The 57,671-nt window shown below is 54.0% G+C and carries 48 protein-coding genes (1 of these 48 running past the window's edge); 31 read left to right on the plus strand and 17 right to left on the minus strand.

The features are described from left to right. Positions 1-689 precede the first annotated feature (689 nt). The 6 genes from ACNKIB_RS09770 (at position 690) to ACNKIB_RS09795 (ending at position 3,626) form a co-directional block, all read left to right on the plus strand. A complete protein-coding gene (locus tag ACNKIB_RS09770) occupies positions 690-938 on the plus strand; it encodes a hypothetical protein (protein WP_417910361.1) in 249 nt (82 codons plus the stop codon). A gap of 22 nt (positions 939-960) precedes the next feature. Continuing rightward, positions 961-1,308: a hypothetical protein gene (locus ACNKIB_RS09775; RefSeq protein WP_417910362.1), complete on the plus strand. Its 348-nt coding sequence runs from the start codon at positions 961-963 to the stop codon at positions 1,306-1,308. 120 nt (positions 1,309-1,428) lie between these two features. Continuing rightward, positions 1,429-1,773 (plus strand): hypothetical protein, encoded by a 345-nt coding sequence (locus tag ACNKIB_RS09780; RefSeq protein WP_417910363.1) that lies wholly within the window; start codon positions 1,429-1,431, stop codon positions 1,771-1,773. A 439-nt stretch (positions 1,774-2,212) separates the two neighbouring features. Beyond that, positions 2,213-2,623 carry a hypothetical protein gene (locus ACNKIB_RS09785; protein WP_417910364.1) on the plus strand — a complete coding sequence of 137 codons (411 nt, stop codon included), beginning with the start codon at positions 2,213-2,215 and terminating at the stop codon, positions 2,621-2,623. 270 nt (positions 2,624-2,893) lie between these two features. After that, on the plus strand, positions 2,894-3,145 hold the full coding sequence (locus ACNKIB_RS09790) for a UPF0175 family protein (protein ID WP_417910365.1): 252 nt from the start codon (positions 2,894-2,896) through the stop codon (positions 3,143-3,145). After that, positions 3,126-3,626 (plus strand): DUF3368 domain-containing protein, encoded by a 501-nt coding sequence (locus ACNKIB_RS09795; protein WP_417910366.1) that lies wholly within the window; start codon positions 3,126-3,128, stop codon positions 3,624-3,626. Before ACNKIB_RS09790 ends, ACNKIB_RS09795 begins: the two co-directional genes overlap by 20 nt. A gap of 115 nt (positions 3,627-3,741) precedes the next feature. Here the strand turns inward: ACNKIB_RS09795 and ACNKIB_RS09800 are convergent, their stop codons facing one another. From ACNKIB_RS09800 to ACNKIB_RS09815, 4 genes are read right to left on the minus strand one after another with little or no spacing between them, the layout of a single operon-like run. Then, positions 3,742-4,233, minus strand: coding sequence for a DUF3368 domain-containing protein (locus tag ACNKIB_RS09800; RefSeq protein WP_417910367.1), 492 nt, complete (start codon positions 4,231-4,233; stop codon positions 3,742-3,744). Beyond that, a complete protein-coding gene (locus tag ACNKIB_RS09805; RefSeq protein ID WP_417910459.1) occupies positions 4,230-4,523 on the minus strand; it encodes a UPF0175 family protein in 294 nt (97 codons plus the stop codon). The genes ACNKIB_RS09800 and ACNKIB_RS09805 overlap by 4 nt, the downstream gene beginning before the upstream one ends. Before the next feature lie 59 nt (positions 4,524-4,582). After that, on the minus strand, positions 4,583-6,883 hold the full coding sequence (locus ACNKIB_RS09810) for a response regulator (protein ID WP_417910368.1): 2,301 nt from the start codon (positions 6,881-6,883) through the stop codon (positions 4,583-4,585). Then, positions 6,884-10,447, minus strand: coding sequence for a PAS domain S-box protein (locus tag ACNKIB_RS09815; RefSeq protein WP_417910369.1), 3,564 nt, complete (start codon positions 10,445-10,447; stop codon positions 6,884-6,886). Positions 10,448-10,630: 183 nt separating this feature from the next. Between ACNKIB_RS09815 and ACNKIB_RS09820 the strand changes: the two genes are divergently transcribed. Next, positions 10,631-10,999, plus strand: coding sequence for a hypothetical protein (locus tag ACNKIB_RS09820; protein ID WP_417910370.1), 369 nt, complete (start codon positions 10,631-10,633; stop codon positions 10,997-10,999). Here ACNKIB_RS09820 and ACNKIB_RS09825 read toward each other — a convergent pair. The 5 genes from ACNKIB_RS09825 to ACNKIB_RS09845 form a co-directional block, all read right to left on the minus strand. Beyond that, a complete protein-coding gene (locus ACNKIB_RS09825) occupies positions 10,895-11,161 on the minus strand; it encodes a hypothetical protein (protein ID WP_417910371.1) in 267 nt (88 codons plus the stop codon). The two genes, ACNKIB_RS09820 and ACNKIB_RS09825, sit on opposite strands and share 105 nt — an antisense overlap. Then, on the minus strand, positions 11,162-11,902 hold the full coding sequence (locus ACNKIB_RS09830) for an HD domain-containing protein (protein WP_417910372.1): 741 nt from the start codon (positions 11,900-11,902) through the stop codon (positions 11,162-11,164). It lies immediately after the preceding gene. Between the two features lie 72 nt (positions 11,903-11,974). Continuing rightward, the gene (gene hcp / locus ACNKIB_RS09835) at positions 11,975-13,606 is read right to left on the minus strand and encodes a hydroxylamine reductase (RefSeq protein WP_417910373.1); all 1,632 of its coding nucleotides are present in this window, start codon (positions 13,604-13,606) and stop codon (positions 11,975-11,977) included. A gap of 472 nt (positions 13,607-14,078) precedes the next feature. Further along, the gene (locus ACNKIB_RS09840; RefSeq protein WP_417910374.1) at positions 14,079-14,222 is read right to left on the minus strand and encodes a hypothetical protein; all 144 of its coding nucleotides are present in this window, start codon (positions 14,220-14,222) and stop codon (positions 14,079-14,081) included. A 150-nt stretch (positions 14,223-14,372) separates the two neighbouring features. Next, on the minus strand, positions 14,373-16,088 hold the full coding sequence (locus ACNKIB_RS09845; protein WP_417910375.1) for a bifunctional sulfate adenylyltransferase/adenylylsulfate kinase: 1,716 nt from the start codon (positions 16,086-16,088) through the stop codon (positions 14,373-14,375). 170 nt (positions 16,089-16,258) lie between these two features. Here ACNKIB_RS09845 and ACNKIB_RS09850 point away from each other — a divergent pair, with 170 nt between their 5' ends. Then, positions 16,259-16,399 carry a hypothetical protein gene (locus ACNKIB_RS09850; RefSeq protein ID WP_417910376.1) on the plus strand — a complete coding sequence of 47 codons (141 nt, stop codon included), beginning with the start codon at positions 16,259-16,261 and terminating at the stop codon, positions 16,397-16,399. Between the two features lie 8 nt (positions 16,400-16,407). On the opposite strand, the gene ACNKIB_RS09855 is transcribed toward ACNKIB_RS09850, so the two are convergent. Both ACNKIB_RS09855 and pilB read right to left on the minus strand, forming a co-directional pair. Next, positions 16,408-17,223 (minus strand): glycosyltransferase family 2 protein, encoded by an 816-nt coding sequence (locus ACNKIB_RS09855; protein ID WP_417910377.1) that lies wholly within the window; start codon positions 17,221-17,223, stop codon positions 16,408-16,410. Then, the gene (pilB, locus tag ACNKIB_RS09860; protein WP_417910378.1) at positions 17,220-19,517 is read right to left on the minus strand and encodes a type IV-A pilus assembly ATPase PilB; all 2,298 of its coding nucleotides are present in this window, start codon (positions 19,515-19,517) and stop codon (positions 17,220-17,222) included. The genes ACNKIB_RS09855 and pilB overlap by 4 nt, the downstream gene beginning before the upstream one ends. Positions 19,518-20,286: 769 nt before the next feature. Here pilB and ACNKIB_RS09865 point away from each other — a divergent pair. Next, the gene (locus tag ACNKIB_RS09865; protein ID WP_417910379.1) at positions 20,287-22,257 is read left to right on the plus strand and encodes a tetratricopeptide repeat protein; all 1,971 of its coding nucleotides are present in this window, start codon (positions 20,287-20,289) and stop codon (positions 22,255-22,257) included. Between the two features lie 149 nt (positions 22,258-22,406). Further along, positions 22,407-27,893, plus strand: coding sequence for an MG2 domain-containing protein (locus ACNKIB_RS09870; RefSeq protein WP_417910380.1), 5,487 nt, complete (start codon positions 22,407-22,409; stop codon positions 27,891-27,893). A 279-nt stretch (positions 27,894-28,172) separates the two neighbouring features. On the opposite strand, the gene ACNKIB_RS09875 is transcribed toward ACNKIB_RS09870, so the two are convergent. After that, positions 28,173-28,337: a hypothetical protein gene (locus tag ACNKIB_RS09875; protein WP_417910381.1), complete on the minus strand. Its 165-nt coding sequence runs from the start codon at positions 28,335-28,337 to the stop codon at positions 28,173-28,175. A gap of 105 nt (positions 28,338-28,442) precedes the next feature. Between ACNKIB_RS09875 and ACNKIB_RS09880 the strand changes: the two genes are divergently transcribed. The 10 genes from ACNKIB_RS09880 (at position 28,443) to ACNKIB_RS09925 (ending at position 40,152) form a co-directional block, all read left to right on the plus strand. Further along, entirely contained in the window at positions 28,443-29,735 is a 1,293-nt protein-coding gene (locus tag ACNKIB_RS09880; RefSeq protein ID WP_417910382.1) for a tetratricopeptide repeat protein, read from the plus strand. A 42-nt stretch (positions 29,736-29,777) separates the two neighbouring features. Beyond that, a complete protein-coding gene (gene panB / locus ACNKIB_RS09885; protein ID WP_417910383.1) occupies positions 29,778-30,623 on the plus strand; it encodes a 3-methyl-2-oxobutanoate hydroxymethyltransferase in 846 nt (281 codons plus the stop codon). A gap of 31 nt (positions 30,624-30,654) precedes the next feature. Continuing rightward, a complete protein-coding gene (rsmH, locus tag ACNKIB_RS09890) occupies positions 30,655-31,542 on the plus strand; it encodes a 16S rRNA (cytosine(1402)-N(4))-methyltransferase RsmH (protein ID WP_417910384.1) in 888 nt (295 codons plus the stop codon). Between the two features lie 10 nt (positions 31,543-31,552). Further along, positions 31,553-31,924, plus strand: coding sequence for a hypothetical protein (locus ACNKIB_RS09895; RefSeq protein ID WP_417910385.1), 372 nt, complete (start codon positions 31,553-31,555; stop codon positions 31,922-31,924). Positions 31,925-31,931: 7 nt separating this feature from the next. Further along, positions 31,932-33,917, plus strand: a complete 1,986-nt coding sequence (locus tag ACNKIB_RS09900) for a PASTA domain-containing protein (RefSeq protein WP_417910386.1) — start codon at positions 31,932-31,934, stop codon at positions 33,915-33,917. Continuing rightward, the gene (locus ACNKIB_RS09905) at positions 33,817-36,819 is read left to right on the plus strand and encodes a UDP-N-acetylmuramoyl-L-alanyl-D-glutamate--2,6-diaminopimelate ligase (RefSeq protein WP_417910387.1); all 3,003 of its coding nucleotides are present in this window, start codon (positions 33,817-33,819) and stop codon (positions 36,817-36,819) included. Before ACNKIB_RS09900 ends, ACNKIB_RS09905 begins: the two co-directional genes overlap by 101 nt. After that, a complete protein-coding gene (gene mraY, locus ACNKIB_RS09910; protein ID WP_417910388.1) occupies positions 36,819-37,898 on the plus strand; it encodes a phospho-N-acetylmuramoyl-pentapeptide-transferase in 1,080 nt (359 codons plus the stop codon). Before ACNKIB_RS09905 ends, mraY begins: the two co-directional genes overlap by 1 nt. A 150-nt stretch (positions 37,899-38,048) precedes the next feature. Further along, the gene (locus ACNKIB_RS09915; RefSeq protein WP_417910460.1) at positions 38,049-38,324 is read left to right on the plus strand and encodes a cupin domain-containing protein; all 276 of its coding nucleotides are present in this window, start codon (positions 38,049-38,051) and stop codon (positions 38,322-38,324) included. Positions 38,325-38,438: 114 nt separating this feature from the next. Next, on the plus strand, positions 38,439-39,473 hold the full coding sequence (dcm, locus tag ACNKIB_RS09920) for a DNA (cytosine-5-)-methyltransferase (RefSeq protein ID WP_417910389.1): 1,035 nt from the start codon (positions 38,439-38,441) through the stop codon (positions 39,471-39,473). Continuing rightward, entirely contained in the window at positions 39,418-40,152 is a 735-nt protein-coding gene (locus ACNKIB_RS09925) for a hypothetical protein (protein WP_417910390.1), read from the plus strand. The genes dcm and ACNKIB_RS09925 overlap by 56 nt, the downstream gene beginning before the upstream one ends. A gap of 317 nt (positions 40,153-40,469) precedes the next feature. Here ACNKIB_RS09925 and ACNKIB_RS09930 read toward each other — a convergent pair whose 3' ends face one another. After that, positions 40,470-40,799: a hypothetical protein gene (locus tag ACNKIB_RS09930; protein ID WP_417910391.1), complete on the minus strand. Its 330-nt coding sequence runs from the start codon at positions 40,797-40,799 to the stop codon at positions 40,470-40,472. 73 nt (positions 40,800-40,872) lie between these two features. Between ACNKIB_RS09930 and ACNKIB_RS09935 the strand changes: the two genes are divergently transcribed. From ACNKIB_RS09935 to der, 8 genes are all read left to right on the plus strand, one after another. Next, the gene (locus ACNKIB_RS09935) at positions 40,873-41,241 is read left to right on the plus strand and encodes a hypothetical protein (protein ID WP_417910392.1); all 369 of its coding nucleotides are present in this window, start codon (positions 40,873-40,875) and stop codon (positions 41,239-41,241) included. Positions 41,242-41,307: 66 nt separating this feature from the next. Next, positions 41,308-41,940: a hypothetical protein gene (locus ACNKIB_RS09940; RefSeq protein ID WP_417910393.1), complete on the plus strand. Its 633-nt coding sequence runs from the start codon at positions 41,308-41,310 to the stop codon at positions 41,938-41,940. Positions 41,941-42,150: 210 nt separating this feature from the next. Beyond that, the gene (locus ACNKIB_RS09945) at positions 42,151-42,696 is read left to right on the plus strand and encodes a hypothetical protein (RefSeq protein ID WP_417910394.1); all 546 of its coding nucleotides are present in this window, start codon (positions 42,151-42,153) and stop codon (positions 42,694-42,696) included. 44 nt (positions 42,697-42,740) lie between these two features. Continuing rightward, positions 42,741-44,108 carry a UDP-N-acetylmuramoyl-L-alanine--D-glutamate ligase gene (gene murD, locus ACNKIB_RS09950; protein ID WP_417910395.1) on the plus strand — a complete coding sequence of 456 codons (1,368 nt, stop codon included), beginning with the start codon at positions 42,741-42,743 and terminating at the stop codon, positions 44,106-44,108. Further along, positions 44,109-45,344, plus strand: coding sequence for a hypothetical protein (locus tag ACNKIB_RS09955; RefSeq protein WP_417910396.1), 1,236 nt, complete (start codon positions 44,109-44,111; stop codon positions 45,342-45,344). It begins immediately after the preceding gene. A 409-nt stretch (positions 45,345-45,753) separates the two neighbouring features. Next, positions 45,754-46,884 carry an aminoglycoside phosphotransferase family protein gene (locus tag ACNKIB_RS09960; protein ID WP_417910397.1) on the plus strand — a complete coding sequence of 377 codons (1,131 nt, stop codon included), beginning with the start codon at positions 45,754-45,756 and terminating at the stop codon, positions 46,882-46,884. Between the two features lie 41 nt (positions 46,885-46,925). Then, positions 46,926-48,353 (plus strand): tetratricopeptide repeat protein, encoded by a 1,428-nt coding sequence (locus ACNKIB_RS09965; protein ID WP_417910398.1) that lies wholly within the window; start codon positions 46,926-46,928, stop codon positions 48,351-48,353. A 230-nt stretch (positions 48,354-48,583) separates the two neighbouring features. Then, positions 48,584-49,945, plus strand: a complete 1,362-nt coding sequence (gene der, locus ACNKIB_RS09970; RefSeq protein ID WP_417910399.1) for a ribosome biogenesis GTPase Der — start codon at positions 48,584-48,586, stop codon at positions 49,943-49,945. Between the two features lie 49 nt (positions 49,946-49,994). Here the strand turns inward: der and ACNKIB_RS09975 are convergent, their stop codons facing one another. Next, positions 49,995-50,345 carry an STAS domain-containing protein gene (locus tag ACNKIB_RS09975; protein ID WP_417910400.1) on the minus strand — a complete coding sequence of 117 codons (351 nt, stop codon included), beginning with the start codon at positions 50,343-50,345 and terminating at the stop codon, positions 49,995-49,997. A gap of 524 nt (positions 50,346-50,869) precedes the next feature. On the opposite strand from ACNKIB_RS09975, the gene rpe reads away from it, so the two are divergent. The 3 genes from rpe to ACNKIB_RS09990 are packed head-to-tail and all read left to right on the plus strand — an operon-like array spanning position 50,870 to position 53,468. Further along, positions 50,870-51,568, plus strand: coding sequence for a ribulose-phosphate 3-epimerase (gene rpe / locus ACNKIB_RS09980; protein WP_417910401.1), 699 nt, complete (start codon positions 50,870-50,872; stop codon positions 51,566-51,568). A gap of 3 nt (positions 51,569-51,571) precedes the next feature. Further along, the gene (locus tag ACNKIB_RS09985) at positions 51,572-51,847 is read left to right on the plus strand and encodes a hypothetical protein (protein ID WP_417910402.1); all 276 of its coding nucleotides are present in this window, start codon (positions 51,572-51,574) and stop codon (positions 51,845-51,847) included. A gap of 19 nt (positions 51,848-51,866) precedes the next feature. Beyond that, the gene (locus ACNKIB_RS09990) at positions 51,867-53,468 is read left to right on the plus strand and encodes a glucose-6-phosphate isomerase (RefSeq protein WP_417910403.1); all 1,602 of its coding nucleotides are present in this window, start codon (positions 51,867-51,869) and stop codon (positions 53,466-53,468) included. A gap of 175 nt (positions 53,469-53,643) precedes the next feature. On the opposite strand, the gene ACNKIB_RS09995 is transcribed toward ACNKIB_RS09990, so the two are convergent. From ACNKIB_RS09995 to ACNKIB_RS10005, 3 genes are all read right to left on the minus strand, one after another. After that, complete coding sequence (locus ACNKIB_RS09995) at positions 53,644-53,826, minus strand: hypothetical protein (protein WP_417910404.1); 183 nt, start codon at positions 53,824-53,826, stop codon at positions 53,644-53,646. Positions 53,827-53,859: 33 nt separating this feature from the next. Further along, positions 53,860-57,354 carry a tetratricopeptide repeat protein gene (locus tag ACNKIB_RS10000; RefSeq protein WP_417910405.1) on the minus strand — a complete coding sequence of 1,165 codons (3,495 nt, stop codon included), beginning with the start codon at positions 57,352-57,354 and terminating at the stop codon, positions 53,860-53,862. 138 nt (positions 57,355-57,492) lie between these two features. Continuing rightward, positions 57,493-57,671, minus strand: the 3' portion of a protein-coding gene (locus tag ACNKIB_RS10005; RefSeq protein WP_417910406.1) for a hypothetical protein. It continues 244 nt past the right edge of the window; only the last 179 of its 423 coding nucleotides appear in the window; the start codon falls outside the window, past its right edge — the gene reads right to left on this strand; it ends in the stop codon at positions 57,493-57,495.

The following is a 57,671-nucleotide window of genomic DNA, read 5'->3' on the forward strand; positions in this document are numbered from 1 at the left end:
AAGCTCAGGAGCAGGAAGATCAGCGTCTTGAGCAGCTCAACCTGTTTGAATAGCGGCTGCCTTCAGGCAGCTCAAGTTGTTTAACCGCTTTGAGCGGTTCAGAATCTCAAGCCACCGGCTTTGCCGGTGGTACTTGACTCACCAGTCTATGCTAGACACACCTAATGTGCAACTCTTTTGAGTTGATCTATATAGAGCAACCACGCCATCCAAGTCAAGTGGAGGCCTCCAAACCGAACCGCTGAGTAAAAAATACCCACCTGTTCCATCTGATTGAGTAAAAAGTATCCGATTCTTTCTGCGAAAAAATAATTCTCATTTTTAACGGCAAGATAAAATAAACGGCAGAATGCAATATTGCGGTACAGCTTCTTTTTTCAAGAGGTGCTGGCATGTTTTTTGCATAAGAAAAGTCAGCAATGTATGCAGCAGGATGAGCTGGGCATGGCGCGATGTCTTTATCACGGGCGGTTGCAGGAAGAAATCGCGAGGATGATGTTTTATTGCATGAGTTTGCGATAAAGTTGCAGGCGGTTGATTTTCAATCGCAGGTGCTGGAAGTAAAGAATCAAGGTCTTGCAGGGGAAAATCAGAGGCCCGCAGGAAAGAATCCAGAGGGCGCAGGAAAACTTACGCCTGCCGATTCTTTATGACGGGATACAGATGAAAAGAATCAGGAGGATGCGATCATGTTGACGAACAGTATTCCCAAAATAGGTGCAGAGATGGAGACCAGGATTACCGAGCTGGAAACAGTGATCGGCGAGTTAGACACGCTCAATGTGGATCGGACTGGGTTAGTCAATCTCAAGAGGAAGATTGCCGAGGCGGCGAGTAATTACATCGTGCAGGCGCGGGCGGTGGTCAAGGAGATTTTCGGCGAGGATTCTTCGGAATACGTTGACGACAGCCGATTCTTCACGGTGGGATGCAGATGAAAAGAATCAGGAGGATGCGATCATGCTGACGAACAGCATTCCCAAGCTGCTTCAAGAGGCGAGAGAGGTGGAGCAGGCTTTGGCGGCAATAGGTGCGGGGCTGCCGCCTGAAATTTCAGCTGCGGGGATGGAGGCCAGGATTGTTGAACTGGAAACAGCGGTCAGCGAGCTGGACACGCTCAATGCGAATCGGAAGCGGCTAGTCAACATCAAAGGGGAAAAGGCCGAGGCAGCGAGCGATTACATCGTGCAGGCGCGGGCAGTGGTCAAGGGAATCTTCGGTGCGGATTCTTCGGAATACGAAATGGTTGGCGGAACAAGGGCGAGCGAGCGGAGCAGGCCGAAGGCGAAGGAGAATGGGACGGCGTGAAGGGCGGCGTGGTAATGCGCAGGGGCGGAAGATTTTTCGCCCCTGCGTGGGGAATGTGCGGACAAAGAAATGTGTTGCGTTTTTATAACGATACTAGATTCATGTAGCAACGGAGGGATTATGAAGCTGACTATAAAAAGAGATCAATCTGCGAAAAAAGGTCTGTTTGGCGGGCACAAGGGTATGACCTTCAGCCTTTACTGCAAAGTGCAAATAAGCCAAGAAGAGCAGGAGTTAATAGATAAATACAAAGTAAACGATTATGTCTTGACATGGAGACAGGGGAACGACGAGAAAATCCCAGGAATTACAGCAAGTAGTTTAGTTCAAGGCCACGCAACAGAAGTGTGGGATGTAGCAACATTGTTAAACAACGAAGAAGTTATAAAAGAAGCATGTAGAGATTTTAAAGATCTACTGCTTGTTATGGCTACTTTTGGCGGCGAAGAGATAGTCGAAATCTAACAATGGAGGTTCAAAATGGCTTCTTCTTGTAAAGTATGTAATGGGCGAGGGTACATAACCTGTAAAAAATGCAACGGAAGGGGGGAGTGCGGCACTCCCAAAAAAAAGGTGCAGTCATTGCGATGGAACTGGAAAACTGAGATGTAATGTATGCAGCGGAACCGGTAAAGTTTGATCACCATGAAATAATATTTGCAGGATGCAAATCATCCTGCAAATAATCAGGAGGACATCCAACGAGTGACGCAGGTTATCTGAAGAAAGTCAAGGCGGACATTGCCAACAAAAAGGCTTTAGTTGCTGGATTACGCAGCAGACTGAGAAGCGAAAAAGATCCGAGAGAAAAAAGATCTACACAGGAAGAGATTCGGCGACAAGAACAGGAAATCCAAAACTTGGAAGTTCAACTACGAGCACAATAGCGAGGCGAGATAAGAACATGGGAAATAGCAACTTCTCCTTCAGGAAGGACTTCAGGAAGATAATGTGGAAAGAAACATTGTGGATTAACTTCCTTAGAAGCTTATTCGCTGGCCCTCTGATCATGATATTGATGATGCTTTCAGGACAGCCGTTTAGCCAGTCAGTAGCTTACTTGATATTTCCTGTAATGTATTTCGTTGGAGCACTACCTTTAGGTCTCTTTATGGCATTTTTAAACGACTTGGGCGTTCCACTCGTTTGGATATTTCCAGTAATATGTTCAGCTATGGTGGCGATTGGCGATCCTTTTGTATTCATACTACGTAAAATTAAGCCGTCAATCGTTCCTGTTTACAGATTCAATTTTATGAATTTTACACTCATCATATTTGTCTTAGAGACAGACCCTAAGCAATATATCAACTAAGACTCAAATGAGGAAAAATCATTTCCCTGAATTATATGCCGGATTCAGGGCTGTTTCTTTTCCACCTTGCCTGGCCTCTTTTCCATGCAGTACATTTGGTTAGCAAGAGCTTGCACAAATCAACCCGCTTTCTGGCAGGTTAATAATGCGCCTTCAATGAAAAAAACGGGGCAGGCTCCTTGCTTTTTTAGGCGTAAAAGGTAACTTACGGATTGCTGGAAACCTCAATGAGGAGGTTCCAAGGAAAACAGCAATGAGGAGGCAGCAGCCATGCAGACGCTTTCCATACCCTACAGCGATGATCTGTTAATTTCCACCGGCCAGTCAAAAGAGACGCTTGAGCAGCAGCTGCGGTTTCTTCTGGCGGTGAAACTGTTTGAGCTGGGCCGCCTTTCCTTGGGCAAGGCCGCCCAGCTCTGTGAAATGAGCAAGCTCTATTTCATGGAGGAAATAGGGAGGATGGGCATTCCTGCCATCAATCTTGATGACGGGCAGATTGAGGATGAGTTGCGGAATGCGTGATGTTGCCGCAGTTGCCGACAGCGGTCCGCTGATCGGTCTGGCTAAAATTGATCAGCTTGAACTACTGCCCGCCCTCTTTGCCAAGATTCTTGTGCCGCCGGAAGTATGGAACGAGGTGACTGTTCGCGGCAGGCATCTTCCCGGTGCAGACAAAGTGCGGGGAGCGGAATGGCTTGTCATCCAAGAGCCTGATCCGCAGTTGGTCAAGCCCTTGAGCATTCTGGTGGATGCGGGCGAGGCGCAGGCCATCGCATTGGCGCAGACCACAGAAGGCTGCACTGTCTTGCTGGATGATTCGCGGGCGAGAAAGATTGCCGAACGGCTGGGCATCAAGCAGATTGGCACGGTTGGGCTGCTGCTGCGGGCCAAGCGGCGAGGTTTGACAGAACGAATCAGGCCGCATCTTGAGGCATTGATTGCAAACGGGATTTACATCCGCAAAGAGCTGCTTGAGGCGGTGCTGAAGGAAGCGGAGGAATGATGGAGCTTATACGGCCAGCTGAATCTGGGCCGAAGCGGAAGAAAAGGTGCAGCCCTGAATCCCCTTGCTCAGGATTCAGGGCTGTTTCTTTTCCACCTTGTGTGATCGCGTGGTGTCATGCAAGCTTTCCCGCCTGCTGCAACGCCATATTCACAACCCGTTCGCTGATCCTGAACCGTTCTCTTTGCAGCTTCTCTATATGAATTCGCACCGATGCAATTAAATTTAACCGTTTTGCCGCGATCAAAATGCCGATCACACCCATGACGCTGAACCCCGCCCGCGCCGCGCTTTTTCTAGCTTTGTCCTCATCCAGCAGAATCAGGTCAGCCTGAAGCTCTTTCGCCAGCACAAGAACCTCCGCCTCGCCCTCTTCAAGCACCGTCATTAGAAAATGAACTTCCGTCCGGTCGCTGACCTGCTTCCGCAATATCCACGCGGCATTGTAGACAGCTTCCGCGCCCGGCCTCGGCCAGCCATCCTCCGTCACCTCACGAAACACCGCTTCAGGAACATAAATCTCCTGAAACATCTCTTTGATGAGAAAAAGACAGTCTATTTTGGACAGACCGATGAGAACAGTGGAGTCGCTGACAACAACTTTCATGACAGCAAAGCCTGCGCAACCTTATCCGCCGCAGCAAATTCGCTGGCCATCTCCTCTTCATCATAATCTATGACTGGAACATTGCTGCTGCTCATATACTCGATGAAATCCCATCTCGACATGTCGGCAAGCTCCGCCGCCTTTCCTGTGGACAAAAGTTTTGCTTGAAAGTATTTCAGCGCAAGGAGTTTTCTCGAATCGCTAACAAGCCTTTCCTTTGTCAGGCCAAAACTTGAAAGCGATGAATACAAATCTGTTGATATAGTTATGACAGCCTTGACTGTTTCCATTCTTTTTTCCCCTGATGAAAGTTCCGGTCTCAGATGCCGCCTCAACAGATACAGTCTAACTAAAGAGCAGCAGCGATAGCTCGGTTCAGCTCTTTGAGGCTAAAAGGCTTGGCTACGGCGGCCCGAAAGCCGTACTTCTTGTATTCAGCGAGCACTGGGTCGTTGGAGTAGCCACTGGCGACAATCAGCCGGGCTGCGGGGTCGTCCTTCAGGAGCAATTGCGCTGCCTCCTTGCCGCCCATGCCGCCAGGAATGGTCAGATCCATAATCACGAGATCAACAGGGCTGCCACTCTCTCGCAGCTGTTGGTAAGTGGTGATGGCTTCCTCGCCATCTGCCACCAGCACTGTTTCATGACCGAGAGAGCGGAGTTGAGCCTTGGCTAGCTCACGCAACATCCGGTCATCGTCCATCACCATGATCCTTGCGGCTTTTTTCTGGGTTGCTGCCTTTTCCTTGCCGATTTGAGCTGCCACTAGCTCGGCAGTCTGCGCCGCAGGCAGGTAAATAGAAAAGGTGGTTCCTTGGCCTAGCTCTGACTGTACAGTGATCCACCCGTCATGCTTCTTGATGACGAAATGACAGATCGCCAGACCAAGGCCATTCCCATCTGGTTTGGTGCTGAAATAGGGGTCAAAGATCTTGTCCATGATCTCTGGGGCAATACCAGAGCCGAAATCCTGGATGGTAATGCAGACAAACTGGCCCTGGTGCAGGCTGGTCGGCATAGCAATCTCTGTTGTGCCTTCGACATTGGTGCAGGCAATCTGGATTTTGCCGCCTTTCGGCATGGCGTGCTTGGCATTGAGAATGATGTTCTGAATCACCTGGCTGATCTGGCCGCTATCGGCATTGATCAGCCAGAGATTGTCGGCAATGCTGTATTCGCAGGAGACATGAGAGCCGTGCAGGACGAAATCTGCCGATTCTTGCACCAACTCAGACAAGTCTGTGGTCTCCTTAACCGGCTCGCCGCCCTTGGCAAAGATTAAGAGTTGCCGGGTTAGCTTTGCTGCTCGGCCAGCAGCCTTTTGCGCATCCATGAGCAAAGCTGCGGTCTGCTTGTCCTCGGCATTGATGCGGGAGCCTGCCAGTTCAATATTGCCGAGAATGGCGGTGAGGATGTTATTGAAGTCATGGGCGATGCCAGCAGCAAGCAGACCAACTGACTCTAGCTTCTTAATCTTGATCATCTCCTCAATCATCCGCCGCTCATTAGTTACATCGCGGAAAACGATCACCGTGCCGATGATCAAACTCTCTCGATCACGAATCGGGGCGCAGCTATCAGCAATACTCAAGCGACTACCGTCCTTGCGGATCAAGGCCGTGTGGTTATCGAGATTAACCAGCTTGCCCTGTTCCAGCACCTTGCGGACTGGGTCGGCACAGGCTGCCCCAGTTTTTTCGCAGACGATCCTGAACACTTCAGCAGAAGGCCTGCCTGCAACCTCAGCGAAGCTCCAGCCGGTAAGCTGTTCGGCCATCTTGTTTAAATAGCTGATCTTGCCGCAGACATCCGTGGCAATCACGCCGTCGCCAATGGAATGAAGGGTGACGCTCAACCGCTCTCGTTCTTCCTCTACCTCCCGTTCTGCTTTTTTCAGACTTGTGATGTTTCGGCAGATGCCGATCAGCCCAAGTAGGCCGCCATCAGGGCCGATGTAAGGACTTTTCAGGACATCAAACAGAGCTGTACTGCCGTCTGGGCAGATGACGGTCTCTTCGCTGCGCTCTGCTGTGCATTCGGCCAGCATTACCTCATCCCGACTATGGAAGGCGGCGGCCAGCTGCGGCGGCAGTACGGCCTCATCTGTTCTGCCTAAGATGTCTTGCTCGCCTTTATCCACAAACTGGGCAAAGGCCTGGTTGCAGCCAAGATACCGGTTCTCTAAATTTTTGAAATAGATTGGATCTGGGATCGAATCGAGCAAGGCCTCCAGCATGGTTTTCTGGTGGCGGAGCTTTTTCTGGGTGTTCTTCAGTTTAAGATGTGTGCTGATTCGGGCCAGCACTTCGGCCTGCTGGAAGGGCTTCGTGATATAATCAACCCCGCCGACCGCAAAGCCCTTGATCTTGTCCTCAACGCTGTTCAGGGCAGTCATGAAGATGATAGGAAAGTCAGTTAGTGCCTGTTGTTCCTTGATCAGGCGGCAGGTCTCAAAGCCGTCCATCTCTGGCATCAGCACATCGAGGAGAATAATGTCAGGAGTAAAATGGCAAAGTGCCTCTAAGGCTTGCCCGCCGCTCTGGAGGACGCGGAGATCAAAGTCCTGATTCTGAAGAAAGGAGAGGAGAATTTTCAGGCTGGCTGGCTGGTCATCCACAATCAGGATGAGGTCTTTTGTGCGGTCGCTCATTTACTCGGTGCGGGTCTTGTGGTGGTCGGCCAGACTGACGATCTGGTTGAGCTGGAAATTCTCGGCAAGCTCCTCGATCTTGGCCGCAAAGGGCTTGTAGCGGCCTGTGTCGATCTCGGCTAACCAAGCAGCCTTACGCAGTAGTCCTGCGATGTCGCCGGTGCGGGCCAAGGCCGCCAGATCAGCCAGCACTTCTGCGGTCGGCCAGGCCCAGTCTGGGATGTCCGGGGCAGTCTCCTCTGGCCACGCCAGAGGGATGGAAAGCTGGGCTGCAATCACGGCCAGCAGGTCGATAGAGGAGAAAGGCCGGACAATGCAGGCCGCAAATTTTTCAGTCTGCCCACTCTGCTCTGCATCCTCAGGCGCAGCTACTGCGATCACCGGGATGTCCTTCAGCTCAGGATGCTGCCGGAGCTGGCCACTCAGCGATATGCTGCCCATCTCTGGCAGGCGAAAATCAAGCAGCACTGCGTCAGGCCGGAACTGCTCGCAGGCTTCAGCGATACGACTCCGTTCGGCCAGTTCGTGAATCTGAAAGCCCGCGTTCTCGAGGATATTACGCAGTACAGCCCGATGGACGGCCTTGTCATCGACGATCAGGATTTTCTTGTGACTACAGAACTCGGTAGGGATATCAGCAACGCTTCCACTGCGCAGTACCCGCACCTCAACGCTGAAGAAGAAGCGACTGCCTGGCCCTTCACCCAGTGGCGGATTTTCGCAGAGCGGGCTGATCACGTGCAACTCACCTCCCATCAAGCGGACGAGCGTGCGGCTGATCGCCAAGCCCAAGCCAGAGCCTTCAGAATATTGAAGCCGTTCGCCGCCCTGCCGGAAGGGTTCAAAAATCTTCTTCTGCATGTCTGGGGCAATGCCTACGCCACTGTCCTCAACAAGCACGGTCAGCACAGCCCCGTCGCGGCTAATCGCTTTGGCTTGCACTTTGAGCGTACAATGGCCTTGCCGCGTGAACTTGACCGCATTGGAGAGCAAGTTGAGCAGAACTTGGCGCAACCGCAACTCATCTGCCTCAATCACCGCAGGCAGAGAGGCATCCGGCTCATAAATCAGCTCAATCTTCTTCAGCTGCGCCCGGCCTCGAACGATCTCCGCAATGCCGTTGAGGAAAGGCGGCAAGCGGAACTCCCGCGTTACCAACTCCATCTTGCCTGCCTCAATCCTAGAAAGGTCGAGGATGTCGTTGATCAGCATCAGCAGATGCTCGCCAGACTTGTGAATCGTGCGGATACTGTTGAGCTGTTTCGTTGTCAGACTCGGATCGCCAGAAAGAATTTGCGTGTAGCCCAGCACTGCGTTGAGCGGGGTGCGCAACTCATGGCTCATGTTAGCGAGAAAAACCGACTTGGCATGGTTAGCTGCCTCAGCCTGTTCTTTTGCTGCCAGGAGCTGCTGTTCAGCCAGCTTACGGGCGTTGATGTCAAGCAGAATGCCTGCGGCTCGCAGCGGCCTACCCTCAGGATCCCGCTTAAAGACCCGGCCTGCACCCAATGCCCAAACCCACTGGCCAGACTTGTGTCGGAGGCAATGTTCGGCGGTGAAGAGCGGAGTGCGGCCTTCGAGATGATCATTCATCTGCTGCATGACCTGCTCTTTGTCTGGCGGATACAAGGCGTTCTCCCAGGTGGCAACATGCTGGGCTATCTCCCCCAGCTGGTATCCAAGAATTTCTGCCCACCGCTCATTGAAGACTACTTCGCCGGTTGCAATATTCCAGTCCCAAGTTCCGAGACTGGCCCCGCTGACCGTCACAGCTAGCCGCTCATTGCTTTCTCGCAGAGCCTCTTCTGCCTTTCTTCGTTCAGTTATATCATGAATGATCGAGTAGAGCAATGTTCGCCCGCCGTTTTGCAACGGGCTGGAATAGACCTCCACATCGCGCAGCTCGCCAGAGGCCAAACGGTGCCGGAACTGGAAGTGAAGCTGCTCTTTTTCCGTCGCCCTCACCATCACGGCCTGCGCTTCAGCAGGTGGCAGCAGGTTGATATCCGTGATCCGCATGGACAACAAGGCAGCAAGACTGTAGCCGTAATAACGACAGGCCGCCTCGTTGGCCTCTTCAATCCGGCCGTTTATTGGATCAACGATCAGCTTGATCGCGGTGTTGGTCTCAAAGGTCTGCCGATAGCGGTGCTCGCTTTCTCGTAACAGCTCCTCCTGGAGTTTGAGGGCGGTGATGTCGTGCGCACTCATGACGATGCCGCTGACTTGGCCGCTGTCAGAGGCATAGGGATAATACGAGACATTCAGGTGCCGCCTGCCTGCTGGCGGAAAGTCGAACCAGGCTTGATAATGAATTTCCTCGCCTGCGAGACAACGCTCCAGCTTCTCTTGCATGGCCTGCAACTGATAATCCGGGCCGTGCAGCTCGGCGATGCTGCTGCCGATGATTTTCTGGCGCGGCTTACGGAAGGCTTTCACATAGGCGGTGTTCACAGCCTGATAAACCAGGTTGCAGTCCGCAAAGGCCATCAGGTCATCAGTGGCCGAGATGATCTGCTCATAGCGCCGGAGCAGTTCACCCGTCTGCTTGCGCGCCGTGATGTCTTCTTTGGTGGCAACGAATTTGCTGACGATGGAGTTAGAGTAGATTGGGGCAATGACAATGGCTTCCCAGAAGAGGGCACCGTTTTTCGCCCGGTTCAAGAGTTCGCCCTTCCAGACTTTACCTTGCAGGATCGTCTGCCACATTTCCCGATAAACGAGCGACGGCGTTTGGCCAGACTGGAAAATGCTGGTTGAACGGCCTATAAGCTCTTCTGCACTGTAACCAGTCATGCGCTCAGCAGCTGCATTGACATAACCAATCCGTCCTCTGGTGTCAGTGATCACCACGGCAGACGGACTTTGCTCCACAGCTGCTGACAAGAGCTGTACTTGCCGGTTGTGCTGGCGGATTAACCCGGCCATGCCGTTAAAAGTTCTCGCCAGAGCGGAGAAATCCGCTGTTTTACACTTTTCTTCTAAGGGCTGCCAATCGTCATCATCAATGCTCTTGAGGCGGGCAATCACCTCAGCGATAGGATCAGAGACGGCATAGCGGACAAACAGATTGGCAATGGGGATAAAGAGGGCAAAGGCAAAGGCAAACACGATCAACATGGCGATGCCGAGCAAGCCATTCTCTTTAAAGAGGGATTGCTCTACGCCAAGTAGGATCGCGGCTTGGTTGCCGTCTGCCAGGGGCAGTCGTGCGCCGTGCACCATCATGCCATGTGCGTGGCTAATCGGGCTACCGTACCAGGCTTCGCTTGCACTATTCAACAGCGGCAGTGAATTCGGGAGCGTGCCAGGGCAAAGCGATCTGCCGTCGGTAGTAAGCATCTTGTCTGGCAACAGGATCTGAATATGCAGGCCGCTTTGCAGGGCGGCAGAGTTAATCAGCTCCTGAGTAAGACTCGCTGCTGGCACAGGCTGCTCTGGCATCTGGAGTGCTTGCTCGAGGACGAAAAAGCCGCGTCGGATTTGCTGGCGCGCCAGCTCGTCCTCCTGCCGTCCAGCGAGCAGACTGAAGACGCAATAGAGCAGGAGCAGTACCGCAGCCATTGTGCAGGCTCCGAAAAAAACTATTTGATCCCGCAGCTTCAAATAACTGCAGGGATCTAAAAGCAGGTTGAGCATTCCAGGCTGCGGTCCTTGGCAAAGAAGAGGAAAGAAAGGTATAATTTTTTGTATTATAACCTATAAGGCGAATGTAAGTCAAATTTTTTGAATAAGATCCAGCAAAAGATGGGCCGCACTCTTCCGGGTGAAGAGGGGACGAAGCTGGATAAGGGAAAGACAGAGCGAGAACTGCAAGGGACAGGCGGCGGTGGGCAGTTGAGGCCCTTTCAGCAGGTTGCTGAAGTGGCGGCATTGCTCTTCAAGGAGCGCGGCAACCACAGCGGCGAGGAGGCAACGCTCTCCTCTGGCAAAACGCACCTTTTTTACTCGGTAGGAAAGGAGTTGTACTCGGCCAAACTCCTTTGTAAGTCAGCCAAACTCCTTTCCGGCTTACTCAAACTCCTTTGTTACTCGGCAAGACTCCTTTTCTGCCGAGCCGGACTCCTTTCTAGGTCGGCAGAACTCCTCTGCGGCTTGGCCAAACTCCTTTACTAGTCGGCAAGACTCCTTTGTAACCGAGCCGGACTCCTTTCTTGCCGAGTACAACTCCTCTCCAAGTAGGCAGAACTCCTTTGCGGCCAAGCCGAACTCCTTTCTTACCGAGGACAATTCGAGCTGAATTTCAGCTGAGGAGTTGCTCAAGAGGTCTCTGTTCAATCAACCCTGCACAAATCGCTGCAAGGCAGCCTTGGCCTGCTGTGCTCCGGCCTGGGTAAGCATGAGGTTGATAAGATGATCCAATTGCTCCTGAGTTGGTGGCTTTTCCTGGTACTGCTCGGCCATATTGACGATCAAGTCTGCATCATAAAGCACCTTGAAGTTGACCGTCTCTGACTCGCGGGGCGTGTGATGATGGCTGATAATGTCGCAGACCTCATCAATCAGCTCTGGCTTGGCCCGTAATCCCTGGAGCAGCTCTTTGGCCACGGGCGGCCCTTCGCTGTGCTGATAGCGGGCGGCAGAGGAGTTGAATTTGCGTTCCGCCTCCTTGATCCCGATGTCATGCAGATAGGCGCACGCCATGATCACCTGCATGTCGCCGCCCTGCTCTGCCTTGCCAATGATCTCGGCCTGCTCGGCAACTGCCTCAGCATGGTGGATGCGGCGGTTGTCGCTGCCGAAATACTTGCGTAGAGCGGTTGCCACCTTGTCCTTAAACAGCTCACCCTGAGCCGCAGCCAGTTCTGGAGGCAAAGCACCTAAGCACTGTTCCGCATAAGGGCAATACGCTGCGCAGCCAAAGTCCATCTTCGGATTAAAGACCTGCGTACCGCAGTTGCGACACCGTTGCCGACTATCGTCCTTGAAGAACTCTACTGATTGTCCGCAGGCAGGACACTTGCTCTCAAATACATCCTCGCCGCTCCAGTAGCGACTGTCTTGTCCAGGGCATTGCATGATCTATGCCTCCGTTGGCTCTAGGTAGGGAAGCAAGGGCGAACCTAGGGATTCGCCCTTACAGCCTGTCGATTACCCCAATATCGCCTTTAAGTCTTCTTCTGGCGTAGCCGCAATGGGTTTGATGTTGAAAGTAGCGACCAGAAAGGCAAGCACTGCCGGGCTGATGAAGGCAGGGAGCGTTGGCCCTAAGCGAATATCCTTAATTCCCAGCGAGAGCAGGGAGAGCAGGATAGCGGCGGCCTTTTGTTCGTACCAAGAGATAATCATCGACAGCGGCAGCTCATTTACGCCACAGCCAAAGGCGGCAGCCAAGGCCAGGGCAATCTGCACCGCAGAGTAGGCATCGTTGCACTGCCCTACATCCAGCAGGCGCGGGATGCCGCCAATATCACCCAGCTGCTTGTCAAAGAAGCGGAACTTGCCGCAGGCGAGGGTCAGGACTACACAGTCCGCAGGCACCTGCTCAACAAAGCGGGTGAAGTAGTCGCGGCCTGGTTTGGCTCCGTCGCAGCCGCCAACTAAGAAGAAGTGGCGGATCTGCTTGTTCTTCACCGCCTCGATGACCTTATCCGCTACCCCAAGCACGGCGTTGCGGGCAAAGCCCACCAACACAGTGCCTCTGTCCACATTCTCCTGCCAGCCGTCCATCGCCAAGGCTTTCTCAATCACCGGGCTAAAGTCCTTGCCGTCTATGTGCTTCACGCCTGGCCAACCAACCAGACCGGTGGTAAAGATGCGGTCTTGATAGTCCTCGCGGGGCTTCTGGATGCAGTTTGTGGTGAAGAGCACCGGCCCAGGGAAGTAAGGGAACTCTTTGTGCTGGTTCTGCCAGGCTGTGCCGTAATGCCCATAGAAATGCGGGTACTTCTTTAGTTCAGGGTAGCCGTGCGTGGGCAGCATCTCGCCGTGGGTGTAGATATCAATGCCTTTGCCTTTGGTCTGCTGGAGCAACAGATCTAAGTCGCGCAGATCATGCCCTGTGACCAGGATACACTTATTCTTGCGATGACCGAGCGGCACTGCCGTGGGCACTGGATGCCCATAAGTGCCGGTGTTGCCTGCGTCAAGCAGCTCCATTGCCCGCAGATTGATGGCTCCAGCCTTCATGGCCACCGGCACGCATTGCTCAATGGTCAGCCCTTGCATGAGCAGCGCGGTCAGGGCTTCGTACATGAAGCCCCCGATAGCTGGATCCTCTTGGCCAAGAATGGCCGCGTGGTCAGCATAAGCGGCAATGCCTTTCAGACCATACAGCAAGGTCTGCTTGAGGGAACGGATGTTCTCGTCGTTATCCAAGGTGGGAATGAACTGGAGGGCTGCACCCTGCGCAGCCAGGCCCGCAACCGTATCCGCAGGCTGGAAGGAAGCTGCTGGGTGGCAGAAGTCCACTTTGCCGCCTGCTGCCGCGACCTGCGCTTTCAGTTCCTCGCGCAGCTCTACTGTCCTGCCGATCAAGACCGCAAAGCGATCAGGGTCGAAGTTGACGTTGGTGAGGGTCGAGAACACGGCTTTCATCACAAAGCGGTCGATGTCCTGATCCAGCTTCCCTAGCCGCCGCGACTCCCTGGCAAAGAAGGCAAGGCCGCAAAGGGCATAGATCAAGACATCCTCGATGTCAGCCAGTTCATTGTTCTTGCCGCAGACCCCTGCCGTAGTACAGCCAGTGCCTTTAGCGGTTTGTTCACATTGATTGCAATACATGGTTATTCGTCTCCTCCACGAGTTGTTGTATACAGAATACGGAATTCTTCACGAGTAATAGTGTAGCCCTAATACGCCCCCTTTCCCTTGATCTATGTCAAGCAAACCAAAATAAGGCAGGCAACGAGGACACAGCAAAACAGGCACTGACCTGCTCTGCGAAAAAGCACTCTAGTGCCTTTATCACGAGCACTCTAGTGGCCGTCTGACGAGCACTAGAGTGGCCTTGCCGGAGCACTAGAGTGCCTTTGTCACGAGCACCCTAGTGGCTGTCTGACGAGCACTAGAGTGCTCGTCTGGAAAGCACTCTAGTGCCTTTTATAAGAGCACCCTAGTGCTCATCTAAAAACTACTCTGGTGCTTGTCGAACGATCACCCAAGTGAGTGGCCAACCAGGATGGAAATATGCTCAGGAACAGCAAGTTGCTGATAGAATCCTTGCGCACAATGAAGGCAAACAGGCTCCTATGAGCTACCGGCCTTTCTTGGATGGAGTTATTGGCTTGTGGGGTGGCGGTGGGGCGTAGCCCTTGTTGCCTTGCTTGCCTGGCGGCGAATTCGGACGAGACGGAGTTGGACGCTGTTGCGGGGTTGTGGGGGACTTCTTTTCGCTCATTTGATGCTCCTTTTGATGAGAGTAAGGGGACAGCACAGGGCTGTCAGGCTGCATCGCTTATACTTTGGCAGGAAAACAAGAACTATACCGCAGCAGGAAAGGAGCGCAAGGAAATTAACACCCGATATCTCCTTGCGGTTGTCTCTTAAGCTACTGAATATAACCTTGCTCTGCCAGGTAGAGGAAAATCTCCTGCACTGCCTCTGCCGGAGTCATCTTGGAGGTGTCGATCACAATCTCTGGGTGGGATGGGGGAATGTAGGGGTCAGAGATACCGGTCACACCTTTGACCAGACCGGCCCGTGCCTTCGCATATAAGCCTTTGCGGTCACGGTGCTCGCAGACTTCGAGTGGCGTAGCTACATGCACCTCAATATAGCCGCCGTAGCGACTGATCAGCCGCCGGTTCTCTTGCCGAGACTCCTCGTAAGGGGCAATAGGCGCACAGAGGGCGATCCCACCGTTCTTAGTAATCTCGCTGGCTACATAACCAATCCTGGTGATATTCAGATTACGGTGCTCCTTGGAGAAGGTCAACTCTGACGATAGGTTCTTGCGGACGATATCGCCATCGAGGAGGGTAACAGGTCGGTCGCGCATCTCCATAAAGCGTACCATCAAAACCTTGGCAATGGTGGATTTGCCAGAGCCAGACAGGCCAGTCATGAATACGGTAAAGCCTTGCTTAGACCGAGGCGGGAAGGAACGCCGCAGCTCGGCTACCACACCAGGGAAGGAGAACCATTCTGGGATCTCCAAGCCCCATTCCAGCCGCCGCTTCAGCTCCTTAGAGGTGATGTTGCGCACGGTCTCATCTGCTACCTCGTCCAAATATACATAGCTGGCCCGCTCTTCCGCATAGCCCATTGCCCGCTCTGGTACCATCTCTATCCCAGTTTCAGGAGCGAGTGAAGCAACCAGCCGCTGTGCCTCTCCCAAGGGATAAAACAACTCCTCATCGGTGTCGGCAAATGGGTCGCCGTGATCTGCCGCGACCATGAAATGGCTGCACCCGTAGTTCTTGCGGATCAGAGCGTGCCAGAGTGCCTCCCTAGGCCCTGCGTGGCGTTCTGCCAGCGGGATGATCCCGAGCTGGATCATATTGGCCGGGAACTGGCGGACAACCTCCTGGTAGCAGTGGACATGCGTATAATGCTCTCGGCTGCCAGGATGATCCAGTCCCACCGCAGGCTGAAGGAAGATGGCTCCACCTGCTTTGCGGGCAGCAGCCAGGACCATCTCTCGGTGGGCACAGTGCAGGTATTCTTTGGTGTGAAAGCCTAGCACCCTACGCCAGCCCTGCTGCATGAAGCGGCGGCCTGTTTCTGCTGGGGTGAGGCGGAGTTCGCGGAAGTCGTAATGAATGGGCAGGGTCAGTCCTTCCAGCGTCCCACCGATATACCAGTCTTTAACCTGGGTGAAGAGGGCCTGTACGCCGGGATGCCGGTCTGCCTCTGTCGTGCCATACACCGCCTTGGCCTCGGCCTGCTTGTCGGGCTGCCAGATCTCACCCACGGTCAGCACAGCTAAGAGAAACCCCTCGCCGTCATTGAGGGCCACTCGGTCGCCTGGTTTTAGCTTGGCGGCAAAGGCTTCCTCCACATCCAAGCAGACTGGCAGCGGCCATATCTTGCCGTCGGCAAGGCGCATCTCCTGCACAACATGCTCGTAGTCATCACGACAGAGAAAGCCGGACAGCGGATAAAAGGCCCGGTTGAGCAGGGCTTCCAAGTCACAGAGCTGACGACGGTTCAAATCCCGTGAGGGCAGTTGCACGGCCTCAGCCCGTAGCTGTTCAGCCCGGCAGAAATGGACAAGGAGGCTTTCGGAATAAGGAGCAGAAGAGGAAGAAAAATTCAAAGTCATAAGTTTGGTGAGTTTAGAAAAATTTTACAGTAAAAAATATTGAACTTTTCCAGGAAAAGCTTTATCCTTTGGTATAAGGAGGAATCAGCTATTCGGTGTTGAAAAATTGCAGGTGTTTTTCCTATGAAACAACAGATTATCCATGAACCGCTCTGGCTGCCGTGCAAAAAATGAACCTCCGTGATGCCATTCATATCCTAATGCTGAGTCCCATCTACTTCTATCTACCAGTGCCTCAGCGGCTACTGCTGGCCAAAGAATACTGCCAAGCTGTCAACAGCATCGTTGTTTCTTCTGCCGTCCGCATCTGAATCCCTGTTCAGTTTGCTTTTCCCCCATTCGCCTCCCGTCGCAGGGGAGGCGTATCCGGCGGCTGCCATCCGGCAGTTAACTCATGCAGCTTGGCGTATTTGTACCAGGTGCCCTCGAAATTGCCCACCGCGATGACAAAACCTGGCCAGCCGTCGAGGATACCCTTTTTCAGAATATACATGTGGAAAAAGGACCACAGTCCCCGGCTAAGGGCAGTGAACATTCTCGCCTGTCGCCCACGCTGCTGGAGTTTCTTTGCTCCGAGCGTGGAGTAGCGATTGGCCTTGTGGGCTACCTCTTCCAGATTCTTGTAGGGAAACTGCCAGATCGATTGCTGGAGATATGCAGCAGGTTTATCAGAAACAACCTCGTATTCCTCATGCACTGGGTCATCGCCCTTGAAGCGCAGCGCACCCTTACGGAAGAGTTGAGGCTGGCGATAGTCAGGCCAAAAGCCGGAATGCTTGATCCAGCGGCCCATGAAAAAATTGCGCCGGGGTATGTAGTAAGCATCCGCCGGATTCGGCAGATCGATTGTGGCTAAGATCTCGTCTCGTGCTTCGGTGGTACAGCGCTCGTCGGCATCGAGTGAAAAGATCCAGTCATGCGTGCAGGCAGCCATAGCTTGATTGCGCAGGTCGCCGAAACCCCGGAATTCGATCTGCACCACCCGTGCACCCATTGCAGCGGCAATCTCGGCGGTGCTGTCCTTACTGAAGGAGTCGGCCAAGACAATCTCATCTGCCCAGAGCACCGAGTTGATAGCTGAACGGATTTTGTCCGCCTCATTCCAGGCGATTATATAGGCAGAAATTTTACTCATAACGCCCGTGGCCCTGCTGTCGGCGGTGTAGGACGTTTCGGTGCACCACCGCCTGCGAGCTGGATGACGATGTTGTCGGTCTTGCGCAGCCGCTTGGCCAAAGTTTTAAATAAATGCCGGGCGATGTCCGGGTATTTTTCCAGCAGCTCCTGTAATTTGTCGCCTGGATATTTTTTGATTTTGCTCCGGCCTACCGAAACTATGGAAGCATAGCGCGGCTCATCCAAGATGCAAGCCATTTCACCGAAATACTCACCTGGCTCAGTGATCTCGGCGATCTTTTTGCCCTGCTTCAGCACTGCCACCTTGCCTCGCACCAATTTGTAGAAATTACGGTCGTCCTGGTTGCCTTCCTGAATGATAATGTCGCCGTCCTCGTACTCCTCTACCGGCGGGCTGACCAGATAAGGCGGCAGAGTATCCTGATGGGCGACAGTGTTGCCCATCACCTCATCGAGGCTGGTCACCCCCTGGATGGCCTTCATGATTGCAGCCATGCGCAGGGTGTACATGCCCGACTGCATAGCCACCTTGCGCAACTGCTCTTCTGAGACCTGCGCCTGGATGGCCTGGGCAACTTCGCTGGTGACTTCCAGCAATTCAAAAAAGCCTACCCGGCCTTTGTAGCCGCGACCGTTGCAGATGGCGCAACCCTTGGGGCCGTAGAGCTGAAAGCCCTCTGCGTCGAGCTGCTCATCAGTGAAGCCTATCTCTTTCAGTTTCTCTCGTTCTACCGTGACCGGCTGCTTGCATTTAGCGCAGAGCCGTCTGCCTAGACGCTGGGCCAGCACCATAGTTAGCGAGCCTGCCAAGATGTAAGGAGGAATGCCGATATCCACCATACGGCTAACCGTAGCAATAGCATCGTTGGTGTGGAGGGTACTGAAAACTAAGTGACCGGTCATCGCCGCTTTCATGGCGATTTCGGCAGTGCTGATATCGCGGATCTCGCCGACCATGATGATATCAGGATCCTGGCGGAGAAAGGCTTTCAGGGCCGCCGGAAAGGTCATACCGACCTCAGTGTTGACGTTGACCTGACAGATGCCCTTGAAGTTGAACTCGACCGGGTCCTCGGCAGTTAGGATTTTAATATCCTCGCTGTTAAGCGAGTTAAGGGCCGAGTAAAGGGTAACGGTCTTACCTGAACCGGTGGGGCCGGTAACGAGCAGCAAACCTTGCGGGCGATTGAGACAGCGCTTGAGGGATTCAAAGGTATCTACTTCAAAGCCGAGCTTTGTCAGGTTGACGTTCAGCGAACTTTTGTCCAAAATACGGAGAACGATGCCCTCGCCGTGCAGAAGCGGCAAGGTAGAGACACGGAAATCAACCGCCTTGTTGCGGCCCAGCCGGATACTGATACGACCGTCCTGGGGGATCCGGCGTTCGGTGATGTTTAGGTTAGCCAGAATCTTCATTCGGGCGGAGAGCGCGTTCTTAATTGTCAGCGGCAGGTTCATAGACTTGAACAGGGTGCCGTCCTTACGGTAGCGCACCTGCATGGTCTTTTCAAAAGGTTCGATATGGATATCGCTGACCCCCTCTTGGACTGCCTTGACCAAGATGCCGTTCACCAGCTTAATAATCGGCGCATCGTTAGCGGAGAACTGGCTGAATTTGTCGTCTTCTTCGTTGCCGGAATCTTCAATCTCGAAGTCCTCGGCTGCGTCAGACACCAAGGCTCCCCAGTCCTCGACCTGCTCGACCTGCTCGACCTGCTCTTCCTCACCGCTGCCGAAAAAGGCTTTATACTCCTCGTCGCTAATTTTGTAATAGGTCTTATAGGCATCGACGATGTTCCGGGTCGTGGATACGCAGACATTGAGAGCCAGCTTAAGCGAATTCTGTAGCTCCTCTACCTCCATTGCATCAGTTGGCTCAGCCATCGTGATCTGGAGGGTGTCGCCAGCCAAGCGGAGCGGGAAGGCCAAATACTTTTTGGCCATCTCGTAAGGCATTAGCTTGAGCGCATCAGGACTCGGTGCTTCTTCGGCAATGTTGACCGCTGAATAGTTATGCTGCCTGCTTAAAAAGTTAACAATGGTGTCTTCTTCAATGATGCCGCTGTCAAGAAATATTTTCCCCAGTCGCTCCCCGGATTTTTTATGGATCACCTGGGCATTGGTAAACTCGGCGGCAGTAACATAGCCCGCCTTTTGGAGGAGTTCGCCGATCTTGAGCCTGCCTGCCCCTGACTGATCTTTGACCGTCCGTTTCAGAGCCGCTTTCTGATCTGCTGCTGCCACCGGTTTTTTGGACGGCGGGACTGCTGTTGTTTTTTTATTATTATCCATATCTTTTGAAGCGCAGAGTGAATGCGTATTTTCCTGAACAGTCTTGAGTGTATCTTACCGCAAAAAAAAAAGTGCCAAAAGAGATTTTCCCGTTTCAGTACCTTTTTTTGCCCTGTCTGAGGCAGGCGTAGGCAGACGGCAAGCAACCTACCCTGGAAATCTTCACAGCCAAGATCTTTTGGCGAGCCGAAAATAAAAATCCCCACCGCTTGCGGCGCAGTTAGAAAGAGGTTACGATTAGGCTCACAGGAGAGCTGCTTTACAAGATCTCTACACAGAGCAACCACTCTGACATACAAGATATTCTTGGCTAACTGTCTTGAGTAAAAGAGCGCATCTTCATGCTTAGAAAGCAGTTTGGCGCAGTTTCTGGATAAACAGGGAAAGATTACTGCTCGTTTGCCAAGGAGTTTGGCTCGGCAAGAGAGGAGTTCTGCCGACTTGCAAAGGAGTTATACTCAGCAGAAAAGGAGTTCGGCTTGGCCAAACTTCTTTCCTAATGAGCAACAAAGGAGTTTGGCCGACTATAACTCATTTCCAAGTCGGCAAGATTCCTTTGCGGCTAACCAAAACTCCTTTTCTGCTGAGTATAACTCCTTTGCAAGTCGACAGGACTTCTCTTTGACTAAGCCGAACTGCTTGGCAATCGAGCAAAAAAAGAATCACCAAAAGGATTTCACAGGTTGATGTGAAAGATTCAAGAAGCCAAATGCGATCGAATCGTATTATATACGCCTATTAAAACCTAGATCAACTCTTTAATCCATAAATGAAACTAGAAAAATATTTTTTTATTGTCGTATCTCTAGCATTGACTGCGATACTTTTTTTGAGTTACTGGAACCATTTTGATAATGGATTTCAATTTGATGATTACCACACAATAGTTCACAATGTTCATATTCGCAAAATATCAAATATTTATCATTTTTTTACTGATATTGAAACCTATGGAATAAACCCGGACAATAGGACATACAACCCTATTCTTGTTACGCTTAATGCAATTGATTTCTGGATAGGGGGCGAACTAAAGCCAAAAGTTTTTCATACATCAATCTTTTCAAGCTACTTAGTGCTTGGTGTGCTGCTGTATCTTCTCTTAAAGAGAATCTTTGATATATCCATAAATGACAAATGGAACTCCTGGTTTGCTCTTTTCTCAACCGCATTTTTCATGCAGCACACAGCGAACGCCGAGACGATAAATTATATAATAATGCGATCCGACTCATTTTCGACGCTCATGATTGTTGCGTCTTTTATTTTGTACTTCAACGACACAGCAAGATCTTTTCGCCTCCATTATATAACATTTCTTATTGGTTTAGGAACAAAAGCAACCGGCTTTATTTTCGCACCGCTTTTAGCTGCCTATATTCTGCTATTTGAAGAAAAAATGCCGCTATGGGGGCCTTTTCTGCTCACTAAAAATTTTAAGAGTACAGTTATTTTTATCAAAAAATCATTGCCGATACTTATTATAGCTACCTGTATTTTTTATCTTGAAAGAATCGCATTTAGACAAGGAAATCCACTGCCAGCGAGCGGCGCAGGCCTGTCTCGATCATTTGATTATTTTGTAACGCAATGGTATGTAATTGCTCATTACATTGGCAATTTTATTCTCCCCCTTGATTTGAGCGTTGATACCGATTTTTCTACTATAACCAATGTACTACAACGGAAAGTACTGCTGAGTTTAATGCTTCTCGTGGCAATGGCAGCAGCGGGATTTATTGCTTCAAGAAAACAGGAAACTCGCCCCATCGCCTTTGGCATCATCTGGTTTTTCTTTGCCTTGGCACCGACATCAAGCTTTATTCCATTTGGCCAGATAGCAAACGACCATCGCACATTTTTTCCGTATATAGGCTTGGTTATGGCGGCTGGCTGGTGGATTTCGCTAAAAATTATACAAATCAGGGATTCCGCTTCAGCAAGCAGAATGGCAATCCCAGCTATAGCTGCATTGTATTTACTGGTCATTGGCCTTCATACGTACGGCACATTTCAAAGAAATATTGTCTGGGGATCAGCAGAGCTATTATGGAAAGATGCAACTGTCAAAGCTCCTAATAATGCCAGAGTGCAGCTGAATTATGGCTTGACCCAGATGGAGAAAGGCAATTATAATGAAGCATTGATTCATTATAATAAGGCACTTGAGCTGTGGCCTAGGTGGTCGTATATCCATATCAATATGGGCATATTAAAAAATGCAATGGGAAATTCAGCTGAAGCAGAGCAGCATTTTAAAAAGGCACTTCAGTATCATCCGATGAATCCAAATTCGTATTACTACTACGTTGTTTTTCTTGATAATAAATCAAGGACAAAAGAAGCTTTTGATTTGATAGAAAGAGGAATAAAGATAAGTCCAAATTTTGACAGCTTCAATCAACTGCGTGACAATCTGAGACGCAAGCTGACATCATCAGAAGGAAGCACAAAGCCCGCTCTTCTTACCGACAAGCAGGTATCAGGCTATATCGATCTGAGCCTAATCTACTACAAAGCAGGAGATTTCAAAAAAAGCATTTCAGCATGTGAGAACGCTCTGAAATCGCGTCCTAATCATGTTGTTGCCTACAACAATATATGCAGCGCATACAATGCGATGTCCGAGTGGGAAAAAGCAAGAGATGCCTGTGAAAAAGCTCTGAAAATCAACCCAGATTATGAGCTAGCAAAAAACAATCTGCGTATAGCGATTGAAGGAAGCGAGAAGAGAAACTAGCCTCCCTTCAAGCCCGGTACACTCCACTTGATTATTCTGCTGCACCGGGCAAATCTTTTTGTTTTCAGCAGGCTAAACGCCTAGTATAATACAGCCGTATATTTCCTGCCGGAAATCTCCATTCCTTCCCTTTCTGCATGGAGGAAACCATGAAAGCCTCGTCCTTCGTTCTCTCCGCTATCTTTTTGCTTTTCTGTCTCTTTTCCTCCCTTGCTGCCGCTGATGAATATACGCTACAGCATTTGGAGCAGGAGGCACAAAAATTTGCCGCCGAATACGCTTCCGGTATTGTGCCGTTACAGCCTGATCAGGCTTTGGTTCTGATGAAAGCCGCGAACATTTTAACTGCGCAGGGCAAATCGGAGAACTGTGCCGTTGCCGCCACCCTGTGTAAAAATGCCGCTGCAATTTCAGGTGGTCAGCCTGTCGCCGATTTCTGGATCTCTTTAGCCAAGGCTGAAGCCTGTACCGGACAATGGGTGGAAGCGAGCCGGAGCGGCTGGCTTGCCTATCTGTCGGCAGCAGATGTACCTACCGAGCAGAAAGAAGCCTTGACCCTTACTGGCAAGGCTTTGGAAAAACGCACCACCGCAGAGAGTAGCTGGACACCCGCCGCCATCAGCGTGTATGAAATACTGGCCAAGCTGGGTGATAGCCAAGGGGCAGACCGGTTGCATAAGCAGAAGGAAGAGGCTCTGACCGCCGAGAAAAAAAAGCAGGCTGAAGAGCTTGCTCGGCAGCAAGCGGCGGAAAAAGCCCAGCAGGAGGCGCGGCTTGCCGAACTGCGACGGAAACAGATTGAAGACAAGACATTAAAAATTGAAAGCTCCGCTGCTGAGACTGACAGTAGTCAGCCAAAACTCTGTCTTCGCTTCAATGAGCACCTACCTGACCCAGATAGTATTCATTACGGCGATTACGTCCAGATCACGCCATCCATTTCCTCAGATTTCTCGGTCGAGGACAGCAAACTCTGCATTGGCGGGGCAGCCTACGGTACTTCTTATAGCGTGACCGTGCGCAGCGGTCTAAAGGTGAAGGAGCGGACTTTGCCGGAAGCGGTGACGCTGACTATTGAAACCGAGCACCGCAGCCCTGCCCTCTGGTTCAATCAGAGCGACTATATCCTGGCGCATCGCAGCAGCCGGGGCATCGGCTTGAATACAGTGAATGTCGATAAGGTGCGGTTCCAGCTCTTCCGCATTCATGAGCGCAACATTCTCGGCGATTTTGTTCGGGAGAATTTCCGCAATAAACTGAGTGGCTATGACCTCGACAACATCAAGGACAACGTAGGTGAGAAGGTCTGGCAGGGTAGCACAGAGATCGTCAGTCCAGTCCAGGACAAAATTATGACCAGTGCCGTTGTTCTGCCACAGGATGTCCTTGCCATCGCACCTGGTCTGTACATCTTGGTTGCCGAGAAATTCAAACCAGAACAAGCCGCGACGACAGATGAGGAGGGAGAGGAAGAGGATGACGAAAACCGCTGGGAGGGCCAGGCCAGCCAGTGGATTGTGGTCACCGACATTGGCCTGAGTACCTATCAGGGCAGCGATGGCCTGACCGTAGTCGCCCGCAGTCTGGAGACTGCCCTGCCCATCGCCGGGCTAGAGATCGGTCTTTACGCCCGCAACAACAGCCCATTGGCCAACTTGACCACTGATGAAAAAGGCTTAGTACACTTTGCGCCAGGCCTACTCAAAGGCAAAGGAGGGCAGGCCGCCTTTCATCTCATGTCAGCGGACAGCAAGCACGGCTTTACCTTCCTTCAGCTCGAGCAAGCCCCCTTTGACCTCAGCGACCGGGGAGTGAGCGGCAGAACCGCGTCTGGCCCCTTGGATGCTTATCTCTACACCGAGCGCGGCATCTACCGACCTGGTGAGACCGTGCATATCGCCGCCATTGTCCGCGACCGCATCGCCCGTGCAGCGGCTAGTCCACCCATGACGCTGCGGGTCAGTGGCCCAGATGGTAAGGTCATGATGGAGCGACTACTTCAGCCTGATGTGGCGGGCGGCTACACAGACACGATCAATCTGGCCAACGCAGCCCGCTCCGGCAACTGGACTGCCGCCCTTTACGCCGATGTAGAAGATAAGCCAGCAGGTCAGACCACCTTCCAGGTCAAATCCTTTAAACCGCCTCGCTTAGAGGTACGCCTTGAGCCAAACGGCGTGCTCGACGAACAGAATAAGGCGGAAGTGGCAGTGCAGGCGGATTATTTCTACGGCTCACCGGGATCGGAGCTGACAGTCAAGGCAAAGATGAAGCTCGAATACGAGCCACACCCCTTCAAGGACTATGCCGTCTTCTATTTTGGCAAAGACAAGGAGGAACCGGGGATCGGCGAGATTGAGCTACCAGAAATCAGCACCGATGAAAAAGGCCACGGCCTGCTCTCGCTGATTCTCGAAGGCCAGCAGAAGACCACGCTGCAACCACTTAAGGCCGTGATCAGCGCGGATGTTTTGGATATTGATGGCAGGGCAGTCAATGCCACTGCCAGCTTGCCAGTACGCCAGCTCAAGGAATATCTTGGCGTGAAACCGGTCTTTGCTGATCTGAACATCCCGGAGCACAGCGAGGCCAAATTTGAAATCATCACCCTAAATGACCAAGGTCAGCCGCAAGAAAAGGGGCAGACCGACTGGCGGCTAGTGCGTGAGGAGATTGATTACCAGTGGTTCCGTAAGGACGGTGAATGGGCCTATGAGCAGATCGTCCGCGATCAAGAAGAGCAGCGCGGCCAGCTGACCTGGGAGAAAGCCGGGCCAGTGCCACTGGCAGTTCCAGCAGGGTTGGGCAGATATCGCCTGGAGCTACTCACCAAGGACAAAACGCTGCTCACCACCCTGCGTTTCACCGCAGGCGAGCAGCTTGTTGGCGAGAGCGATACCCCGGATTCAGTCAAGGTGGTGCTCGACAAGCAGAGTTACAAGATTGGCGAGACAGCTCAACTCACTTTAACCTCACCCTATCCCGGTCAGGCGAGCTTGGTGCTGGCCAACAGCACCGTGAATGGGGTGCGCAACTTTGCCCTGAGCGGCAAAGAGGAGACTCTTCAGATTCCGGTCGAAGATGGCTGGGGCGCAGGTGTTTATGCCCTGGTGACTGTCTATCGGCCTGGCAAAGAGCAGCAGAAAGGCGCAGATCGGGCCGTAGGTCTGATCTGGCTGCCAATGGATCCAGCCCCACAGCGGCTGGAGGTGACAGTCAACGCACCAGAGCAGACCCGGCCTCGGCAGGTACTGCTCGTGCCGGTCTCCGTCAAAGGCGCAGAGGCAGGTAGCGAAATCCGCCTAACCTTGGCCGCAGTGGATGAGGGCGTACTCCAGCTCACCAATTTCGTTTCTCCTGATCCGATAGCGTGGTTCTTTGCCAAGCAGCAGCTTGGCTTAGACCTCCGCGACATGTATGGTCAGCTGATCATTCCGCCAGACAGCAAACCTTTGACCCTGCGCAGCGGTGCAGGCGAGGATGGATTACGCGGTGCGCCGCAGTCGAATGTAAAGGTCGTGTCGCTCTTTTCTGGCGTGGTGCAAGCTGGGCCAGATGGCACGGTTTCAGTGCCCCTCAACATTCCTGACTTCAACGGCAGGCTGCGCTTAATGGCCGTAGCCTGGTCAAAAGAAAAAACCGGTGCAGCCAGCCGTGCCCTGCGCGTCAATGATCCGGTCGTTATTTCACCTTCGCTGCCCCGTTATCTGGCAGACGGCGATCAATCCAGCATCCAGCTGTTAGTCGAGAACATTGATGGCCCAGCAGGTCAGTATCAGGTCATTTGGAAGGCTGAGGGCGCAGTCATGATGGCCAGTCAAGAAGGCAGCACAGCTCTTGCCGAACTCCAACCGGGCAAACGGCAGAGTCTCAGCTTTCCAGTAGCAGCAGCTTCTGGTATTGGCAGCGGCAATCTCCATCTGAGCGTAAACGGGCCAGATGGCTATAGCTATCAGGGCAATTTTGCCCTGAACGTGCGCGGTAAATATCTACCCACCTTGACCCGCAGCTACAGCAAACTGGAGCCAGGCGCAGTCATCACGCTCAATAAAGAGACTCTCAGCGGCCTCCATCCCATGACCGCCAAGGTTGATCTCAGCATCTCCAGCGCACCAAACGTCGATGTGGCCGGGCTACTCGGCGAACTTGACCGCTATCCGCACGGCTGCTTAGAGCAATTGACCAGCCGTGCCCTGCCGCTCCTCTATGCCAACCAGCTTGCGGAACGCTTCGGCTATCCAGTGGATAAAAAACTGCCTGATCGGGTGCAAGGCGCGATAGAGTTGATCCTGCAAAAGCAACTTGGTGAAGGCAGCTTTGGTCTTTGGTCAGATACCAGCGATCCAGAGCCGTGGCTCTCTGCCTATGCAATGGATTTTCTGGGGCGAGCGCGGGTCAAAGGCTTTGCTGTGCCAGATTACTTCTACAAGAAAGGCCTGGATTGGCTGATCGACGAGGTGAAGAACAGCGGCAGCGAGGGTAAGCACATCGAGGCATTGGCCTATGCCCACTGGGTACTCGCGCGCGCTGGCCAGGCCCGGCAAGAAGATGCCCGCTACCTCTTTGACACCAAGTTTGACAGCATCGGCTCGCCGTTAGCAAAGGCCCAACTCGCAGGCACTCTGGCTTTGCTCGGCGATCAAGTCCGAGCCGTCAAAGGACTGACCGCAGCTCTCAAAGCCGCAGACACCGAATCTGCCTCTTGGTGGAGTTATGGCTCGCGACTGCGCGATCTGGCCGCCATCATCAGCGTTCTTGGCGATACTGGCCTGATGCAGGTTGATCCTGCCGCTGCCTGGCAAGAAGTGAGCGGCCAGTTAAGCAAGCGGAAATACTTCTCCACCCAGGAACAAGCCGCTCTGATTATGGCGGCTCTGACTTTGGACAAAGGGCAAGCACTGGATTTGGAGGTGACAGAAGGGAATGCCGTACCAGCAAAGCCAGCAGAAAGTACTCCATCGCTCTTTGGCCGGTTCCTCTCTGCCATCAACTTAGACAAAGAAAAGCCACAAGAGGCACCGAAGAAGCCCAGCGAAAAGCGCAGCTTCTTCTCCCTGAGTCGCGGGGGTGCGGCCTTGTTAACCAGCCCTGTTACCCTGCGCAACAAAGGCACTGTCGCAGTTTGGGCCGTAACCACGGTACAAGGCTCACCCATCAACGAGCCTGCGCCGGTAGGGAACGGCTTCAGCATCAAGCGAACCTGGTATAACACCGCCGGCGAGCCGCTGTCCTTGCACAAAGTGCCGCAGAGCGAGCTGGCCGTGGTAATGGTTGAGGGTGAAGCCACAGAAGGGGGCAATTTCCAGTCGCTGCTGATTGACCTCCTGCCTGCGGGCTTTGAAATCGAGAAGGCTATCACCGGCACCGAGGCTGAGGCCTTTGATTGGCTGTCGGAACTCAGCCCATCCCGCTACACTGACGCACGGGATGACCGCTTTGTGGTCGCCTTTGACACAGAACAGCTGGCGCATGAGGAAGATGATGCCGATTTGCGGCCCTTCCGCTTCGCTTATTTGGTCCGCGCTATCACACCTGGCATGTATAGCCTGCCACCTTCCGAAGTTGAGGCCATGTATCGGCCAGAATACCGCGCCCGAACCAAAGCTGGCGCAGTGACCGTGGTCAAGAAACAGTAGAAGTTGGTGAGCAGCTTGCAAGGGCGGCCTTTACTGGTCGCCCTTGGCATCGTGCTGGGGAACTTTTTCCCGGCTGCGTTCCGCCTGGTTCAGTTCTGATTCCTTTCTTGCTCGCTGGCCAAGGAGTTTGGCTCGGCCAAAGAGAAGTTCTGCCGACTAAGAAAGGAGTTTGGCTCGGCAGCAAAGAAGTCTGGCCGACTAGCAAAGGAGTTTGGCCAAGCCAGAGAGGAGTCTTGCCGACTTAGAAAGGAGTTGTAGTCGGCTAAACTCCTTTGCGGCTTACCTGGAAAGCAGTTTGGCCAAGCCGAACTCCTTTCTTGTCGAGTACAACTCCTTTTCTGCCAAGCCAAACTCCTTGGCAAACGAGCAGAACTCTTCCCTGGCGTACTGGAAATGCTGCGCTGTTTCTTGCCTCTGCCAGCCCCCCCCCCGTATTTGGTGCATTTGCCCTCACTTCTGCGTTTTTTAACCGTGCCAAAGAAAGGTTTTTCTCTTACAATGCGTTGAAGAAAACCAGGCAAGGCGCAAGCGTACCCCCAGGAGGCAGCAATGCAGCTGAAGAGCATCAGGCAGTCATTTGCTTTTCTTCGCCATCCGCTGACAGCGGTGATCGGGTTGTTGTTGCTGATTCTGCTTCTCCCTATGATTAGGTACAGACAAGAAAGCAGCACGATTTTTCAAAGCGGACAGCGGGCTGAGGACAGGTTAGAGTATGCCAAGGCTCTGCGCCGCTACGCCAAGGCAGTCGCAGATGAACCGGATAAGCAAGAATATCTGCTGGCTGCTGGGCAAATGGCCACCAAGCTGGGCGAATACAGCCAGGCGCAGGTGTGGCTGGAGCATCTGCTGGCGATCCGGGAGAAAGAGGGAAGCGAAAATAAACATACTGCCGAACAACTGGGCCTTGCCCTGAACGAATTGGCCAAGGTGTATCATTATCAGGGCCGATACGAAGCCGCAAAGCCGCTCTATCAGCGGTCGCTGGCTGTCAGAGAGCAAGCCCTGGGTAAAGAGCATCCAGATGTCGCAGGCAGCCTGAACAATCTGGCAGCCCTAGCGCAAGCACAAGGCCAATATGAGGAAGCAGTGCTGCTGTATCAGCGGTCGTTGGCCATCAGAGAGAAAGCCTTGGGCAAAGAGCATCCTGATGTGGCTGCCAGCCTGAACAATCTGGCTGCCCTAGGGCAAGCACAGGGCAAATACCGGGCCGCAGAGCCGCTGTATCTGCGGGCCTTGGCCATTCGCGAGAAAGTCCTGGGCAAAGAACACCCTGATGTGGCAACCAGCCTCAATAATCTGGCCTTGCTCTACAGTGTGCAGGGGCGATACTCAGAAGCAAAGCCGCTCTATCAGCGGTCGCTGGTGATCAGAGAGCAAACATTGGGTAAAGAGCATCCTGATGTGGCTGCCAGTTTGAACAATTTGGCTGCCCTGTATGTAACGCAGAACAACCATGCAGAAGCAGAGCCGCTGTATCAGCGGGCCTTGGCGATCAGAGAGAAAGCCTTGGGCCAAGAGCACCCGCATGTGGCGACCAGCTTGAGCAGTCTGGCTGGCTTGTATCAGGCACTGGGCCGCTATAAAGAGGCAGTGCCTCTTTATCAGCGGGCCTTGGCCATCAGAGAGCAAGTCCTCGGCAAAGAGCACCCGCATGTGGCAGCCAGCTTGAGCAATCTGGCTGACCTTCACAAAGCGCAGGGTAAATACCGAGAAGCAGCACCATTATATCAGCAAGCCCTGGTCATCCTCAAGGCGAAATTTCCTGGCGGCCATCCGACTCTTGATCTTGTTCAGGCAAGTTATGAGGCGATGCAGCGCAAAATGGCCGTACCAGAGGAATGATTGCCCTCCTTCTTGTCACCGATCTCTTGGGAAGAGTACACCATGAAGACACTAACTGTTAAAGACTTTCGCGACCGAAAAAGTACTGGTCAGCGGCTCTCGGTACTCACCGCTTATGATGCATCAATGGCTCGGCTACTGGATAACGCAGGCGCAGACGCGCTGCTGGTGGGCGATTCATTGGGCATGGTGGTCTTGGGCTATGATTCGACGATGCCCGTGACCATGGAACAGATGTTGCATCACGCCGGAGCGGTGCGTCGAGGCGCACAGCGCGCCTTGGTGATCGGTGACATGCCCTTTGGCTCCTATCAAATCAGTGCAGAGCAGGCGGTGCGCAATGGGATACGCTTTCTAAAGGAGGGTGGCTGTGCCGCAGTCAAGCTGGAGGGCGGAGCAGAAGTCTGCGACACCGTGCAAGCCCTGGTGCGGGCCGGAGTGCCGGTTATGGGGCATCTTGGTCTTACCCCGCAGACTGCCGGACAGCTCGGCGGCTTTAAGGTGCAGGGCAAAGACTTGGCCGCAGCCCGCAAGCTGCTTGCTGATGCCAAGGCCTTGGAAGCCGTAGGGGTGTTCAGCATTGTCCTGGAAGCCGTGCCTGCGCCGCTAGCCGCTGTGATTACCAGAGCAGTTTCTGTACCAACGATTGGCATTGGTGCAGGGCCGCATTGCGACGGGCAGGTGTTGGTAACGAACGATATGCTCGGCCTGTTTGAAAAGTTTATCCCCAGCTTTGTGAAGCAATATGTCAATTTGGCTCCAGAGATCAAGAAGGCCGTGCAACAGTACATCAGCGAGGTGGAGAGCGGTGCTTTTCCTGCACCTGAACACAGCGTTGCCAGCGAAGAGGAGTTCAGCAGGCTGCTGGATGAGCTGTCTTATCCTTGACGGAACTGGACAGGTGGTATAAAAAGGGCGGATGACAGATGAAAAGCTGCATATCCCGGTACTGCCTCATGAGGTGCAGGACTGGCTCCAGCCCTGCTCGGGCGGGCAGTATATAGACGGCACCCTTGGTCTTGGTGGCCACAGCGAGCTGATCCTGCGTCAGTCCAGTTCAGATGGCCGAGTTTTCGGCTTTGAATGGGATAGCCAGGCTGCGTTGTTGGCTCAGGAGCGGCTGGCAGAATTTGGCGAACGACTTCAGTTTATTCCGGCTTCCTATGCCGACATGTTGGCTCAATGCCGAGCACGGGGTCTTGAGCAGGCTAATGGCATTCTGCTTGATTTGGGCGTATCTTCTCTCCAATTCGACACACCAGAACGGGGTTTCAGTTTCATGACTGACGCACCGCTAGACATGCGGATGAATACCTGCCTACCGACAACAGCAGCAGAGTTGATCAACAATCTGAGCCAAGACGAGCTAGCTGATGTTTTGTACAACTACGGCGAGGAGTGGCAGGCCCGCCGCATTGCCCGCTTCATCGTTGAGGCCCGCCTTGTCCAGCCTGTAGAAACTACCCGCCAGCTCGCCGAGATCGTGCGTCAGGCGGTGCCGGGTAAGTATCAACCAAAGAAAATTCATCCAGCCACGAAGGTCTTTCAGGCCCTGCGCATTGCAGTCAATCGAGAGCTGGATAACCTAGCCAGGGTGCTGGCAGATGCGCCTGTTCTACTCAGGCCTGGTGCGCGGCTCTGCATTATTACCTTTCATTCACTTGAAGATCGGATGGTTAAGCAGGCTTTGCTGAACAATCCCGGCCTACGGGTGTTGACAAAAAAGCCTGTGCTGCCGGGTGAGACTGAACTGCGCAGTAATCCCCGCGCCCGCAGTGCCAAGTTGCGCGTTGCCGAGAAAATTTGAGGAGCGTTCTATGGTGGTGACGGGCAAAAGAATGCAAGTGATCAAGCACGGGGTGCCCATCCGCATTTCCAGCCCTCCCTCCCGACAGGCAGGTGACAGCAGAGAGCCGCTCTCCGAGGACTTCCTGCGCCTGCTGATCCGCCTGCTGGCAGCGACCTTCCTGGTTGTGCTGATCTTGGGCCAGTTCCTGCACTGGCGCATCGGCAAGGAGACAGCAGAGCTAGAGCGGCTTACGACAAGTAATGTGGATATGCGCCGCGAACATACCCGTTTGACTGTCCAGCGGAACGAGCTGGCCTCCAAGCCGCGCGTTGCCGCAGCAGCAGCCGTGCGCCTCGGTCTCCAGCTCCCGACTAAGGAGCAGAAGCATCGGCTTGACTGAGGCGGCCATGCGCAGACCAATCTCTCCTGTCAGGAAGCCTACGGTCAACCGGGCTGTTCGGCAGCAGAACGAGGTTCGGCGGCACCGTCGCCTCTGCCTTCTGCTGATTATCCTACTGCTGGCAAGCGGCATCTGGCTGCTGCGCCGTCTGCCCCTTTCACTTGCTGACGCTGGCCGTACCCTCCAGCAGGTCTTCAACGCGGAATCTCACCGTCCCGCTGTCCCGCCGCCGCTCGCTCCTTTACGGGGTGCCATTTATGACCGAAACCTGGAGGAAATGGCGGTTTCCTATCAACTCTACTCGCTTCAGGCCCATCCGGCGGAGCTGGCTGACCATCAAGAGGCAGCTGAACAGCTGGCTGCTGTAGCTGGGGCGGATGCAGAGGAAATCCTCCGGCGGCTGTTGAGCGGAGAACAGACTGTGGAGCTGGCGGTTGGTATTGATGCTGATCAGGCTAAGGTGATCGAGGCACTTACGCTGCCTGGTATTTCCTGTAAGCCAGTTGAATTTCGCTATTATCCTGGCCATTCGACAGCAGGCCGCCTACTCGGTTTTGTCAGCGAGGGGGCTGGCCTTAGCGGAGCCGAGGCTCTGTACGACGGACTGCTCCAGCCAGGGGCGTTTCGGCCTGCTGAGGTGCCGGAGATCGACTTTACTGGGCAGACCAGCTTGGGGCCGCAGGCGGCAGATATGGTACTGACCCTTGACATCAGGCTGCAAAAGCGGTTGGAAGAAGAGCTGGAGGGCTGGCGACGACAGACGGATGCGGCCTCCGGCTCTGTTATTGTCCTTGATCCTGATACTGGGCGGCTGCTTGCCGCAGTCCGACAGCCTGGCTTTGATCCTAATTACTTCTGGCAGACTGGCGGCCAGGCAGTGTTGCCCAAGGAAGACGGCCCTCTTTTTCCAGCAGAATTTTTCCCGGAACTGCTTCAACCCCTGTTAACCGAAGCGGTAGCAGCGCAAGAGGCCGGTTTCGGCGGCGATCCTTTACCTGCGGCGGTCAGTGCGCCCTTACCTCGCTTGAGCCAGGAGCAGCTGGAAACCTACTGGCACGAGTTTGGCTTTGATCAGGCAGTACCGGAACTCCTCCCTCTCGATCCTAAGCATCCTGCGACAGAGGACAAGCACGGACGGTTGAACACGGCGGACATCGCGGTTGATGCAGCGACCCTACTGAATAGCGGCAAAAGGATTGCCCCCTGGTTCCTCAAAGCGGTCTATGATCCTGACCAGCAGCGGTTCTTCAGCCGTGTCCTCGATGCCAACCCGCCAAAGCGGCTTATCTCGCCCGCCGCTGGAGTGCAGCTCCGTCAGAGGCTTCTACATGATTCCTTCTGGAGTAGCAAAGAGGGCTTTCTTTTTATGAACAGCGTCTCCGTCGCTGTGGAAAAAAACGGTCTGAACGAATGGCATCGTCAGGATGTTTTGATCGTTGCAGTTCCTCAGGACAGACCCCGCCTTCTGCTCGCCCTGGCAGTCGATTACGGCTCGCTCTACCCCCTGCCGCCAAACATCGCCCCATCACAGGAACAAGAGCTATTGGCCGAGCTGGGTCACAGGCTGCTGCCTGTCCTGGCGAAGTACGCAGGCGAGGATAACCCGCCGAAACAGCCGCCTGCGGCGAAAAATGAGGCCAATCTGCGCCGCTTCCTCCTTAGTCGGAGATTGAACCAGCCTGCTACAGAAGAAAAAGATTACGAGCAGGCTCCGCAGGTCATGCCTGATGTGATCGGCCTAAGCCTACGCCAGGCTCTGCGCCGTCTTAATCCGCACAAGCTGCGAGTGCAGGTGAGGGGCACAGGCCACATTGTTGCCCAAAAACCAACAGCGAATGCTTCTTTGGCCAAAATTGACACCTGCGAACTGACCCTTGAACCCCTTCTGCAAAATGATCCATCTGCGCCAACTGCTGCAAAGCCTGCCCCCCGAACTGAACGCAAAAGTCCTGCACGGAAAAGCGGACAGCCAGATACGCCGAATCACCCCTGATTCCCGCGAAGCCGGGCCAGACTGCCTCTTTGTCGCCCTGCGGGGCAGCAAAGCGGACGGCCACAGTTTCATTCCGCAGGTGATTTCCCAAGGCTGCCCTTGCGTGGTGGTCGAGGATGATCCGGGCCCGCTGGGCGGCAAAACGGTAGTGCAGGTCAGCGACAGCCACGCCGCCTTGGGATGGCTGGCCGCAGCCTTGCATGATTTCCCGGCGCAGAGCATGACATTGATTGGTCTGACCGGCACCAACGGCAAAACCACTATTTCTTGGTTGATCGAGCAGATGCTGCAAGCCAGCGGCTGCCAGGTCGGGGTGATCGGCACGGTGAACAGCCGTTGGCCTGACCGCTCCGGCAAACTGATTGCCGAGCCTGCCAAGCTGACCACGCCCGGCCCGGTCGAGCTGCAAGCCACGCTGCGGGCCATGGCCGACGCAGGCGTGACGCACGTGGTGATGGAGACATCCTCGCACGCCTTGGCGCAGGGGCGGCTGGCCGGGCTGCGTTTCGATCTCGGCCTGTTTACTAATTTGACCCGCGACCATCTCGATTTTCACGGCACGATGGAGGCGTATTTCGCCGCCAAAAAACTGCTTTTCACCCGCTATCTCAAAGAGAGCGGCAAGGCGGTGATTGTCGCCGATTCTGATTGGAGCCAGCAGCTTTGCCGGGAATTGGCAGCGGAGCTGCCCGCGCTGCCGCAGTTCACCTGCGGTCTTGCTGCGGCGAACACGGTCTCCGCATCTGCGCTGCAACAGGATATTCGAGGTTTCTCCTGCAATCTCAGCTTAAACGGGCAGGAGTTCCCTTTCAGCTCCCGTTTGACCGGGCGGCACAATGTTCTGAACATCCTCGCCGCTGCCGGAGCCGGGTTGGCTCTTGGTTTGCCGCCGGAACAGATCGTTTCCGGCTTGGCGCAGGACAGGCAGGTGCCAGGCCGCTTGGAGCGGGTGCGGCTGCCGGGATTGCCTGATGAGCAGCAGCCGGTGGTTTTAGTGGATTACGCCCACAGCCCGGATGCCCTTGAAAATGTGCTGCAAACGCTGCGTCCGCTGGCTGCCGGTCGGCTGTTCTGCGTCTTTGGCTGCGGCGGCGACCGCGACAAAGGCAAGCGGCCTCAGATGGGCGCGATTGCGGCGCAATATGCCGATTTGAGCATCGTCACGTCGGACAATCCCCGCTCCGAAGAGCCAGAGACGATCATCAGCGAAGTGGCGGCGGGATGCAGAGCCGCAAAGCTGACTGAACTTGCGCCTGATGAGCTGTTCATTGGGTCGAGCAAGGCGTTCACCTGCATAACCGACCGCAGAATCGCCGTGCAGACAGCCTGCGCTTTCGCTAATCCGCAAGACATCGTTCTGCTGGCGGGCAAGGGGCATGAGGATTATCAGATCATCGGCGCGGAGCGGCATTTTTTTGATGACCGGATTGAGGCGATCAACGGACTGCTGCGTTGGACAACCTCGCACCTGCTTCAGGCGACTGGCGGCGGAGTCATTCGTAAAGAGCAGCCAAGGCTGTTTGGCAAAATCTCCACAGATACCCGCAGTCTTACGTCGGGCGATGTCTTTGTCGCTTTGGCCGGAGAAAAATTCGACGGCCACGATTATGTGCAGGCAGCAGTTGCAGCCGGAGCAGCTGCGGTGATTGTCCATCGGGAAGTGTCGGTTCCTGCCGATGTGCTGCTTATTCACGTAGAGGATACTCTGCAAGCCCTGCTCGATCTGGCCGCGTACCGCCGCAGGCTGATAGGCAAAAATCTCATCGTAGCCGCGATTACCGGTAGCTGCGGCAAAACCACGGTCAAGGAATTAGTCGCGGCAATCTTCAGCCGTCATTTTGCCGAAACGAAGACCGGCATCAGTCCGGTACTGAAGACGCAGGGTAATTTCAACAATCTGGTCGGAATGCCGCTTTCCTTGCTGCCGGTAGAGGCAGGCCACCGGGCGGCAGTGCTGGAAATGGGTATGAATCATCCCGGTGAGATTGCCCGGATGGTCGCTTCCGCGCAGCCGGACATCGCCTGCATCACCAATGTGCAGGCCGCTCATTTGGAAGGGCTGGGCAGCATCGAGGGCGTGGCCAAGGCCAAAGGCGAGCTGTTTGCTGGCTTGAGGCCGGACACGATCAGCGCGGTGAATTTTGATGATCCGCAGGTGCGCAAGCTGCCGACAAATTCAGCGTGGATCATCGGCTTTGCGGTCACACCGGAAGGTCTCAGTCATAAACCGGAAGTCAGCGCGGCCAGCATCGCTGATCTCGGCGAAAAGGGAATGCGCTTCATCCTGCGCATCGGCGGCTGGGAGCAGGAACTTGCAATCTCCCTGCCCGGCCTGCACAGCGTCAGCAACTGCTGCGCCGCCGCTGCGGTGGCCCATGCTGCGGGTATTCCGCCAGAGACCATCGCCGCTGCCCTCAGCGCCCAGCAGGGCGTGACCGACAAACGGATGCAGCTTATCACGCTGCCGGGCGGCGTTCAGGTGCTTAACGACTGCTACAACGCCAATCCCGGCTCGATGTCCGCCGCCTTGAAGACCCTGCGCGGTTTCGGCAAAGACTGCAAACATAGTGCCCTGCTCGGCGACATGCTGGAGCTGGGCGCGTCCGCAGCCGAAGCGCATGAGAAGATTGGCCGGGAAGTGGCAGAATTGGGGTATGAGCAACTTGCCTTAGTCGGTGGTTTCGCAAAGCATCTTGCAGAAGGAGCGCGTCAGGCAGGCATGGCGGCGGAGCGGATTCATCTTTTTGCCGACACCGGCGCAATGGCCGCTTGGCTGTTGGATGAAATTGACAAAAAACACATTGCGGCAGGCGACTGGCTCCTGCTCAAAGGCTCGCGGGGAATGCGGATGGAAAAAGTGCTGGAGACCGTGCAGGCCAAGCTGAACGAGGAGACCTGCTGATGTTCTACAACCTGATCTACCCGCTGCACGAATATTTGAGTGCGCTCAACGTCTTCCGCTACGTGACCTTCCGCTCCATCGGCAGCGCGCTCACCGCCTTTCTCATTCTTTTCCTCTTTGAACCGACCTTCATTCGCTGGCTGAAAAGCCGTCAAATCGGCCAGGTGGTGCGTGACGACGGCCCGGAAAGCCATTTCAGCAAGCGCGGCGTGCCAACGATGGGCGGTTTGCTGATCTTGGTTGCCATCGCGGCAGCAACTCTGCTTTGGGCCAATCTGCGCAATGAGCTGGTCTGGGTTTGTCTGCTGCTGACCCTTTTCTACGGCTTGATCGGTTCGGTGGACGACTGGCGCAAGGTGACGAAGAGCAGCAGCAAGGGCTTGTCCGCGCGGGGAAAACTGATTTTGCAAATCCTCGGCGGCCTGATGGTCGGCCTGTACCTGCATCTGCATCCGGCATACGACGGCGGCCTGAGCCTGCCTTTTCTCAAGGGCGTGCGGCCTGATCTCGGCTGGTGGTACATTCCCTTTGCCGTGGCCGTGATCGTCGGCGCGTCCAACGCGGTCAATCTCACCGACGGGCTGGACGGTCTTGCCGCCGGGCCGGTGATGATTTCCTCCTCGGTTTATCTGATCTTCGCCTACGTGGTCGGCAATGCAGCTTTGGCCCATTATCTCCAGATTCCCCATGTTATCGGCGCGGATGAGGTGGCGGTTTTTTGCGCGGCCGTGGCCGGAGCCTGTCTCGGCTTTCTTTGGTACAATACCTACCCGGCTCAGGTCTTCATGGGCGATGTCGGCTCGTTAGCTTTAGGCGGCGCGCTCGGCACCGTGGCGATCATTATCAAGCAGGAAATCATTCTGGCCATAGTTGGCGGAATCTTCGTCATGGAGGCCCTCTCCGTGATCATGCAGGTGGCGTATTTCAAAGCCAGCGGCGGCAAGCGCATCTTCCTAATGTCGCCCTTCCATCATCACTTTGAGAAAAAGGGTTGGACAGAGCCAAAAGTGGTGGTGCGTTTCTGGATCATCTCGATTATTCTTGGCTTGATGGCTTTGGCGACGTTGAAGCTGAGGTGAATTAGACTTTCCCCATTTGAACGTTGCGAGGAAGGGCAGCGCAGGTTGCCCAAAACTTCTCTCTTGACAAGCATGGCCAGCCGAAATAAATTCGGCGGTTATCCTCCTTCCCGATTCCCCGAAAAAATAAACTCCGCCATATCAAACGAAATGAATGCAATTCACGTCGAAAAGAATCCTGCCGAGCAAAGGTTGCAGAAGCTCGGAGTGCGCAGCTGGGCGATTTGGACAAAAGAGATTTCCAGCTTTCCGTGGCATTATGACGAGCAGGAAATCTGTTATTTTCTCGAAGGCAGCGTTGTTGTCACGCCTGCAAATGGCGAGCCTGTGCAGATCTGGAAAGGCGATCTTGTCACCTTTCCAGAAGGAATGGATTGCGTGTGGGAGATTAAAGAGCCTGTCCGTAAGCATTATCTTTTCGGATAGCATTTAGATGCTGCTTCTGTTTTAAACCAAGCAGGTTTGCTTGAGTGAAACGAAAGCGGACAGCTTTTACATCTCGGATTAAGGAGTATCAGAACCATTAAAAAGAGCGGGAGAGTGATCAGATACATTGACCTGTTTGCCGGAGTCGGCGGTTTCCGCTATGCCATGCAACGTGCGGCGGCAGAGTTTGGCCTTGCTGCCGAATGTGTTTTCAGCAGCGAGATCGACAAAGAATGCCAACGGGTCTATCAGGCAAATTTTGGTGAACTGCCGCAGGGCGACATCACAGCAATTCCGGCTGCATCAATTCCAGAGCATGATATTCTTCTGGCGGGTTTCCCTTGCCAGCCTTTCAGCATCATCGGCCAGCGAAAAGGTTTTCAGGATGCCAGAGGCACGCTTTTTTTTGAGATTGCAAGAATCCTCGACGCAAAGAAGCCCTCTGTCTTTGTTCTTGAAAACGTGAAGCTGCTGGCAGGACACAACAAGGGAGAGACCTTGCGGACAATCTTAGAAATATTGCGGGAATTGGGCTATAATGCCGGATACAAGATTCTCAATGCGCTGGATTTCGGCTTGCCGCAGAAAAGAGAGCGCATCTTTCTTGTCGGTTTCCGCAAGCCTTGCCTGTTTCAGTGGCCTGCCGCAAAGATGCACATGCGCCCGCTCAAGGATATTCTTGAACATGAGGTGGCTGAAGAGTATTTTGCCTCGGAGCATATCAGAAAGAAGCGGTTGAGCCGAAAGCAGCCTTCAGCAGAGCCGACTATCTGGCATGAAAACAAATCCGGCAATATCAGCGCATATCCCTTTTCCTGCGCCTTGCGGGCAGGAGCTTCCTATAATTATCTGCTGGTCAATGGAGAACGGCGGCTGACAGCCAGAGAAATGTTCCGGCTACAAGGATTTCCAGAGGACTTCAAGATCATTTCCAGCTATGCCCAAGCCAGGAAACAGGCAGGAAACAGCCTGCCCGTGCCTGTTGCCAAAGCGGTGATTAGGAATGTGCTTGAAGCTTACGGATTGGTTCCTTTGAATTCACAGGAAACAGCTGTCCGTCAGCTTAATTTGTTTACAGCAGAAAGAAAATATAATGAAATCGCCAAAGCTGCGGACGGTGGAAAAATATCAGCCGCCGTATCCGCTTAACAAGTTTCCTGAACATTTTGCAGTCAACTTAGGCCGCGAGGTCATTTATCTGCTTGCCAGCAGAGGGAAAGATGCCCGGCTTGAAGGACAGGACTGGGAAGAGATTTTTGCCCGCTTAATCGGGGCGGAATGGAAACCTTCCAATGTCGGACTTGATGATGTCGTGTTGGAGCAGACCGCTTGGGGTGCCAAAACCGTCAAAAATCCCAAACCGTCCACAGTCGCCAAAGTGCGCCTCATCTCAGGACGCAATTCACCTGTGTATTCCTTTGGCGACAAAGAAATAAGCAGATGCGAACCGAATGAGCTTGGTGAAAAAATTTTGGCGATCTGGAATGAACGGGTTGCTGGAATCCGCAAGCTGTACCGGCATGTCCGAACTGTAGTGCTGATCAAGTCCAACGATCTGCTTGAACTTGCTGCGTTTGAATTTGACACGATTATGTATCCTGCTGATCAGTATTGGTGGCAATGGAATGAACGCAACAATCTTGAAGGATATACCAAGACGGATGAACGACATTTATTTACTTGGCAGCCGCATGGCTCTCAGTTCACCATTATTGAAAATGTTCCTGAAGAACGGCTGGCGGTAAGAATAAAAGAACCTCCGTTACTTGACCGCGATGAAGTGTTGCGGTCGATCAAATTTGATCCGTCTTGGATAACTATTTTATGATTAAGTATGAAACGAGGGCGAATACGGCCAACAACGGCCCGTTCACCGTTTAAATCGCCCCAAAATCAATTGAAATCAACCCGATTCATACTTGAATCACCCTGTTTTCGATTTAAATCGACACGATTTCAATGTGAATCATCCCGTTTTCAACTTAAATCAAGGCGATTTCAACCGAAAACGGCCTGAAGTCAATTTGAATCGACTCAATTCACACTTAAATTGGGCCGTTTTCAATTTAAACCGGAGCAATTCACACTTGAATCGGGCTGATTTCAATCAGAATCAGGGCAATTTAAGTGTGAATCGTCCTGATTTCAACGCAAAACGCCCCGATTTAAACGTGAATCAGGACGATTCAAACGAGCTTTCTCCAAGAAAAAACGAAAAAATACCGGGAAAATACTGGCATTGAGGCATATGCGGTCTTGCAGTTCAGGAAGCACAACAAACATCAGAGCAAGGAGGGTCGAAACATGCGTTTTCCGAAACGCAGAACTGTGACGCGGAACAGCAGCAGCGGGATTGAAAGATTCTTCTCGCCGCCGGGTCTTTTCAGTCGCTTCTGGCGCGGTTGCATCCCAGCGATCGTAGGCGGTGGAAAAGCAGGCCGCGTTTGACGCGCTTGCCTGCGGTGCTGAACGCATGGGGTGAGTCCGCTTTCGCGAAATGAAAGCGGACAGTGTTTGCTACTAAATTTTTTATTCATAACAAGAAAAAATGTCTATAACGCATTTGATTATATTCCTTTTGCAGTTTTTTTTCCTTGTACCAGCCCTGTTCTGGTTTTTCAAAAAATCTACCAAGGGTAGCAGAAAAAGAAAGATATTGTTGGTACTAGCACTTGCCTCAGTTTGTTATGCCTCACTCGATGCTTACTTTCATAGATATCTGATTGGGAGTGACATCTATTATGTTTTGGGTGACTGGAAAAAAAGTGGTGATATTGCTGAAAGGGGATTTAACTATACTGAAAACAAGTCGGAACTCCATGAGTTTCTTTATGGTCGATATAGCTTATATCGAAAAATAAAACGCGCTAAAGAAAAGGAAAAACCTGATAGTAAACAGGCTCCGCAACCAGAATGATCAAGTTAACTACAGGCATGAAAGCCATCGCCGTCGGCCTGGGCGCATCCGGGCTGGCGGCGGCGCATGTCTGGTTCAGTCAAACTGCATGAAACGAAAGCAGACAGACTGCATCCCGCAGAATTGGAGGAAATCGAAATGAGCAATTATATGCGAACAAACTCCTGCCTGAAGGTGTGTCGCGCCTTCTTCATGCCAGTTGCTCTTTGTCTGCTGGCGGCATCGAATGCTTACGCTAATTATTATCCTATCGGCGAAGAATTTGTATTTCCATCCTCAATACTTATCGGGTTGTTCTTCGAAGTTTCCGCCATCTCCATTTATTTCAAGAAAAGCTGCAAGCTGGAAAGTGTTAAATTCAGAATTTCACTGTATGCTTTTAATATATTCACAATGTTGTTTCTCTTTCTTGCCATAGCAGATCTAGATTATCTTTCGTCTTCTGAATACTTATTCCTTATAAGTCTTATATTATTTGAAGTGGTTATAGTGTTGGCTGAAGGATATTTTATTTATCATGTTTTGAATAATTTCTTTCTCGCCGACAAGAAGGTTTCTTTTTTGAGGTGTATAGCTGTTTCATTTGTAGGGAATATTATTTCTTTTCTTGCTGGTGCGATCGCAACAAACATACTTTTTTCTTTTACTGATTTATTCAGACCTGAAAGAATCTTGCATCATTCTCGCAAATCAATTTAAAGCAGCTTACTGTCATGAGATTTGCTTTTTTTGGGAAAAAGATTTTTGCATAACCGGAAGTCATAACCATGATCGAACTGAAACCAAAAACGAAAGCTGTGTCTGTTGGCCTGGGTAAATCCGGGCTGGCGGCAGTGAATTTCTGGTTCAATCAAACTGCATGAAACAAAAGCAGGCGGATTGTATCCCGCTGAATTGAAGGAAATCGAAATGAGCAAGTATATGCGAACAAACTCCTGCCTGAAGGTGTGTCGCGCATTTTTCATGACAGTTTTTCTTTGCCTGCTGGCGGCATCGAATGCTTACGCCTGCACCCCCCATTATGTTATTGTTTTTGAGCAACAATTTGTATTCCCGTCTTCAATACTTATTGGGCTGTTTCTCGAAGTTTCCGCCATCTCCATGTATTTCAAGAAAAGCTGCAAGCTAAAAAGTGTTAAATTTAGACTTTCACTATATGCTTTTAATATCTTCACATTATTGTTTCCATTTCTTGCCATGACAGGAGTGGATTATATCATGTCTTCTGATAATTTTTTGTTTGCGAGTTTTATTTCGCTTGAAGTTACTATGGTGTTACTTGAAGGATATTTTATTTGTTGTGTTTTGAATAATTTTTTTCTGACCGACAAGAAGGTTTCTTTCCTGAAGTGTATTGCTGTTTCAGTTGCAGGGAATATTATTTATTTGCTTTCTTTGGTACTTGCATTCTGCACGCTTCATGATTTAGCTTTCAATTTAATTGAACATTATTAATTGTCTATGTATTTATTATATGTTATAAAAATATTTTCATAACCATGATCGAACTGAAACCAAAGACGAAAGCTGTGGCCGTCGGCCTGGGCAAATCCGGCTTGGCAGCGGTGCAATATTTGCACAGCCTGGGGCTGCAAACCGCTGCCTCGGAATACAAAAAGCAGATCACAGCGGAAGAGCAGGCTGTGCTGGCAGCGTGCGGCGCAGCGGTGGAACTCGGCGGCCATACGCCGGAATTCTTTGCCGATGCCGAATTGATTGTGGTCAGTCCCGGTGTTCCGACTAATCTTCCTGTGTTGAACGCTGCCCGCAGCCGGGGTGTGCCGGTTGTCGGCGAACTGGCCTTGGCTGCGGGGCGCATCCAAGTGCCGGTGCTTGCCGTGACTGGATCGAACGGCAAAACCACTGTCACCAGCCTGATCGGCCAGTTGCTGCGCAGCTCCGGCAAAAAGACCTTTGTCGGCGGCAACATCGGCACGCCGGTTTTGGACTGGTTGTGCGAGCCGGACGAGGCCGAAGCTGCGGTGCTAGAGTTGTCCAGCTTTCAGCTCGACATGGCGGGCGCGTTTCGGCCTGACATCGCCCTGTTGCTCAATCTTTCGCCGGATCACATTGACCGGCACGGCAGCTTTGAAAACTACGCCGAGGCCAAGCGAAAGATTTTCGCCCGCCAAGGCCAAGCGGACATCGCTATTCTTGGCGCGGACGACCCGTTAGTTGCAAGCAAACCAGTGACAACCGCCGGAACCGTGCTGTATTTCGGCACGCAGCAAGGCTGCCGGGCGAAAATCGAAGGGCAGCAGGTGCGGCTTGAACCCGGTTTCGCTGCGGACGGCACGGCGGAGGTTTACGATTTATCCGCCACCCGGCTCAATTCCTTGGTTAATATGTATAACGCGGCGGCAGCGATTTTGGCCGCGCGGGCCTTTGGTTGTTCTGTCGAAGGCATCAAAGCGGGTTTGGCCGCCTATCAGCCGCCGCTGCATCGGATGACTCCTGCCGGGGAAATCAACGGAGTGCGTTTCATCAACGATTCCAAAGCGACAAATATCGGCGCAGTGCAGGCGGCCTTGGCTGGCTTCAAAAAAGATGTGATTCTGATTGCGGGCGGACGGAACAAGGGCGGCGATTTCACCGAGCTGGTTCCCGCTTTTCATCAGCATGTCAAGCAGGTTGTGCTGATCGGCGAGGCAGGGCCGGATTTGGCTGCCGCTGCTGAAGCCGCCGGAATCGGATATCAGTTCGCAGACGACATGGGCGATGCCGTGCGCAAGTCCTTTGCAGCGGCAAAGCCAGGAGAAACTGTGCTGCTCGCCCCAGCCTGCGCCAGTTTTGACATGTTCGATAACTACGAGCATCGGGGAAGGGAGTTTATGCGGTGCGCTGCGGAACTGGCAGCATCTTGCTGAATGAAAACACTACTGACGCGGATACAAGACACGTTTCCCCTGCCGGAAGAGACGGTCGTTCCCTTCCGAGAAGCGGAAATCTGCTATCGTGCCGGGGCGTATCGCGCCGCCTTGCTCTTTTCCTACATCGGCTGGGGACTCACGCTCCGGTCACGCTTGCTGCGGGCGGCATGTCCGGCAGGCATTCCGCTGGAGAAATGGCAAAAGCATCTTGCCAACCTGCGCTGTGAAGACCAGTGGGATCATGAAGTTTTTGAGTTAACCAAACAGCAAAAACCGGCTCCTGTTTTCCTTGTTTCTGAAGACTTGCGGCATCAGGTGCGCTACTGGAAAGACAGGCGCAATGACTGCGCCCATTTCAAAACGAATGAAATCGATCATTCGCATGTGGAGTCCTTCTGGCATTTCATCTTCTCGAATCTGGGAAAGTTCGTGCCAAATGGAAGTGCCGCCGCTCTCCTGAATGAAATTGTTCTTTATTTTGATCCGAACTTTACCCCGCCTAACGCGCCGCTTGATCCAATCATTGAGCGAATTCCGCACTGTGTTGAACGTGATGAGCTATCTCAATTCTTTGAAGATTTGGTAGAAAAAATATCCTCAAGTTCTGACACAGCTCGTGTGTTTGATGCACTTATCCGTATCACCAATAACTATACAGTAAATACGGTTAGGAATTTTTTGGTCAGTCACAAGCACTTCCTCAGCTTACTCCGCAACTTTCCGCAACACGTTATTCTCCTTGACCAGAATCCCGATTTAGTACGTTGCCTATGGCGAAAGCATCTTTTTTCGAGATATCATCACAACGACCTCAAAGTGTTTGCAGCTTTATTGCGTGCTAATATGATTCCTCAAGAGGAAATCGCTGAGGCAAATGACAAAGCAGTCACTGAGCTTACAGGAAATATCCCAAGCCTGGTAGATAAACAGACACTCGATCAGTACGGTTTCTTTGCTGTATTTTCCGAAAGAGCTTTTACAGATGGCTTATTAGACGATTTCGGATGGGGGAATATAAATGCGAAATTAGTTTGCTGGTATCTTGGATCATATCCAATTCCAGTTGAAGCTGTTCGTTCGATATGTTCTATATTCACCAGAACATATTTTCCTCGGAAAGCATGTGATAGATTGACAGAACTGTTTAAAGACAATTTAATCAAACGGCATGAATTTGAAAAGATAGCCCAGCAAGAACAACTGGCTTTGCCTGAAGCGATATTCGGAGAGTGAGCAGGTAACTTGGATAGAAATGGAAGTTATGTTCAGAGTTCAGAAGTGAGAAGGCTTAATTCCCAGCGCGTCATTATCACCAGACGTAGCACAGCTTGGCCCCTTTCTTCCAAGATCGCTTTGCTTGCTCTGATCTGAAAAACTGCTTGTTCCCGACCAGCTTTCCAATGAGCAAAAGCTGTTCCCGAACATCCAGGAAGAGATTTTGGACATCTGGGAGCTACTCGCGGACGTTCGCCAGGAGTTTTTCAACAAGCAAAAGCTGCTTCGGAACCTTCATGAGGAGATTTTGGATATCCTGGAACTGCTAGCGGATGTTCGCGGCCAGCTTGTAAACGAGTGAAAGCTCCTTCGGAACGTCCAAAAGCTCTTCGGTAATGTTCGTTGCCGAGAAAAACTCCTTTGCGGCTTGGCCAAACTTCTTGCCAACCGAGCCGCACTCGTCTCCTGCTCACTCTTTTTCCTGCGGCCTGACCGCTGTCAACACAACAACCTGATGCAGCAAAAAACAGAACTATATTGCGTCGAATCAGCCCTCTGTTTGCTCGGCAAGACTTGGCAACCAGACCAGACGCAGCTTGAACCGCTGCTGCCGGATGGCTCTTTGCGCCGCTTCTGCCGCCTTGTGCGCGAGGACGGAGCGCGGGCCGTAGCTGCCGCGCCGCCGCCAGGCGATGCGGCTGGTCTGCGCGAAGCCAAGGCGGGCTGGCAAATTGGCCGCCATCTCTTCGCCTGCGGTGCGCCGGTGCCGGAGCTGCTCGCCTTTGACGAGGCCAGCGGCCTGCTTATCTGCGAGGACTTGGGCGATGTGCGCCTGCACGATTTGGTGCTGAAGCACGGGGCTTATTCGGCTGAGGTCATCGCGCTCTACCAGCAGACTGTGGCCGAGCTGGCCAAGATGCAGGTGCGGGGCCGCGAGCACTTCGATCCCGCTTGGTGCTGGGACACGCCGCGCTATGACCGCCGCGTCATGCTGGAGCGCGAGTCCGGCTACTTCCTCCGTGCGCTCTGCCGCGACCTGCTCCGGCTGGACGTTGACGAGGCCGCCTTGGCGCGGGAGTTCGCCGCGCTGGCAGACAGTGCCGCGCAGGCCGATGCCTCCTTCTTCCTCCACCGCGATTTCCAGAGCCGCAACATCATGGTGCTGGACGGGCGGGTGCGCTTCATTGATTATCAGGCTGGACGGCTGGGGCCGCTGGCTTACGATCTCGCCTCGCTGCTGATTGACCCTTACGCCGCTCTGCCACAGGCCATGCAGGACGCGCTGCTGGAGCACTACCTCGACGCGCTCAACGCCCTGCTGCCCTACAGCCGCGAGCAGTTCCGCCGCGAATACCTGCTGCTGGCCGTGCAGCGCAACCTGCAAATCCTCGGTGCCTTCGCCTTTCTCAGCAGCCAGCGTGGCAGGCCGTTCTTTGCGCAGTACATCCCTCCGGCCCTGCATTCCCTGCGCCGCCTGCTTGCCAAGCTCCCTCCGGCGGAGTATGCTTGCCTCCGCGCTGCAACTGAGCAGTGTTTGCGCAGCATCAGCCAGCACTGAAGCCGCGCTCCCTTCACATCCCTGCTGACAGGAAAGCAGACATGGACATCTCAGGCTTTGCCAAGGTTGCCCCGTATCTCACCCACCCGCTGGTGCTGGTGGGCTTTGTGCTGATGCTGGTCTTCGGCATCCACTCGCAGCTGATGAAGTCCGGGCTGCTGCGGCAGGTGAATCAGAAAGACAGCAGCCTGATCATCAGGCTTTTCCTGCGCTACGGCTTCTGGCTGGCCTTGACGCTACTGCTGGCAGGCGTTAGCCTGTCTGCGTGGAACAGCTACATGGAGAAGGAGAAGGTGCAGATTCAGGCGGTGGATGCGGACAAGCTGGCTGAGAAGCTGCTTGCTCCGCTGCAAGGGCAGCTCTCGGCCAAGGATGAGCAGATCAAGGTGCTGACTGAAGCCATCACCGCTCTATCAAAGACTGGCGCGCCTGCCGCAAGCATCAACGATGCTTTGCAGGCATTGCAGCAGGGCGACACTGCCAAGGCGCAGGCAATCTTTGCTGAGGTGCTGCGCAGCAAGGAGGCGGAAGGCAGGCAGGCGAACAAGGAAGCGGCGGCGGCAGCCCGCCACTTGGGCGCATTGGCTTCTATAACTAAACCCAAAGAGGCGTTGCTTGCCTACCAAAAGGCAGTGGAGCTTGACCCGGACAATGCGGACGGATGGAAGCAGCTTGGTGATCTGTTACTGTATCGTACAGAGACAAGGGAGCTTGCGCAGGCAGAAGAAGCGTTTCGCAAGGTGCTATCCTTGGGAGAGGCGCAGCAGAATAAAAAGTGGCAGGCAGCAGCTCTCAATAATCTTGGCCGTTTGGCGCAGATGCGCGGCGAGCTGGACAAAGCAGAGGAAATGCTCAAAAAAGGCCTTGAGATGAGCGAAGCTTTGGGATTTAAGGAAGGCATGGCAGCGTCTTACAGCACTCTGGGCTTTGTGGCGTATCACCGCGATGAGCTGGACAAGGCGGAGGAGATGTACAGAAAGAGCCTTGCGCTCTGCGAAGCCTTGGGATTTAAGGAATGCATCGAGACGGAATACCTCAGGCTGTGTCTTGTGTATAATGCACGAGGCGAATTAGACAAGGCCGAAGAGATGTGCAGGAAGAGCATTGATATCGTCGAATCCTTGGGATATAAGGATTGGACGGCGGAGAACTACGCCACTCTGGGCGATGTATATGAGAAACATGGCAAATTAGACAAGGCCGAGGAGATGTACAGGAAGAGCCTTGAGATCAGTGAAGCCTTGGGCCACAAGGAAGGTATGGCAAGCGACTACGGCAATCTGGGCCTTGTGTATCAGACACGCGGCGAGCTGGACAAGGCGGAGGAGCTGTGGAAGAAGAGCCTGAGCCTGTATCAGGAAATGGGAGCAATGCAGCACGAAGGTGCCAAGATAGTGCAGCAGTTGCTGGACAAACTGGCCCAAGAACGCGCCAGCCAACCCGCACCCCCTGCGGCCTCTCCCCGATAGCAGTATCGGAACAAGCTCGACAGTGCTTTCGGGCTGACTCGATAGTGGTATCGGGCTGGCCCGAAAGCACTTGCGGGGAAGACCTCTGCAAGCTGGGCATCGTCTGACCTTGGAGCCTTCCTCACAGCCTGCTTGCCAAAATCCCCGCAGACGAGTATCCTTGCCTCTGTTACGTCACTGAGCAGTGTCTGCACAAAATGAGCAGTCTTTAACCCTCGCCCTGAATCGCTTTGAACTCCGCCTCCTGCCCCTTAGTCGCTCTGATTGGCCGGCCAAATGTCGGCAAGTCCACTTTATTTAACCGCATCACCCGTAGCCGCGATGCAATTGTTGATCCAACCCCTGGTGTCACCCGCGACCGGCATTATGCGCAGGCCAGCTGGGAAGAGCAGTCCTTTATGCTGGTGGATACTGGCGGCATTGAGGATGGCGATGGTTTCAGCGATCATATCCGCCATCAGGCTATGCAGGCAATCGAGGAGGCGGACATTATCATCCTGCTTTTGGATGGCCGCCAGGGGGTAATGCCTGGTGATCATGAGTTGGTGGATCTGCTCCGGCGCACTGACAAGACAGTCTTTTTTGCGGTCAACAAGATTGACTCGCCCGAGATTGAGGACAGCCTGTTAACCCCGTTCTGGGAGCTGGGCGTTGACCAGCTCTGGGCCTTGTCTGCTGATCACTCCTACGGTTTCGGCACCTTAATGAATGCCTTAGTCGAGAAATTGGGCACCACCGAAGCCCCGCCGGAACTCCCAGAGAGCACTATTCGCCTGGCATTTCTTGGTCGGCCCAATGTGGGCAAGTCCTCGATGATCAACGCCATCATGGGCCAAGAGCGAATGATTGTCTCTGAGGTTGCAGGTACAACCCGCGACTCTGTTGACACCTTGTTGACCCGAGACGAGCACAGCTACCTGCTTATTGACACGGCTGGCATCCGGCGTAAGGGCAAGACCCAGGACAAGCTGGAAAAATTTTCCATTCTCAAGGCTCTCAAATCCCTTACCCGCTGCGACATCGCGGCAGTGCTGATTGATGCGGAAGAAGGCATCACTGAGCAGGACACCAAAGTGATTGGCTACACCCAAGAGCACGGCCGCGCGCTCCTTATTTTAATCAACAAGTGGGATTTGATCGAAGGCGACAAGAAGCGGCAGGAGCAGCTCCTTGCAGCGGTGGAGGAGGCGGTCAAGTTCATCCCCTTTGCCCCGGTGTTCAAGGTCTCGGCCAAGACTGGCTCAGGCATCAAGCGGCTCTTCCCGGAAATGGGCAAGATGCACCGCCAGTTCTATCAGCGTTTTCCCACTGCTGCCCTTAACCGGCTGTTAGAAGAGGCCAAAGCCAAGCATGAGCCGCCCATGTATCAGGGCCGCAGGCTGAAGCTCTTTTATACTGCCCAGATTAGCACAGCCCCGCCCTCGTTTGCGGTGATTGCCAACTATCCCAAAGGGATTCATTTCTCCTATCAGCGCTATCTGACGAACCGCTTTCGGGAAGGATTGGGGCTAGACCGGGTACCGCTGCGACTACTGTTTCGGGAGAGAAGCGGCAGAACGAAGGGGGGAAAGGAAGGGGGAGAAAATGAATAGGCCCGACAATAATGCCAGGCCTTAGCGCAAAAGGTTCAGCAGTGTTGCTTTAATTCACAGTCATAGGCACTGCCTTTGCGGCTTCTTCTGCATTTTGGTACATTTTAAAAATGCTGTCAAGGTGGGTTACTGAGAAGATATTTCTGACATTTTCTTCAGCACCACAGAGCAGCAGCTTTGTCTTCTTTTGAACAGGCTGCATGACGGAAAGAATGGCTCCGAGTCCGCTGAGATCTATAAAATTCACACCATGCAAATCAAGGATAACAGCTTTTGGCGGAGCTATCTTTTTTCCTATCCTTGCATTCATGGTTTTCCGAAAAACAGGGGCAGTACGGGAATCAAACCGACTGTCTTCATAGCGAACTAACATGTAATTATCATAATCTTGAATAGTCATGATTAAATTTCCTCTATCAAAAACGTTGGATTGATCTCCAACTGGCTGCGCAATCACTTCTCTCTTAGTACTCATTCTTATATATTTTTTAGAGTACAAAAAAATATACCCTTCTGTCAAGGTGAAAGCAAAACTTTTTTGTATTTTATCCTCTGCTTTTTTCTTAGCAGGAAGAACAAGAATTTTAACACGTTATTTTTTCTTCGCAATGCAATAATTGTGCCTGATTAGGCTGCTGCGCAGCGTTATAGTTGAGAATCATTACCAACCTGTTGTTTTTCCATTCAAAAAGAGTTCAACTTTTTAAATCCGCAAGCAGATAACTTGCAGTCGGGTTCTCTGTTTAGCAGCTTGAAATGGGTATTTTTTACTCAATACGATGATTCCATGTATATTTTTTACCCACCGAAATCAGCTTCCTTCCGCTCTCCCTTGCCATTGTCGAGCGATTCGATTAAGGTAAAGATGCTATGCCTGGTATCGGCAGTGGAATATTGTTTTGCCTACAACTCTCATCTGACCCCATGAAATCCTGCCGCAACTGGGCAGCTGATATTATGACCAACCTGATGCTCGCCCCCTCCATCCTCTCCGCCGACTTCTCCCGCCTTGGTGAGGAGATCAAGGCCGTAGAAGCCGCTGGTGCTGACGTGATCCACATTGATGTGATGGACGGGCACTTTGTCCCAGCCATCACCATAGGCCCGCTGGTGGTGAAGGCGGTGCGGAAGGTGACGCAGCTGCCCTTGGACGTGCATCTGATGATCACTGAGCCAGACCGCTACCTGAAGGACTTTGCTGAGGCCGGGGCCGACTGGATTACCGTCCATGCCGAGGCCTGCGTGCATCTGCACCGGACGCTGCACGCTATCCGCAACCTCGGCAAGAAGGCTGGCGCGGTGCTCAATCCCGCTACGCCGCTGTCTGCGCTGGACTATGTGCTGGAGGAAGTGGACTTAGTCATGCTGATGAGCGTCAACCCTGGCTTCGGCGGCCAGTCCTTCATTCCCTCGACGCTGGGCAAGTGCCGCAAGCTGCGCGCCATGCTCGACGAGGTCAACCCGGCGGCAGGCATTGAGATTGACGGCGGCATCAGCCCGAAGACCATCAAGGCGATGGCTGAGGCTGGTGCCAACATCTTTGTGGCTGGCTCGGCTGTGTACGGCCAGCCAGACTACGCAGCAGTCATTCGCGAGATGAAGGAGCTGGCTAAGGGCAAGTGAATCATGACCCTGCTGGAGCGGTATCAGCACTGGGGCGAGATCGTCATGCGGGTCTTCCGCTTCGATCTCCAGACGCATTTCTTCTGGGGCTTCGTGCTCACCCTGCTCGGCGTGTACTGGCCACCGCTCTACCTTTCCGGCCTGGCGGTGAATGTGATCAAAGAGGCCCTTGACCTCTGGAGCAAGCAGCTCTGGAGCTGGGACGATGTGGTGCTCGGCATTGCCGGGTGGCTTGCCGCGCTCGGCTATCTGCATTCCTTAGACCTGTTGGTGTGCTGAACAAAGGAGGATACCAAGAATGACGACATGGAAGGACTTTGCTGACTTGAAGGCAGTGCAGAAGTTGGCGTACCTGGCGCAGCAGCCCTACAACCTAGCCCAGTCTGACAGCCTGCCGCCGGAGCGCATTGCCGCCAGCCGCGCCTCGGCCTGCGGCTTTGATTTGCTCTACGCCACCCAGCGGGTTGACGACCGTGTGCTGGCTGCCTTGCAAGAGCTGGCCGACGAGGCCGGGCTGGTGGCGCAGCACCAAGCGATGCAGCGCGGCGCAGTGATGAACCGGATCGTCGGTCATGCCAGCGAAGAGCGGCAGGTCTTGCACACTGCCTGCCGTGATGTGTTCAGCGACACGCCGCTTGCGCCGGAAGCCACAGCCCAGGCCAAGGAGCAGCTCGCCCGGCTGCGCAGCTTCTTGGTGGACGTGGAGAGCGGCACCATCTGCAACGCCAAGGGTGAGCACTTCACCACCATGCTGCAAGTCGGCATCGGCGGCTCTGACCTTGGCCCCCGCGCCCTGTATCTGGCCTTGGAGAAATACCGCCTGCCCGGACGCGCCGCCCGCTTCATCGCCAACGTTGACCCAGACGATGCCGCTGCCGTTTTAGCCAGTCTCGACCTCTCCCGCACCCTGATCAACGTGGTGTCCAAGAGCGGCAGCACGCTGGAGACCCGCACCAACGAGGAGCTGGTGCGCGCGGCCCTGACTGAGGCCGGGCTGAATCCGGCCAAGCATCTGGTCGCGGTGACTGGCGCGGGCAGCCCGATGGATGATCCGGCCAAGTATCGCGCCTCCTTCCACATGTATGACTACATCGGCGGGCGGTATTCAGCGACCTCGATGGTCGGCGGAGTGACACTGGGCTTTGCGCTCGGTTACGAGCAGTTCATCGAGGTGCTGCGTGGGGCGTATGAGATGGACACAGCGGCTGCTCAGGCGGACATCCACAGCAACCTGCCCTTGCTCATGGCCCTGCTTGGCATCTGGAACCGCAACTTCCTCGGCTGCAACACCGTAGCCGTGCTGCCCTACAGCCAAGCCCTGCTTCGCTTCCCGGCGCATCTCCAGCAGTGCGACATGGAGAGCAACGGCAAGCAGGTCAGTCGCTTGGGCAATCCAGTGACGTGGAAGACCGGCCCTATCGTCTGGGGCGAGCCAGGCACCAACGGCCAGCACGCCTTCTATCAGCTCCTGCATCAGGGCACAGAGATCGTGCCAGCTGAATTCATTGGCTTCCGCCGCTCGCAGCATGGGCGGGACATCACGGTAAGCGGCACGACCTCGCAGCAGAAGCTGGTCGCCAACATGCTGGCCCAGTCGCTGGCAATGGCGCAGGGACGCGAGCACGACAACCCGAACAAGCGTTTCGCAGGCAACCGGCCCAGCTCAGTGCTGATCGCCGAGCAACTCACCCCATACACAATGGGCGCACTGCTTGCCCTCTATGAGAACCGCATCGCCTTCCAAGGCTTCTGCTGGAACATCAACTCCTTTGATCAGGAGGGCGTGCAGCTCGGCAAGGTGCTGGCCGACCGCCTCTTAGCTGCGTTGTCCGGGGAAAAGGCACTCAGCGCAGACGCATCAGAGAGCAGCCTGCTCAAGGCGGCGGGCATGGCCGGGTGAGCTGCGCGGCCACACCCGGCTGTGACGGTTTGCCTCACTCTGCTGAGGCAGTTTGCCTCACTCTGCTGAGGCAGGTTGCCTCACCCTGCTGAGGCAGTTTGCCTCACTCTGCTGTGACGGAAATTCACAGCCTCCAGTCTCCCCGCCACCTGTAGGGGCAAAAGATTTTTTGCCCCTACCCTTTCCCACCAATCCCCTCCAATATGGCGCGGATGACAGCGGCCTCCATATAATTCAGCGGCTCGCAGAGGGTGCCTTCATCGCGCTCGCCGCTGAGGATGCGCTGGATGGCGGCTTTCACGTTTGCCCCCGCCTCGCCGTAACGGGCTAAGGCAGCTTCCACGCCGCTGCCCTGCACCACCGCTGCAATCAGGGCTTCATGCTGCCGAAGCTACTGCCGCCAGCCGGGGAAGGCCAAATATACCTGCCTGCTCTTGGCGCGGTAGGCCGCAGCTTGGTTGCTCTCTCCCTGCTGGCTGGCGATGTCGGCAAGAATATCGTAGATTATCCATATCTGCGCTGCTGCCGGATTAAGGGTTTCCTTAATGGCCAGCGATTCCTCAGCCAAGGCACGGGCCTCGTCCAAACGAGCTGGGTCTTTGGCCAGCAGGCTGGCAAGATTGCTGAGGGCATGGGCAGCATTGGGCCAGTCTTTTCCCTCTTTGAAAGCTGCCAAGGCCTTGCTGTACCACTGCTCCGCCTCTGCCGCACGGCCTGTGGCCTCGCAGACTTGGGCAAGCTGCTGCCAGCTTGTGCCAGCCCCATTTGTGCCAACAATCAAGCCCTGCTCCTCCTTCAATCGAGAGGATTGCCGATAGGCCTGCTCTGCCGCTGCCCAATTCTTTCCCTCCTGATGCACCCTGCCCAACTGATACCAAAGCACAGCCTCGCTGGTAGGCTCGTTGATGCGCTGAAAGAGGGACAGGGCTTCTATATATCGCTCTGCTGCCTCAGCCAGCTTGCCTTGCATTCTGAACAAGGTGCCGAGCTGTCCTTTGCTTACCGCAACACTTCGCGTATCGCCTTGCTCTTCAGCAATCTCCAAGCCTGCTTGATATGCCTCCTTTGCTCCCCTCCAGCACCCTTTAGCAGTTAGCAGATCAGCCAAGTCAGTCCAGGCAAAGCCGGTTTCTCGTCTGACCTGTTCGTACTGCTCCAACTGGGCCAGCTCGGCCAGTACCTGTCGGTAGAGCTGCTCAGCCTGAGCAAACTGGCCTTGAAAGTCGTAGCATCGGCCAAGCCTGTGCAGGGTGATGCAGCGATTATAGCTTGCTGTCTCCTTAATTTCAGCCAATATCTCCTGAAAGACCTGTGCTGCTGCGGCAATCTGGCCGCTCGCCTGGAGCTGCTCGCCTAAGTTGCTGCGGGAGAGGAACCATGCCTGCGAGCCGACTGCGTCGCCTGGCTTGGCTGCCGCCTCTGCCAGTTCCTGACAGTCCCGCCGCAGCCCGAAGTATCGGAGAAACCAACTAACCCTTTCAGCAAAGTCCACGCTCTCCTCACTCCTGCCTGTCTGCAAGACGGCATGGACTGCTCGGAGCAGATTGGGCAGCTCGTGCTGGGCAATGGCGCGGGCGGCATGGGGAGTCGTTCTGTCCAGCTCGTACAGCATTGCGGAAAGTTGATGATACACCTGCTGATAGCGTTCCAGCAGTTCTTCTTGCTCCTCCATGCCCAACTTTTGCCATAAGGCCGGGGCTAAGGTCGGGTGGAAGCGGAGAAAGGTCATGTCAACCACCGACAGCCGCTCGTCCTCCATCAGTCCGGCCCGGAGCAGATGGCTGCGCAGCTCCTGCCAGTCTGCCTCCTCAATGCCGGTCACATCCTCCACTATCGCTTCCAATCCTCCCCCGGCAAAGACACCCAGCCTGTTCAGCAGCGGCAGGCAGTGCTTGGGCAGTCGCTCAATGGACAGCTCCAGCGAGGCGAGCAGGCTGCGGTCTTCCCGGTTCACGGGCTGCAAGGCCAGCAAGGCCTCCAGCCGTTCGCCCACATCAGAGGCGGCGCGCTCCTTCAGCTGCTGCGCCAGCAGGCTGATGGACAGGGGATGAAAACCCACCTTCTCAAAGAGCCTGACCAAGACATCGCGTGGTGGCCGGGGCATGGTTGGCTCTGGTGATAAGCTGTACATCTTATCGAACCAGGCCACGGCATCGTTCTCTTGCAATCCCTGCAAGAGCAGGTGCCGATGATCAAAGCTGCCTGCCAGCGGATAGGCAGGATGATGGAAGTCCGGCTGCCGCGAGGTGAGCAGGACGCGGCTTGCTCCGGCCTCTGACCACAGCGCGGCGGCATCCAGCAGCTCATGCAGCCCGCGCCCGTCGGCCAAGCTCTCCAAGTTGTCGAGAATCAGCAGAGTGGGCACGCGCTTCAGCGATGCCTCGGCAGCAGCCGCATCCACCAGACTTTCCTGCAAAACCGCGCTCATGGTGCTGATGGCCACAGCCACCGGGTCAAGCCCTTGATAGCTGGCAAAGCTGACAAAGCAGGCCCGCTCGAAGAGCTTGGTACGCAGCAGCCAGCGGCCTGCTTCCAAGGCCAGCGCGGTCTTGCCTTGGCCGCCAAAGCCGGTGATCGAGATACGGCGGCAGCTGTTCACTGCAAAGAAGCGTTCGATCTGCCACAGCTCCTTGCTGCGGCCAAAGAAGCCGGGCCGCTTCGGCTTAGGCAGATTGGAGAGCGGCTCCGCTTTCGGCGGCAGGCTGTCCGCATCCGCCGCACTGAGCAGGGCCATGTCGTTCCCGCTCTGATACAGGGTTGGCAGGAACCAGTCGTGCAGTTCCAGCTTAAACTCCTCTGCGCCGCCCGCACCGCGTAGCTGGGTGATGCGCTCAGACTTGGCGCAGAGAGCGTGCCGGGCTTCGTCCAGCGAGCGGGCCACACTCCTGCCCATGAACAGGCTGCGGTAGAACTCGGCAAAGAGCTGCTCTGCTGTCGTCACCAAGACGCTGTAGCTCATGGCGATGACCGTAGGAATGCCCGCATGAACGAGCTGGTCCGCCACGCCGCTCATCGGGTCTTCGCTGTCCATCATCGCCGACCGACAGGCCGAGAGCACCACTAAACCGGTATGATTGCTATTGAGCAGGTCGCCAAAGACCTTGCCCGAAACTCTTTTTGTACCGCCCCACTCGCCCTCAAAGAGAAGCCAGCCCTGCTTCCTGTCAGTACCGTCACCGCTGGCTAATACGCCGTGGCCGTCAAAGTGGATAATATCTACCTTGGGGAGACGATCATCCTCCAGCCGCGTGCGCAGAGCCTTCAGCGTGGCCAGGCGGAGGAACTCCACTTCCACCCGTGCCTGTTCCTGCTTGTCGAGGGCATCAAGCACCGCCTCTGCATCGCCGCGCGGGTTGATGAAGCCAGCTTCGTCTGGCCGACTGAGGATAAAGAGCAGATGCAGCGCAGTCTTGGCAGCACGTGGCTGCGGGCTGCGTCCTTGTCCTGCGCTCGGCAAGCCCCGGCGGATGGAGATCGGTGGGTTCTCGTTGAAGAGAAAGGAGCCGCCCGGCGTGGCAAGCAGCTCCCACGGCAGGGAGAGCACAGCCGGATGATCGGCGGCAATGCTGAGGACACGGCCTTCCTCCGCAGCCTCCACGAAGCGATTAAAGAGCCTCTCTGCTTTGCGGTCGCTGTCGAATACGGCGGAGAACAAGGCAGCTCCCCAGACCGGCAGCTTGTCGCGGACTGCGGCGGCCCGTTCATCATCCGGCTCGGCAGAGTAGGTAGTGGCGTATTTCTCCACATACCAGCCTATTTCTTTGAGATTGTCCTCTGTCAGCGGACTGATGAACTGAGCTGACTGGCTGCTGTCCGGGTACTCACCAGACAGAGAGACGGACACATGGGTCGGGTTGGAAAAGACAAGACGCAGTTCAAGGGGCATGATCAATACTCCTTCAATATAAAGATGCCTGATCGCCAATTTCGAGAGAGGATCCTCAGAACTTTGGCCAGAGGAGCCTCAGAGTTTTGGTCCGAGGCTCCTCTGAAGATATTTCATAGGCTCCTCAGAGCGAGCTGGTCAGTATTCCTCGCAAATGGCTTTCAGGCCAATGTGCAGGACAATCACCGCAAGGGCCACAGCCAAGATGTGCAGGGCATTACCGGAATAGCCCATTCCCACGAGGATAGCTCCGAAGGACTCCAGCACGCTTTTGCTGCTCAGGTCGCGGTATCGCTGCCACTGCGCATTCAGCACGC

Source organism: Candidatus Electronema sp. PJ (assembly GCF_048287395.1).
In the GTDB taxonomy this organism is placed as follows: domain Bacteria; phylum Desulfobacterota; class Desulfobulbia; order Desulfobulbales; family Desulfobulbaceae; genus Electronema.

Excerpts from the sequence above, each read along its gene's own strand:
- ACNKIB_RS09815 (WP_417910369.1), bottom strand. The coding sequence starts at position 10,447 with ATGGCTGCGGTACTGCTCCTGCTCTATTGCGTCTTCAGTCTGCTCGCT.
- ACNKIB_RS09990 (WP_417910403.1), top strand. The coding sequence starts at position 51,867 with ATGACGACATGGAAGGACTTTGCTGACTTGAAGGCAGTGCAGAAGTTG.
- ACNKIB_RS09985 (WP_417910402.1), top strand. The coding sequence starts at position 51,572 with ATGACCCTGCTGGAGCGGTATCAGCACTGGGGCGAGATCGTCATGCGG.
- ACNKIB_RS09935 (WP_417910392.1), top strand. The coding sequence starts at position 40,873 with ATGTCTATAACGCATTTGATTATATTCCTTTTGCAGTTTTTTTTCCTT.
- ACNKIB_RS09940 (WP_417910393.1), top strand. The coding sequence starts at position 41,308 with ATGTCTGGTTCAGTCAAACTGCATGAAACGAAAGCAGACAGACTGCAT.
- ACNKIB_RS09855 (WP_417910377.1), bottom strand. The coding sequence starts at position 17,223 with ATGAGTAAAATTTCTGCCTATATAATCGCCTGGAATGAGGCGGACAAA.
- ACNKIB_RS09830 (WP_417910372.1), bottom strand. The coding sequence starts at position 11,902 with ATGCAATGCCCTGGACAAGACAGTCGCTACTGGAGCGGCGAGGATGTA.
- ACNKIB_RS09925 (WP_417910390.1), top strand. The coding sequence starts at position 39,418 with ATGAAATCGCCAAAGCTGCGGACGGTGGAAAAATATCAGCCGCCGTAT.
- rsmH (WP_417910384.1), top strand. The coding sequence starts at position 30,655 with ATGACAGATGAAAAGCTGCATATCCCGGTACTGCCTCATGAGGTGCAG.
- ACNKIB_RS09930 (WP_417910391.1), bottom strand. The coding sequence starts at position 40,799 with ATGCGTTCAGCACCGCAGGCAAGCGCGTCAAACGCGGCCTGCTTTTCC.
- ACNKIB_RS09775 (WP_417910362.1), top strand. The coding sequence starts at position 961 with ATGCTGACGAACAGCATTCCCAAGCTGCTTCAAGAGGCGAGAGAGGTG.
- ACNKIB_RS09905 (WP_417910387.1), top strand. The coding sequence starts at position 33,817 with ATGATCCATCTGCGCCAACTGCTGCAAAGCCTGCCCCCCGAACTGAAC.
- hcp (WP_417910373.1), bottom strand. The coding sequence starts at position 13,606 with ATGTATTGCAATCAATGTGAACAAACCGCTAAAGGCACTGGCTGTACT.
- ACNKIB_RS09900 (WP_417910386.1), top strand. The coding sequence starts at position 31,932 with ATGCGCAGACCAATCTCTCCTGTCAGGAAGCCTACGGTCAACCGGGCT.
- ACNKIB_RS09875 (WP_417910381.1), bottom strand. The coding sequence starts at position 28,337 with ATGCACCAAATACGGGGGGGGGGCTGGCAGAGGCAAGAAACAGCGCAG.
- ACNKIB_RS09810 (WP_417910368.1), bottom strand. The coding sequence starts at position 6,883 with ATGAGCGACCGCACAAAAGACCTCATCCTGATTGTGGATGACCAGCCA.
- ACNKIB_RS09880 (WP_417910382.1), top strand. The coding sequence starts at position 28,443 with ATGCAGCTGAAGAGCATCAGGCAGTCATTTGCTTTTCTTCGCCATCCG.
- murD (WP_417910395.1), top strand. The coding sequence starts at position 42,741 with ATGATCGAACTGAAACCAAAGACGAAAGCTGTGGCCGTCGGCCTGGGC.
- ACNKIB_RS09850 (WP_417910376.1), top strand. The coding sequence starts at position 16,259 with ATGAACCTCCGTGATGCCATTCATATCCTAATGCTGAGTCCCATCTAC.
- ACNKIB_RS09965 (WP_417910398.1), top strand. The coding sequence starts at position 46,926 with ATGGACATCTCAGGCTTTGCCAAGGTTGCCCCGTATCTCACCCACCCG.
- ACNKIB_RS10000 (WP_417910405.1), bottom strand. The coding sequence starts at position 57,354 with ATGCCCCTTGAACTGCGTCTTGTCTTTTCCAACCCGACCCATGTGTCC.
- ACNKIB_RS09800 (WP_417910367.1), bottom strand. The coding sequence starts at position 4,233 with ATGAAAGTTGTTGTCAGCGACTCCACTGTTCTCATCGGTCTGTCCAAA.
- ACNKIB_RS09895 (WP_417910385.1), top strand. The coding sequence starts at position 31,553 with ATGGTGGTGACGGGCAAAAGAATGCAAGTGATCAAGCACGGGGTGCCC.
- ACNKIB_RS09845 (WP_417910375.1), bottom strand. The coding sequence starts at position 16,088 with ATGACTTTGAATTTTTCTTCCTCTTCTGCTCCTTATTCCGAAAGCCTC.
- ACNKIB_RS09975 (WP_417910400.1), bottom strand. The coding sequence starts at position 50,345 with ATGACTATTCAAGATTATGATAATTACATGTTAGTTCGCTATGAAGAC.
- ACNKIB_RS09795 (WP_417910366.1), top strand. The coding sequence starts at position 3,126 with ATGAGTTGCGGAATGCGTGATGTTGCCGCAGTTGCCGACAGCGGTCCG.
- ACNKIB_RS09945 (WP_417910394.1), top strand. The coding sequence starts at position 42,151 with ATGAGCAAGTATATGCGAACAAACTCCTGCCTGAAGGTGTGTCGCGCA.
- ACNKIB_RS09915 (WP_417910460.1), top strand. The coding sequence starts at position 38,049 with ATGAATGCAATTCACGTCGAAAAGAATCCTGCCGAGCAAAGGTTGCAG.
- rpe (WP_417910401.1), top strand. The coding sequence starts at position 50,870 with ATGAAATCCTGCCGCAACTGGGCAGCTGATATTATGACCAACCTGATG.
- ACNKIB_RS09820 (WP_417910370.1), top strand. The coding sequence starts at position 10,631 with ATGGGCCGCACTCTTCCGGGTGAAGAGGGGACGAAGCTGGATAAGGGA.
- pilB (WP_417910378.1), bottom strand. The coding sequence starts at position 19,517 with ATGGATAATAATAAAAAAACAACAGCAGTCCCGCCGTCCAAAAAACCG.
- ACNKIB_RS09785 (WP_417910364.1), top strand. The coding sequence starts at position 2,213 with ATGGGAAATAGCAACTTCTCCTTCAGGAAGGACTTCAGGAAGATAATG.
- ACNKIB_RS09805 (WP_417910459.1), bottom strand. The coding sequence starts at position 4,523 with ATGGAAACAGTCAAGGCTGTCATAACTATATCAACAGATTTGTATTCA.
- mraY (WP_417910388.1), top strand. The coding sequence starts at position 36,819 with ATGTTCTACAACCTGATCTACCCGCTGCACGAATATTTGAGTGCGCTC.
- ACNKIB_RS09955 (WP_417910396.1), top strand. The coding sequence starts at position 44,109 with ATGAAAACACTACTGACGCGGATACAAGACACGTTTCCCCTGCCGGAA.
- ACNKIB_RS09790 (WP_417910365.1), top strand. The coding sequence starts at position 2,894 with ATGCAGACGCTTTCCATACCCTACAGCGATGATCTGTTAATTTCCACC.
- ACNKIB_RS09865 (WP_417910379.1), top strand. The coding sequence starts at position 20,287 with ATGAAACTAGAAAAATATTTTTTTATTGTCGTATCTCTAGCATTGACT.
- ACNKIB_RS09780 (WP_417910363.1), top strand. The coding sequence starts at position 1,429 with ATGAAGCTGACTATAAAAAGAGATCAATCTGCGAAAAAAGGTCTGTTT.
- ACNKIB_RS09770 (WP_417910361.1), top strand. The coding sequence starts at position 690 with ATGTTGACGAACAGTATTCCCAAAATAGGTGCAGAGATGGAGACCAGG.
- ACNKIB_RS09870 (WP_417910380.1), top strand. The coding sequence starts at position 22,407 with ATGAAAGCCTCGTCCTTCGTTCTCTCCGCTATCTTTTTGCTTTTCTGT.
- panB (WP_417910383.1), top strand. The coding sequence starts at position 29,778 with ATGAAGACACTAACTGTTAAAGACTTTCGCGACCGAAAAAGTACTGGT.
- ACNKIB_RS09840 (WP_417910374.1), bottom strand. The coding sequence starts at position 14,222 with ATGAGCGAAAAGAAGTCCCCCACAACCCCGCAACAGCGTCCAACTCCG.